The sequence below is a fragment of the Streptomyces sp. NPDC056486 genome (assembly GCF_042795295.1).
Lineage (GTDB): Bacteria > Actinomycetota > Actinomycetes > Streptomycetales > Streptomycetaceae > Streptomyces.
The window spans coordinates 1-44,688 of sequence record NZ_JBHTSF010000072.1 but is presented as its reverse complement, the minus strand read 5'-3'; the positions used below and the strand labels follow the sequence as shown (position 1 = coordinate 44,688).

The window sequence follows — 44,688 nt, the reverse complement described above, 5'->3', positions numbered from 1 at the left end:
CCGTGCAGGTGCGGGGCCCCATCGACGTACAGCCTCAGAAGATCAGTCGTACTCGGAAGGTCAGTGACCGCCCGGTGCCTTCGCCGGGTTCGTGCCCTCGGCGGCCGCCGACTCGCTGTAGATGTCCGGCTCCAGGTAGATCACGCGGGCGATCGGGACCGCCGCGCGGATGCGCTCCTCGGCGGCGTTTATGGCGGCGGCCACCTCGGCGGCCGTGTCGTCGTGCTGCACGGCGACCTTGGCGGCGACGAGGAGCTCCTCGGGGCCGAGGTGCAGCGTGCGCATGTGGATGACGCGGGTGACCGTGTCGCCGTCGACCAGGGCCTTCTGGATCTTCTCAACCTCGTCCGTGCCCGCGGCCTCGCCCAGGAGCAGGGACTTGGTCTCCGCGGCCAGGACGATCGCGATCAGGATGAGCAGGATGCCGATGCAGAGCGTGCCGATGCCGTCCCAGACGCCGTCGCCCGTGCCGAGCGCCAGGCCGACGCCGATCAGGGCGAGGACGAGACCGACAAGGGCGCCCAGGTCCTCCAGGAGCACGACGGGCAGCTCGGGGGCCTTGGCGCGGCGGACGAACTGCGTCCACGAGAGGCTGCCGCGCGTCTGGTTCGACTCCTTTATGGCCGTACGGAAGGAGAAGCTCTCGGCGATGATCGCGAACACCAGGACGCCGACCGGCCAGTACCAGTGCTCGATCTCGTGCGGGTGCTTGATCTTCTCGTAGCCCTCGTAGATCGCGAACATGCCGCCGACCGAGAAGAGCACGATGGAGACCAGGAAGGCGTAGATGTAGCGCTCGCGGCCGTACCCGAAGGGGTGCTGCGGGGTCGCCTCGCGCTGCGCCTTCTTGCCGCCGAGGAGCAGCAGCCCCTGGTTGCCGGAGTCCGCGAGCGAGTGCACGCTCTCGGCGAGCATCGACGACGAGCCACTGAAAATGAACGCGACGAACTTCGCCACCGCGATCGCGAGGTTCGCGGCGAGTGCCGCGACAATCGCCTTTGTTCCGCCTGACGCGCTCATGTGTGCCCGTTGTCCCTTCGCCTACGTACTCGGCTGCGTGATCGCCTGCGTACGTTCGTCGTCCACCGTCGGCAGCGCTGCTTTGCCCGCCCTTTGCGGTGGGTCATTGTTGCAGCACGCGGCGCTGGTGGTGAGTCAGGCCACCACAGTGGCGCGGAAGACCATGCCGACTCCGGACACTTCGGCCTTTTCGTCCGCGGGTACGAACACGGACTGTCCGGGCGTGAGTTCCCCGGCGTCACCCACGCTGACCGAGCCCGCGACGCAGAGCAGGATCTGCGGTGTGGCGGCCGTGAGGTCGTGCGGCGCCGCGCCGTCGGGCAGGACGAAGCGGGAGAGGCGGAACTCGTCGATCGGCGTGGAGTAGATCTCTTCGCCGTCGGGCGTCGCCTCCGGGCGCAGGACGCCGGGGTCGGTCGGCTCGAAGCGGACGATGCGCAGGAGCTCGGGTACGTCGACGTGCTTGGGGGTCAGGCCGCAGCGCAGCACGTTGTCCGAGTTCGCCATGATCTCGACGCCGAGGCCGTCGAGGTAGGCGTGCGGGACTCCGGCGCCGAGGAACAGGGCCTCGCCGGGCTGGAGCCGGACGTGGTTGAGGAGCATCGCCGCGATGACGCCCGGGTCGCCGGGGTAGTGGTGCGCGATGCCCGCGTACGGGGCGTAGGCGCCGCCAAGACGCTCGGCGGCCTCGGTGACCTCGGTGACGGTCGCGGCCATCTCCTCGGGGTCCGCGGTCAGGACTGCCGTCAGGACCTCGCGCAGAGCGCCGTCCTTGGGCTTGGCGTGCAGGAGGTCGACGTACGGCTTCACGGAGTCGACACCGAGACCGGCAAGGAGGTCCGCTGCCTCTACGGGGTCGCGGAAGCCGCAGAGGCCGTCGAACTCCGTGAGCGCGCAGATCAGTTCGGGCTTGTGGTTGGCGTCCTTGTAGTTGCGGTGCGGGGCGTCGATCGGGACGCCGCGGCGCTCCTCGTCCTCGTAACCCTCCCTGGCCTCCTCCAGATTCGGGTGCACCTGGAGGGAGAGCGGGGCGCCCGCAGCGAGGATCTTGAGGAGGAAGGGCAGGCGCGGGCCGAACTTGGTGACCGCCGCCCTGCCGAGCTCGTGTCCCGGGTCCTGGTCGATGACCTGGTCGAGCGGGCCGCGCCCGGTGCGCGAGGGGGCGCCGGGGTGGGCGCCCATCCACATCTCGGCCTGCGGCTCACCGGTCGGCTCTACGCCGATGAGCTCCGCGATGGCGGTGGTGGAACCCCAGGCGTAGGGGCGGATGGTGTTGGTGAGGCGGTCCACGGAGGGGGTCTCCCTTACTTACTTACGTACGCGGTGCGGATCCGGGGTCATGAACGGGCTGTGGTCATGATCCGTCCCTCGGGGCGAGCGCCAGGTAAACGGCGGCGAAATCCGTGACGGCGATCAGTTCCGCGAGGGATTCCAGGTCGTCGCCGTCCTCCGGCTCGAGCTCGCTGATCGCGATGTCGTGGCCGTGCGCGAGCTCGCGGGCCGTGGGCGCGGCGCTGAGGCCTCCCGCGTCCACCGGGCGGTCGCGGAGCAGGACGACGCGGGCGCGCAGCTGCTGCGCGTCCTCGACGCGGTCGCGGAAGAAGTCATCGCCGCCGTCGCCATCGGCGCTCGGGGCGAGGTTGCCTGCGAGCAGGGCGCCGTGCGCGGGCAGTGACTCGGGCAGCTCGCCCGCGACCGCCGGGTGTCCGGCAAGCTCGGCGAGCGTGGCGGCGAAACGCCGGCCGACGGGGCCCGCGAGCCGACCCTCGGTCCAGATCACCGGGAGGGCGTCGGCGAGTTCGGCGGCGAGCGTCTTGGCGGGGTTGCTGTACGTCGCGATGACCGGGCCGCAGCGTTCGGCGACGCTGTCGAGGCGGTCGGCGATCTTCTCCAGGGTCTCGGCCGGTGCGGTGATCAGGCCGGTGCGGTCCAGGAGGATGAGGAGCGGGGTGAGCAGGGCCCAGAGGGTGGCGGGGGCGGACGCGGCGGCCTCGTCGCTCACGCGGCGCGCCTCGTACGTCCCTGACGCGCGCTCTCCGTCGTGCGGGGCTTCGTACTCCCCGTACGGAGAGGTGGCCATCGCGACCGTGAGGCCGTGCGTGCCTTCGACGCCCTCGGCCAGCGGGGAGCGGGCGGGGGCGACGGCGACGACCGTGCAGCCGCGGCGGTAGGCCTGCTCGGCGAGGAGTTCGAGGCCCGGCTCCGTGCCGTCCGGGGTGGCGACGAGCAGCAGGTCCAGGGGGCCCGCCCAGCCGGGGAGCGCCCAGCGCAGGGCGCCTGCCGCGGGAGCCACGCCGGTGGGGGCGAGGCGGATCACGGGGCAGCCCGCGCCCGCGAGGGTGCCGAGCAGGTCGGCCACGCAGGTGGCTGCGGTGCCGGGGCCCGCGATCAGGATGGCGCGGGGGCGGCCGTCCGGCTTGAGCTGCGTGAGCCCGGCCTCCGTGGCGTGCCGGACCGCGGTGCGTACGCGTGCGCCTGCCTCCGCGGCGCCGCGGAGGAGGCCGCGGCGGTCGGCCACGGCAAGGGCTTCGGGGGCGTCAAGCAGCGATTCGTCGAGCATGGGGTCGGGCCTCCGATTCGCCGGGCGGCGGGGTGCGGGGCGCCGCCGGTCGCTCATCTTGTCGTTGCGCCGGGCCTTGCGCGGCCGTACGCGGGCCTCGCGGTCGCCTTGCGCGGCCTTTCTTTGCTCATTGCGCAGGCCTGGCGAGGGCCTTACGCGGGGCGGCGGGCCTCGTCGACGAGGAGTACGGGGATGTCGTCGCGGACGGGGTACGCGAGGCCGCATTCCTTGCCGTCCGCGGTGCAGATCAGCTCCGCGTCCGCCTCCTTGAGGGGGGCGTGGCAGGCCGGGCAGGCGAGGATCTCCAGGAGGCCGGCTTCGAGCGGCATGGGGTGGGTCCCTTCGAGTGGGTGGGGTAAGGAATGTCGCCTGCTCAGCCTACCGCCGGGGCTGGCCCCTGGGCCTTGGGCTCGTGTACGGCCGGGGCTGCGCCCCAGGGCCCCTGGGTGGGGCTCGGCGTCGTACTTTCCCTGCGGGCCGGTGGGCAGGTTTGTGCCCACCCTTCCCCAAGCTCTCGACTCCGCTCGAGCAGGGGAGACCCCACTCGCCTTGCGGAACGCCTGCCCACAAACCTGCCCACAAACGGCGCCGCGGGCCCTTCGGTCAGGCCCTGATGATTGACAGGGCCTCGTCCCTTGCCCTGGTCATGGTGGGTTCGTCCTTGGCCTCTACGTTCAGGCGAAGGAGCGGCTCCGTGTTGGAGGCTCGGACGTTGAACCACCAGTCCGCTGCCGTCACCGTAAGGCCGTCCAGGTCGTCGAGGGTGACGCCCTCCTGGGCTTCGTACTTCGCCTTGATCGCCGCGAGGCGGGCCGTCTGGTCGTCGACCGTGGAGTTGATCTCGCCGGAGGCGGCATAGCGGTCGTACTGCGCGACCAGGGCCGACAGCGTGCCGTCCTGACTGCCGAGCGCCGCCAGGACGTGGAGCGCGGCCAGCATGCCCGTGTCCGCGTTCCAGAAGTCGCGGAAGTAGTAGTGCGCCGAGTGCTCGCCGCCGAAGATGGCGCCCGTCTTGGCCATCTCCTCCTTGATGAACGAGTGGCCCACACGGGTGCGGACCGGCGTGCCGCCGTTCTCCCGCACGACCTCGGGGACCGACCACGAGGTGATGAGGTTGTGGATGACCGTGCCCTTGCCGCCGTTGCGCGCGAGTTCGCGCGAGGCGACCAGGGCGGTGATCGCCGACGGGGCGACCGGGCCGCCGTTCTCGTCGACGACGAAGCAGCGGTCCGCGTCACCGTCGAAAGCGATACCGAGGTCGGCGCCCTCCTCGCGTACCCGCTCCTGGAGGTCCACGATGTTCTTCGGGTCCAGGGGGTTGGCCTCGTGATTCGGGAACGTGCCGTCCAGCTCGAAGTACATCGGTACGAGGGTGAGCGGCAGGCCGTCGAAGACCGTCGGGACGGTGTGCCCGCCCATGCCGTTGCCCGCGTCGACGACGACCTTGAGGGGGCGGATGGAGGTCAGGTCCACCAGGCCGCGCAGGTGCGCCGAGTAGTCCTTGAGGGTGTCCCGCTCCGTGAGCGTGCCGGGCGTGGCCGCGGGCTCCGGGGCGCCGGACTCCGACCACTCCTCCACCAGGGCGCGGATCTCGGCGAGGCCGGTGTCCTGGCCGACCGGGGCTGCGCCCGCGCGGCACATCTTGATGCCGTTGTACTGCGCGGGGTTGTGCGAGGCCGTGAACATCGCGCCCGGCAGGTTCAGCGCCCCCGACGCGTAGTAGAGCTGGTCCGTCGAGCAGAGGCCGATCTCGGTGACGTCGACACCGAGCGCCGCGGCCCCGCGTGCGAAGGCCCGGGAGAGGCCGGGCGACGACGGCCGCATGTCGTGCCCGGTCACGATCGCGTCCGCGCCCGTCACCTTCGCGAAGGCCGCGCCGAACAGCTCGGCAAGCGACTCGTCCCACTGGTCCGGGACCACCCCGCGCACGTCGTACGCCTTCACGATCTGGGACAGATCAGCAGTCACGGCCAACCCTCTCTGCAGGTTCTGCGAGTTCAGCGACACCGGCGAGTGCTCGCCGGTGACCCCAAACTACCCGCAACAACTGACAACCAGCTGTGAGCAGCGTCAAGCGGGTGCCAGGACTGCGCAGGCCGACGTCGGGCTCTCGTCACGGCAGCATCCAGCCGAGTACCACCGTGCTCTGCCCCACCACGATCAGGCACATCACCAGCAACAGGCCGAGGCTCCAGGGCAGCACCTTGCGCAGCAGATCGCCCTCCTTGCCCGCGAGTCCGACCGCCGCGCACGCGATCGTCAGGTTCTGCGGGGAGATCATCTTGCCGAGCACGCCGCCCGAACTGTTGGCGGCGGCGAGCAGTTCGGGCGAGAGCCCGGACTGTTGAGCCGCCGTCACCTGGAGCGCGCCGAAGAGCGCGTTGGCCGAGGTGTCCGAGCCGGAGACCGCGACGCCGAACCAGCCGAGCACCGGCGACAGGAAGGCGAGGCCCGCACCCGCCGCCGCCACGAAGTGGCCGATGGTGGCGGCCTGTCCGGACAGGTTCATCACGTACGCGAGGGCGAGCACGGAGGTCACGGTGAGGATCGCGAACCGCAGTTCGTGCACGGTCGCCAGCCATTCCCGCACCGCCACGCGCGCGTGCACGCCGATGATGGCCGCCGTGGCCACGCCCGCGAGCAGTACGAGCGTCCCGCCCGTCGCCACGAGCGGCAGCGAGAAGAGGTTGCCTGCGACCGGGTCCCCGTCGGGGTTGCCGACGTTCAGGAAGGGCCAGTCGAAGGTCTGTGTCGCCTTGGCCAACAGGTCTTTCACGGGCGGGATCTGAGCGATGGAGAAGATGGCGACGATGAGCGCGTACGGGGCGTAGGCGCGCAGGATCTCGGGGCGCGGGTCGTCCTGGTCCAGGTCTTCGCTGCGTACGCCGGTGAGGACCGCGACGCGTACGGGCTCCGTGGCGGGTTTGCGCGCGCTCGGTACCGCCATCAGCGCGCCCGCGCCCGCCAACGCAGCCCCGATGTCGGCCAGCTGGGCGGAGACGTAGTTGGATGCGGCGAACTGCGCGGCGGCGAAGGCGAACCCGCAGACGAGGGCGGGCACCCAGGTCTCGCGCAGGCCGCGCCGCCCGTCCACCAGGGCGACCAGGAGCAGCGGCACGACGAGGGCGAGCAGCGGTGTCTGGCGGCCGACGACCGTGGCGACGGAGTCCAGCGGAAGCCCGGTGACCTGGGCGAGCGTCACCACGGGGGTGCCCATGGCGCCGAAGGCGACGGGCGCGGTGTTGGCCACGAGGGCGACGACGGCGGCCTTCACCGGGTCGAAGCCGAGCGCCACCAGCATCACCGCGGAGATCGCGACGGGCGCCCCGAAGCCTGCGAGCGCCTCCAGAAGCGCCCCGAAGCAGAAGGCCACGACGAGTGCCTGGATGCGCGGATCGTCCGAGAGCCGCCCGAAGGAGCGGCGCAGGATGTCGAAGTGCCGGGTGCGGACGGTCATCCGGTACACCCACAGGGCGTTGACGACGATCCACAGGATGGGGAAGAGCCCGAAGAGTGCGCCTTGCGCGGCGCCGGACGCGGTCTGGCCGAGTGGCATCCCGTACGCGAAGCAGGCGACCAGGGCGGCGACGCCGAGGCCGATGAGGCCCGCGTGGTGGGCCTTCATACGGACGACGCCGAGCAGGACGAGAACGGTGAGGAGGGGCAGGGTCGCGATGAGGGCGGACAGGCCGAGCGAATCGGCCACGGGCTCCAGCTGCTGCACGTACACGGGCGGCTCCCCGGTTTCCGTGATGCGGAAAGTGATCTCTCACGAGTGGGGGAATGGTCGTGTCGACGGCATGGGCACGTCAATGGGTTGCGCGAGAGAACTTGTTCAGCAGTAAACGACAGAGGCCTACGGAGTGGGGCACCCAGGAATTACCGGGAGAAGGGCGCTCAGGAATCCGGTGAGCGCAGGACCCGCAGATGGCCGCGGCGCGCGACCTCCATCGGGTCCGCCCTGCGGGGACCACCACCGGCCTCCGCCGCGCGCTCCTGCGGGCGGGCCGCCTCACGCACCGCGTTGGCGAGCGCTTCGAGGTCGTCACCGCTGGGGCGGGCAGGACCGGCGGAGTCCGCGAGGCGGACGACCTCCCAGCCGCGGGGCGCGGTGAGGCGCTCGGAGTGCTCGGCACACAGGTCGTAGCAGTGGGGTTCGGCGTAGGTGGCGAGGGGGCCGAGGACCGCGGTCGAGTCGGCGTAGACGTACGTCAGCGTCGCGACGGCGGGACGGCCGCAAGCGGTGCGCGAACAGCGACGTACAGGGCTCACGATGTTGGACGGTACCGCACTCTTGAGCGGGCCGCGACGACTCCCCGCGAGCTCACCCCACCGTGTCGCGCCGTGACCCCCGTCACCACACGTTCGCGTGACGCCTCTCTGACCTGCGGTGACGCAAGAGGCCTGGGTGACCGGTGGTGTTGAATCCGGACAGTACTTGGCTCAAATCCCGTTGTTCATCGCGGGATCGGCGGTTCTGGAGAGATCCGGAATCGGACCCGAGCCTGGCTGGAACAGTCATCGGGCGACATGCCGCGCGCCGTACGGAAGTCGTACGGAAGCAGTACGCACGCCAGACGGAAGCTGTGCGGAAACAGCGATCTCGAGGACTAGTCTTCGTCAGTGATGGACGACCCCGTAGAGCCCCCCACCACTGACCCGAGGCCCCGCCGCCGCGACCGCCACGGCAGGGGGATGCGCGGGCCCGTCGCGCCGCCCCAGGTACCGCTCTCCGCCAGCCGAGCCGAGGTCTTCACCGACCTGGTGCAGGACTCCGTGGAACGCCTTGAGCGGCGGTGGCCGCAGCTGAGCGAGATCGAGTTCCTGGTGCTCGAGGTTCCCGCGCTGGGGTCGGGCGCGGGTGCGGGTCCGGCTTCGGGCGACGACGACTGGAGCGATGACGTCGTGCCGCTGGGGGGCACGATCGAGGCCTCCGACGAGCGGCCGGCCCGGGTGGTCATCTACCGGCGCCCCGTGGAGATCCGGACCAAGGGGCGCGAAGAGCGGGCCGCGCTCGTCCACGAAGTGGTGGTCGAGCAGGTCGCCGAGCTGCTCGGGCTCTCGCCCGAGTCGGTGGACCCGCGGTACGGGGAGGACTGACCCCTCCGCCGCTCCCCCGCCCGGTCGACCGACCGACCGGGCGGCCCCGCTACTTCTGCAGCACCTTCAGGTCCTGTTCCGCCTGCGGCACCGACACCGTTCCCCTGTCGTCAGGCAGGGTCTGGATGGTGAACATGGGGACGCCGTCCGCCGGGTCCTCCAGCATGCGGGAGGCGTGGACAGCGGCCCCCGACACCGGTTCCACCGTGAGTGCGTACGTGCCCTTGAGGCCGCTCGGTACGGGAGCCTTGACCCCCAGGGTCGTGCCGCCCTTGACCGTGTACGTCTTGCTCGTCGACGAGCCGCCCTCACTGCCCTCCGAGGCTGTGACCCTCACCTTTCCGGTCTTGCCGGGGGCGACGAGGGACAGCGTGGAGCCCTTGGCCCGGTTGTCGGCCACCGTCGCGCGCGTGCCGATCGCGTTCGTCGCGGGGATGAACGCCGTCTCCTGGTCGGCACCCTTGCCCCGGGTGACGCGCAGGGCGGCCACCACCGGTGCCGCTTCTTCCGTCGGCGTCAGAATCAGGGAACCCGCCTCGCCCTTGGTGACGTCGCCCAGATCGACGGCGCTCGTCATGCCGGACTTGACGTGCAGGTTCGCGTGTCCGGCCGGGCTGATCGAGCCGTTCGGCGAGGCCAGTTGGACCTTCAGGTCGGCGTCGTCGGCGCCGGGCGCGAAGGCCACCAGGCGTACGGAAGTGGCGTCCTTGGGGATGCCGGGCAGGACCACGCGGCTCGCGGGGTCCGCGGACGCGGGCAGCCAGTCGCCGCCGAGCTTGTCGTCCGACGACTGCACGGCGGCCGCGACCCGGCCGCTGCGGGCGGTCACGTGCATCGTGAGGTTGGTCTGCTCCTTGGGCGAGAGCGTGGAGAGCAGGACCGGGACGCTGGAGTGCGGCTGGACCTGGATCGCCTCCCCCACCTCGGTCTTGAGGGCGCCGTCCTTGCCGTACAGCTCGATGTCGACGACGGCCGCCGAGTCATCCGGGTTGGTCAGGTGGACGTAGTCGCTGCGGTCCTTGGCGCTGCTCGCGCCCGGGAACCAGAAGTCCGTGTCGGGCGCCGTGCAGTTGGCGCCCTGAAGGCCACGGCCGCTGCCCACGGAGTACTTGGTGGTCTGCTGGACGGTCCAGCCCGGGGCGAGTTTGCCGTCGGCGGTGCCCAGGAGCGCGGGTGAACCTCCCCCGGACTCCTCACCGGTGACGGGCTTGCCCGGTGTCTTCGGGGTCAGGAAGGGCTTGGCGGCCTTCTTCGCCTCCTTGTTGTCGCCGCCCTTCGGGGCGTCCGTCAACTCCCTCGTCGCGGGCAGAAGTTCCGCCTTGCCCGCTTTGCCGGATTCCTCACCCTTGGGCGTGAACGCCGTGTACGAGGTCTCGGCGAGGTCGGAGGAACTGGGCACCGGGCAGAGCAGGCTCGTGCGCTCGACGGGCAGCCGCGCGGCAGCCTTCGCGCCATCGTCGCCGCTGTCGTCGGGCGCGTTGGCGACGGCGAATCCGGTGACGGCGGCGAGCGCGGCCACCGCGGCGATCAGGGACTGGGTCGTGCGGTTCACTGCTGGCTCCCGTCGGGGCGCTCACTGTCGGTGCCGTGCGGCGGCTGCGGGGGCTGTGGCGGCATCGGGGGCTGCTGCTGTCCGTACGTGGCGTCGTACGGCTGCCCGTACTGCTCGCCGCCGCCCTGTGCGCCTCCATAGGCGTACGGGTCGTACTGGCCGCCCTGGTAGGGGTCCTGGTACGCCAACTGGTCAGCCTGGTCGTAGCCGCCCGTCTGGTACTGCGCGTCCTGGTACTGCTGCTCGCCCTGGTACGTGCCGTAGTCGGCGCCCGCGTGGGCGGGGGCCTCCCACTCCTCGTACGACTGCTGCTGAGGCACCGCGGCGAAGGCCTCCTCCTCCGGAGGAGGCGGTGGCGTACCGGCGTCTTCCTGCCCGGCGTCTCCTTGTGCGGCGTCCTGCTCGGCCTGTGCGGCGCGCAGCCTGCGGGCCCTGCGCCCCTCGCCCTCGACCGGCTGGGCCGGGATGACGGGCTCGTCGGGGAGGTCGTCGTCCACGTGGCGGCGGCGTCCCGGAAGGGCCATGACCACCAGGACCACGGCGAGAGCGCCCTGCGCCCACAGCCATCCGGTGTGGCCCACAGGGGTGTCGTAGGTGACGTCCAGGCTGCCGCCCGACGCGGGCAGTTCGAAGCCCTGCGCCCAGCCGTCCAGCGTGGTCCTGGTCAGCGGGCGGCCGTCCAGGGTCGCCGTCCAGCCCTCGTCGGCCGCGTCGGCGAGCCGCAGGGTGCGGCCCTCCTCGCCTGCCGGGATGTTCGTGTGCAGCTCCACGGGGCCCGCCGCGACCGGCATGGGGTCGCCGGACCCGGGCACGATCGCGGCACGCGAGACCTGCCGGTCCACGCGCCACAGAGCGCTGCCGTCCTCCTGGCTGAGCCGGGTGAGGCCGGGGGTGGAGTCCAGGGTGCGGCTCATCTGGCGGGGAGCGCCGTCGCGTACGAGGACGTAGCGGACGGCGAAGCCGCCGAGCTGGTCGGCCTGGTCGGCGCCGGAGCCCGCGAGGAGCCGGGCGACGATCTTGTCGAGGCGCTGGTTCGAACCGCCGGACTCGGCGAGCTCGGCGTCACCGAGCCTGGCGCCGGAGCCGCGGACGAGCGTGTACGCGACCTGGGCGGGCGAGTCACTGTCCAGGACGAGCGTGCGGGCCTGGTCCTGCGTGCCGCTCTCCTCGGCGACGAACGCGGGCACCTGCACCGGGTCGCGCCGCTCCAGGGGGCCGTCGGCGCCGCGGATCATCCACCCGGCGGCAACGAGCAGCGGCCCCGCGGCCGCCGCGAAGGCGATGAGGACGGCGACCGGCTGGCGCCAGCCGAAGCTCTGCTCGGCGACACGCGTGCGTGCCCCGTCGGCGCCGAGCGCGGCGGCGGCAAGGAGCGCGATGCCGTAGGCAAGGGTGGCGGGGCCTGCCCACGCCGAACCGTTCGAGAGCACCGCGAAGATCAGCGAGACAAGCGCGACGATCCAGGCGGTGCGGACGGCGAGCTGCCGCTCGGTGCGAAGGAGCGCGGCAAGGGCGGCGAGCACGATGCCGATGAGGAGCAGCCCGTCCACGGTCCCGGGACCGCCGGGGCTGCCCCCGAGCAGGTCGAGCCCGGTCGCGGAGCCGGTGCCGAACTCGAGCCCCGCCTCACCGAAGAAGCCGAAGGGCAGCAGCGAGAGCGACCAGGGCGCGAGGATCAGGAGCGGGGTGCCGAGCACGGCGAGGAAGCGAAGGCCGTACGCCGTGATGTCGCGCCTGCGCACCACGAGGAGCGCGACGCCGAGCACCAGGGCGATCGGCCACACGACCGGCGTGAAGGCGGTGGTGAGCGTCAGGAGCAGGGCGACCGCCCAGCTGGCGCGCCAGCTCCCGCGGTTGCCCTCCGAAGAGGCGAGGCCGCTCGCGGCGATGCCCGCACGCGCCATGAGCGGCAGCAGGATCGCGAGGACGGCGGTGCCGATGCGCCCGCCCGCGAGCGCGCCCGTGGCGGCCGGCAGGAAGGCGTACGCGACCGAGGCCCAGGCGCGCAGCAGGCGCGACTCGACAAGCGGGCGTGAGGCGAAGTAGGCGGCGAACCCGGCAAGGGGCACGGACCCGACGAGGAGCACCGTGACCGCGAGCCCGGTGGATCCGAACAGCAGGGTGCTGAGTCCGGCGACGAGCGCGAGGTAGGGCGGCGCCGACTGTGTGCCGCCGGTCCCCACGGGGTGCCAGGCGTCCAGGTAGCGCGCCCAGAGGGCGGAGGAGTCGCCGGGTGCGGGCAGCAGCGAGCCGCCCGCGAGCGCACCGCTGCCGAGGAGTTCGCGGCAGGCGATGAGCGAGGCGAAGAGCAGCACCACGAAGAGCATCGGACCCGGCTTGCGGGCCAGGCGCTTCAGCCGGGCGAACTGCTCGACCTGAAGGAAGTCGGCGTCGTCTCCGCCGGGGCCGGATTCGACGGTTCCGTGCCGCCCCGCGCCGGTGACGGCCTCGGGGTCGGAGCGGCCGACGACATTGCCCGCGACCTGTTCGACGGTGGCGCGCACGGTGGCGCCGGGCGGCGGGAAGAGCGGCCGCATCTCGGCCGGTTCGAGCGCCGACTTGCCGCGCTTCTTGCGGGCGGCGGTGATCCGTCCGGGCCGCAGCAGCGTCCCCAGGAGACCGGCGACCTCGTCGACCGCCTGGCCCGGGACCTTGCCGACCAGATACGCGACGGTGCGCAGCAGGGTGCCCACCACGAGCCGGAAGAGCACCCAGGGCAGCACGGCCGTGCGGGCGTTGACGAGCAGGGTGTAGACGGCGCCCGCCTTGTCCACGCGGTGCGGCGACGTCGACGTACGGCCGACGCAGTCGACGGTGCGGCGCTCGCGCGATGAGGCCTCGGCGTGCCGCACGACGGCTTCGGGGGCGATGAGGACGCGGTGTCCCGCGTTCTGGGCGCGCCAGCACAGGTCGACGTCGTCCCGCATCAGTGGAAGGCGCCGGTCGAACCCGCCGAGCTCGGCGAAGACGTCGCGCCGGATCAGCATGCCGGCGGTCGACACCGAGAGGACGGGCCGTACGTGGTCGTGCTGGCCCTGGTCCTGTTCGCGCCGGTCGATGCCGGTCCAGCGGCGGCCGCTGTTGGCGATCGAGACGCCGACTTCCAGGAGTTGGCGGCGGTCGTACCAGCCGCGCAGCTTGGGGCCGACGATCGCGACGTCCTTGCCGATCTCGCGTTCGTTCTCCACGACGCGGAGCAGCTCGGACAGGGCTCCGGGATCGGGCGCGCAGTCGTCGTGCAGCAGCCAGAGCCACTGCTCGGGTTCGCCGTGCGGCAACTCCGGCAGGTCGTAGTTGTCGTCGCGCCAGGTCCGGCTGACCGGATCCCAGCCGCTGGGGCGCTTCAGATAGGGCAGCTCTTCCGGGGTCAGCACACCGGCGGTGCGGTTCGCCTCGTCGACGGCGGTGCCGAAGCCGGAGCGCCGGGCCAGGTGCAGGACGCGGTCGGGGCCGAGTGCCTCGGTAACCAGACGCGCGGAGTCGTCCGCGCTGCCGGTGTCCGCGGCCACGGCGTTCTGCACCGGGCGCTCCTGGCCGAGCAGCCCGGCGAGGGCGTCGGGCAGCCAGCGGGCGCCGTCGTGGGAGACGATCACGGCGGTGACGACGTGCCGCGGAAACTCAGGGGCGGCAGCGTCGTGGTGACTGGCTGCCGAATGGCTGTGCACGGACATCGAGGTACGGGCCCCGGTTCGATGGACTGCGGTGGACGCCTGCGCTTCATGAGGGCGCCGGGGCGTCTCGGACGGGGCCCCACACTAACGGCTGGCATCACAACAGCCCGCCGCCTGTGGATGACCCACGGGCGACGGGCTGTTCCTTACGTAGGGGTGTGTGCCGTTTGTTCGGGCGGTACGGGCTCGTGTTCGCGCGCTCCTGTTGGCGCGATACCGGCTCGTGTTCGCGCGGAACTGGCTCGTGTTCAGACGGCGGCCTTCTTCAGGCGGCGGCGTTCGCGCTCCGAAAGCCCACCCCAGATGCCGAACCGCTCGTCGTTCGCCAGCGCGTACTCAAGGCATTCCGAGCGAACCTCGCAGGCGAGGCAGACCTTTTTGGCCTCTCTCGTGGAGCCGCCCTTCTCCGGGAAGAAGGACTCGGGATCGGTCTGGGCGCACAGTGCGCGCTCCTGCCAGCCGAGTTCCTCGTCCGCGTCCTCGACCAGCAGTTCCTGAACCAGCTCGGTCATGTGCGCCCCTCGTCTGTCTGTCGTCCCCGTGGTGCTTGCCGTTTCCGGTTTCGGCTGAACGACACGAGTGAAATTACAAGTGCGCCGATCCGCGCCAGTCAAGCCGAGATCTGCTATTGAGTCCCTTATTCACCCTGCGGAACCAAGCTAATGCGGAAAGTGTTCAAATCGGCATAAACGCCAACACTTGCCAGTGGCCCATTCCGGGGCGCCCCACACGCACCCCGCGACCCCCCTCACCAGGGAAGGACGCCACGGAGATCGATCCCGTTGCGACCACTCCACAGAAGCGAAGCGGATCACATTCGGGTCACGGGATCACGGCGGGGTTTGCGAGCCGATGGAAGCGCGATGTGTCGACGTGTGTCCCCTGGGTGTCCCGTGCATCCGGTGCACAAACCTTTCACCTGGGAGAACAACCGGATGAGGTGAAACATATCCCACATACCGGACATAGAGTTGACAGGGAAGGTGTGAGCCGCTGTGCTAGTGGGCATGCTCGCGAACTTGGCACTCTCGACGACCCGCACCAGCGGGCTCCTCGGTGCTGTCCACGCGCGCTGTCGCTGTTCCTGTTCCAGCTGTTGAGCCATACCGCTTCCAGCTGTTGAGCCCGCTCCGGCGCTTCATCGCCCGAGCCCCTCGAAGAAAAACCTCTCGAAGAAAAGCCTTTTCGGCTTGTTTGAGCTCCTCCCCGCTCCACCCTCCCTCGCGACACCCCAGCACTCACGTTGAGGAACCACCGCAGCATGAACAGCGACAGCGACCTCCAGATCGCCGGCGACATCCTCGAAGTCACGCACCTCCTGCAGCCCGCCCGCGAGCACCCCGCCACCGTGGCCGAGTTCGTCGGCCTGGCGCGCACCATCGCGGCCGACCGCACGCAGTGGGCCCACCTCGTCGAGTACGACGCGACGAGCCGCTGGTACCACCGCCTGCGCACCGGGCCCGGCTACGAGGTCTGGCTGCTCTCCTGGGTGCCAGGACAGGGCAGTGGCCCGCACGACCACGGCCACTCCTCCGGCGTACTCACGGTCCTGGAGGGTGAACTGACGGAGCGAACGGAACGCGGACAGCGCGCGCTCGGCGCCGGTACCCAGCGCGTGTTCGCTCCGGGGTACGTGCACGACGTCGGCAACGACTCCTTCGAACCGGCCGTCAGCCTGCACATCTACTACCCCGGCCTGACCGACATGCCGATGCACGCGGCGCAGTGCGGCGTGCGGGCCGCCGCCCCGGCCGCCGGAGATGTCGTAACCGTCTGACACGTTGTCGTACGTGCCTGACATGCTTGGGCACATGCGCATTGTGGTCCTGGCCGGCGGTATCGGCGGCGCCCGTTTCCTCCGCGGGCTCAAGAAAGCCGCGCCTGACGCGGACATCACCGTCATCGGCAACACCGGTGACGACATTCATCTGTTCGGTCTCAAGGTCTGCCCCGACCTCGACACCGTGATGTACACGCTCGGCGGCGGCATCAACGAGGAGCAGGGCTGGGGGCGTACGGACGAGACGTTCAAGGTCAAGGAAGAACTCGCGGCGTACGGAGTCGGGCCCGAGTGGTTCGGCCTCGGCGACAGGGACTTCGCCACGCACATCGTGCGGACGCAGATGCTGGGCGCCGGATTCCCGCTCAGCGCGGTGACGGAAGCGCTCTGCGAGCGGTGGCAGCCCGGTGTGCGGCTCATCCCGATGTCGGACGACCGCGTCGAGACGCATGTCGCCGTCACGGTCGACGGCGAGCAGAAGGCCGTGCACTTCCAGGAGTACTGGGTGCGCCTTCGGGCGTCCGTGGACGCGCACGCCGTCGTGCCCGTCGGCGCTGACCAGGCCAAGCCCGCGCCCGGTGTCCTGGAGGCGATCGCCGACTCGGACATCGTGATCTTCCCGCCGTCCAACCCCGTGGTGAGCGTCGGGACGATCCTCGCCGTGCCGGGGATCCGCGAGGCCATCGCCGACGCGGGCGTGCCCGTCGTCGGGCTCTCCCCCATCGTCGGGGACGCTCCGGTGCGCGGCATGGCCGACAAGGTGCTCGCCGCGGTGGGCGTGGAGTCGAACGCCGCCGCGGTCGCCGAGCACTACGGGAGCGGGCTGCTCGACGGGTGGCTCGTCGACACGGTGGACGCGGGGGTCGTGGAGCGGGTCGAGTCGGCGGGGATCCAGTGCCGGGCGATTCCGCTGATGATGAGCGACATCGACGCGACCGCCGAGATGGCGCGTGCGGCGCTCGCGCTCGCGGAGGAGGTGCGGGCGTGAGTTCCTCCTCCGATGCCGTTGGCACTACCGATGCCGGGTCTGCGCCGTCGTTCCGCGTGTGGGCCGTTCCCGGGCTGCCCGAGGTGCGGCAGGGGGACGACCTCGCCAAGCTGATCGCCGCCGCCGAGCCGGGGCTCGCCGACGGTGACGTACTCCTCGTCACCTCGAAGATCGTCAGCAAGGCCGAGGGCCGGATCGTCGAGGCGAGCGACCGCGAGGCGGCCATCGACGCGGAGACGGTGCGGGTCGTGGCGCGGCGCGGTGCCCTGCGCATCGTCGAGAACCGGCAGGGCCTTGTGATGGCCGCCGCCGGTGTCGACGCCTCGAACACGCCTTCCGGGACCGTGCTGTTGCTGCCCGAGGACGCCGACGCGTCGGCGCGCGCGGTGCGGGTCGGGCTGCGGGACGCGTTGGGCGTGGACGTGGGGGTCGTGGTCACGGACACCTTTGGGCGGCCCTGGCGCAACGGCCTGACCGATGTCGCCATCGGGGCCGCGGGTGTGCGGGTACTCGACGATCTGCGGGGCGGTGTCGACGCGTACGGCAATCCGCTGAGCGCGACGGTCGTCGCCACCGCGGACGAGTTGGCCGCCGCCGGGGACCTGGTGAAGGGGAAGGCCGAAGGGCTGCCGGTCGCGGTGGTCCGGGGGCTTTCGCACGTCGTCGGTGGGGCCGAGGTCGTCGATGGGGCTGAGGAGGGGGCCCGGGTGATGGTGCGGAGCTCGCGGGACGACATGTTCCGGCTCGGGACGTCCGAGGCCGTGCGGGAGGCGGTGACGCAGCGGCGGACCGTCCGGGAGTTCACGGACGAACCGGTGGACCCCGGGGCCGTGCGGCGGGCCGTGGCGGCGGCGGTGACCGCGCCCGCGCCGCATCACACGACGCCGTGGCGGTTCGTCCTGCTCGAGTCCGAGGACTCGCGGGTGCGGCTGCTCGACGCGATGCGGGACGCTTGGGTCGCTGACCTGGAGCGGGACGGGAAGTCCGCCGACTCCGTCGCCAAGCGGGTACGGCGGGGGGATGTGCTGCGCAAGGCCCCTTACTTGGTGGTGCCCTGCCTTGTCATGGACGGCTCCCATACGTACGGGGACGAGCGGCGGGACGCGGCGGAGCGGGAGATGTTCGTGGTCGCCGCGGGGGCCGGGGTGCAGAACTTCCTTGTCGCGCTCGCCGGGGAGCGGCTGGGGTCCGCGTGGGTTTCGTCGACGATGTTCTGCCGGGATGTCGTACGGGGCGTTCTCGGGCTTCCGGAGTCGTGGGACCCGATGGGGGCGGTGGCTGTGGGGCATGCGGCGGGTTCGCCTGCGGCTCGGGCTGAGCGGGATGTGGGGGACTTCGTTCAGGTTCGGTGAGGTTGCTCGCCGGGGGGCGTTGGGCGGGGGGCCTGGCCTTCGGCCGCGGGCTCGGCTGCGCCTTGGCTGCGGGCTTGTGGGGGCTTGGCGCGCAGTTCCTCGCGCCCCTTGCGGGGGCCTACATGCTCAGAGTTTCGCTATGTCCGTCTTTGGCATTTTTGGGGTTCTGCGGGACGGGGTGCGGCCGCTCAGGAGGATGAGGCGGGCCGCTCGGTGGCGTTGGCCCTCGTAGGGGATGAGGAGGCGCAGCATCTCCTCGTCGTCCGCCTCGCGGTTGCCCGCCAGCGCGTAGCCGACGATTCCCGGCAGGTGGAGGTCGCCCACCGTGACCGCGTCCGGTGCGCCGTTGCTCCGCTGGATCGTCTCCGCCGACGTCCACGGGCCGATGCCCGGGACCAGTTCCAGGCGGGCCTGCGCTTCGGGCGGGGCCATCGTCGCCGCCTCCTCCATGCGCGCCGCCACGCGTGCCGCCCGCAGGATCGTCGACGCGCGTTTGTCGTCCACGCCTGCCTTGTGCCACTCCCAGGACGGGATCAGGGTCCAGGTCCTCGGGTCCGGCATGACGTGCATACGGAGCTGGGCGGGGACCGGACCCGGGGCCGGTTCGCCGTACTTGCGGACCAGCAGGCGCCACGCGCGGTACGCCTCGTCCGTCGTGACCTTCTGTTCCAGGATCGACGGGATCAGGGACTCAAGGACCAGGCCCGTGCGGATCAGGCGGAGGCCGGGGCGGCGGTGCGCGGTCGCTGCGAGCAGGCGGTGGCGGGGGGTGAAGTCCTCCGGGGTGTCCGACTCGCCGAGCAGGTGCGGGAGTTGGTCCAGGAGCCAGGTGGCTCCCGGGCCCCAGGACTCTGCCTCCACCGTGTCGCCGCGCAGGGCCACCCTGAGTGTGCCGGGGCCCTGTGGGGTGCGGCTTGCCCGCCAGGCCGAGCCGTCGGGGGTCACCCGGAACGTGGGGTCCGCGGGGCCCCTTCGCAGGGGGCCCAGGGTCAGGCCCATGTTCAGGGGGTAGGGCGGGGTCCAGGTGCGGGTCTGTCCCGTCGTCGGTTGGCGGGGACCGCCTTGGGGCACGACCGTTTCGCCGCCGCGCACTGTGGTGCGGGTGGGGGTGGAGCGGGGGGCGAAACGGGATGACATCTGTACGAGGGTAGGGGCTTTTTTGTCCCCTACCCCGCCCCTTCCCGAAAACCCGCTCGGCGCGGGGGCCCTGTGCCTTGTCGTTGCCGTCGTCACCGGCTTCGCCGAGTTCGTCCTCAATCGCCGGACGGGCTAAATATCACTGGTCCGACGAGAACCGCACCGCCCCCGCCGGCACCCTCGCCCCGCACCACACCCGTACGCCGTCGCGCAGTTCGTTGTCGGCGCCGACCTCCGCGCCGTCGCCGATCACCGCGCCCGCGAGGACCGTGCGTGCGCCCACCCTCGCGCCCGCGCCGATCAGGGAGTCGGTGATCACCGTGTTCGGTTCGACGACCGCGCCCGCGAGGACCGTGCTGCCGTCCACCCGTGCGCCCTCGCCGATCACCGCGTCCTCGCCGACGACCGTGCCGCCGGTGAGCTTGGCGTCCGGGGCGACCGTGGCGGTCGGCAGGATCAGGCGGTCGCCGCAGCGGCCCGGGATCGCGGGGGACGGGGCTCGGCCGAGGACCAGGTCCGCCGAGCCGCGTACGAAGGCCTGGGGTGTGCCCAGGTCAAGCCAGTATGTGGAGTCGACCATGCCTTGGAGGTGGGCTCCGGAGGCGAGGAGGTCGGGGAACGTCTCGCGTTCGACGGAGACGGGGCGGCCCGCGGGGATCGTGTCGATGACCGAGCGGCGGAACACGTACGCGCCCGCGTTGATCTGGTCGGTGACGATCTCCTCGGGGGTCTGCGGCTTCTCCAGGAAAGCCTGCACCCTGCCCGTCCCGTCGGTCGGCACGAGGCCGTACGCGCGGGGGTCGTCGACCTTCGTGAGGTGCAGGGAGACGTCCGCTCCCGACTCCTCGTGCGTCGTGACCAGGGCCCGGATGTCCAGGCCCGTGAGGATGTCGCCGTTGAAGATCAGGACCGGGTCGTCGGGTCCTGAGCGGAGGCGCGATGCCACGTTGCGGATCGCGCCGCCGGTGCCGAGGGGCTCGGTCTCCGTGACGTACTCGATGTGGAGGCCGAGCGCCGAGCCGTCGCCGAAGTACGGCTCGAAGACCTCGGCGAGGTAGGAGGTCGCCAGGACGATGTGCTCCACGCCTGCCGCGCGGGCCCGTGCCAGCTGGTGGGTGAGGAACGGGACGCCTGCCGCCGGAACCATCGGTTTGGGGGTGTGCACCGTGAGCGGACGGAGCCGGGTGCCCTTGCCGCCGACCAGGAGGATCGCTTCTGTCACCTGTCGTCTCTGCTTCCTGCTGGGGCCGGCCGAACTTGAGTCGCGGCCGGCCAGTGTATGCAGATGGCTTTGCAGATCGTGCAGCGTGCTGTGCAGGTCGTGCGGTGTGCCACAGTCTCAGCGGCCCTGGAGACGGGCCGAGGTGGACCGGGCCTTGCCCAGCTTCTTGTACAGGCGAATACCGGGGCACTCCGTGGCGAATCCGTCACGGTGTCCGGAGATCACATGGAGCCGGACGTTCTTGCCTTTCGTGTACAGATTGCCACCCCCGGACCTCAGATATGTCGATCCTCGCGGGTTCGCGCCGTACAGGCCGAGCTTCCACGCGGTCAGCCGGGCGATCGCGTTCACGGCGGCCGCGGGCGGGTTGGAGTAGCCGAAGCTGCCGAGGACGGCGATGCCCGTGCTGTTGGTGTTGAAACCGAGAGTGTGGGCCCCGAGGACCGGCTTGGCCACACCTCCGGCACGTCCTTCGTAGATGTTTCCGCACTTGTCGACCGCGAAGTTGTAGCCGAAGTCACGCCAGCCGCTGCTCTTGACGTGATAGCGGTAGATACTCCGCAGAACGGACCCGGCCTGCGAGCAGCGGTAGTTGTTGCCGGACGCGCTGTGGTGCACGAAGGCCGCCTTCACCGTCCTCGTGTACGCGAACTTCTTCTCGCGGAGCTTCTCGTTCGCGCCCCAGCCCTTGCGCGTGATGATGCGCGGGCGGGGACCCACGTAGGGCCTGGCCTTCCCCGCGGCCTCCTCCGGGCCGCCGCGGGCCGCGATGAGGTCGGACTCCGTCTTCTTCTTGCTGAGCGGGGGGATGGCGTCGGCGCCGAGCGGGGCGAGGTCGGCGTTGACCGCGGAGGCAGCGGCGGTTTCGGCGGTCAGGGCCTCGGGGGCACCCTTGGGGCGGGAGCCCTGCGGGGGCGGCTCGGCGCCCGGGTCGACGAGTTCGAGGCGCAGGCCCGCGGGAAGGGCCTGCCCCGCAGCCGCGGGAGACCCGGCGCTCGCGCGATGTTCCACCGCGTCACCTGAGTGCTGCGCCGCCTCGCCCCTGTGCAGCGCCGGGTCACTTCGCTGCTCAGCCGCCTCACCTCGTACGCGGATCTCGACCCCGTCCGAGTCGCCGACCCACAGGGGTGCCGTGGAGCCGCGGATCCTGCCCGAAGCCCGCTCCTCGGCGTCCGGGTCGGCGGCGTGCTCGTGGTTGTGCGTCTCCACGGGCTGCCAGGCCGTCCAGGTGCCGGTGCCGCTCGCACGCGTGCGGACCTGGACGCTGCCGTTCAGTTCGTCGTCCGGGTTGTCCCAGATGACACCGACGAGGGAGAAGGGCTTGACCTCTCGCTGGTGCAGGCCCTGTTCGCGGGACGCGCCGCCGCCCTGGGAGCGGTCGGAGCCGAAGGAGATGAGCGGGAGGGACTGAGTGCTGCCCGGGACCGACTCCGCGGATCGCTGGGCCGGCGACTGGGTGGCCGGGGTCACGGCGCGGGCGCCGGACGACGGCAGGGTGAGGGGAAGCGCCAGGGCGGCCGCGCACGTGACGCCGATCGAAGAAGCTAGAAATCCACGCATACGTCTGATACTCCGCGTAGCCGAACATATCTGTCCATTGGGGAATTGACGGGCCGTCGGCTCGTGTCCGCCGAACCGGTGGCCCGCACTCCCCCGCCACGCCCGGGGGCAACAGGGCACGCGCGTACCCTTGCGCCCGTGAACGCCACCGACCGCACCCCTGCCGACCTGCTGCGATCCGCGCTCGCCGCGGACCCGGGCCGCCCACTGATCACCTTCTACGACGACGCCACCGGTGAGCGCGTCGAATTGTCCGTGGCCACCTTCGCCAATTGGGTGGCCAAGACCGCCAATCTGCTCCAGGGAGATCTCGCCGCCGAGCCGGGCGACCGGCTCGCGCTGCTGCTCCCCGCGCACTGGCAGACGGCGGTCTGGCTGCTCGCCTGTTCGTCCGTCGGCGTCGTCGCGGACGTGGGCGGCGACCCGGCCGGTGCCGACCTCGTCGTCAGCGGGCCCGAATCGCTCGACGCGGCGCGGGCCTGCTCCGGAGAGCGGGTCGCGCTCGCGCTCCGGCCGCTCGGCGGGCGCTTCCCACAGCAGCCTCCCGAGGGTTTCGCCGATTACGCGGTCGAGGTGCCGAGCCAGGGCGACCGCTTCGCTCCGTACGCTCCCGTGGACCCGGACGAGCCCGCCATCGCCGTCGGCGGCTCCGAGCTGACGGGGGCACAGCTGGTGGAGCGGGCCCGCGCGGACGCCGAGGCGCTGGGGCTCGCGCCCGGATCCCGGCTGCTCTCGGGCCGGTCGTTCGACACCTGGGAGGGTCTGAGCTCAGGCCTGTACGCCCCGCTGGCGTCCGGCGGCTCCGTGGTGCTCTGCCGCCATCTCGACCAGCTCGCCGATGACGGCCTCGCCAAGCGCGTCGAGGACGAGCGGGTCACCGCCACCGCCCCCGCCACCGCGAAGTAGCCCGCCCCTCCCCTCCCCCGTTCGGCCCACACGAGCCCCCGGCCCGCAGGCCCCCGGCGTCACGTCGGTCCATGGTCGTAAGAGCGCACCATGCACCGACGTCGCTATGAGGGGTGGACGTAGACGTGTCCGACACCGCAGGCACGCCCGCCGGACCGGAGCGCCCGGATCCGGCCGGCGCACCGCCTGAGCCGCCGGCCACGTACGCACCCGGCGCGGGCTCGAGCCCCACGGGTGAGGGCGTGGCCCGGCGCAGGCGGCGCTGGCTGCGCTGGACGGCCATGGGGGCGGCCGGGCTCGTGCTGGTCGCCGGGGGCGCAGGGTGGGCCATCTACAACAAGCTCGACGGCAACATCACCAAGGACACCGACGCCGCGGCGGAGCTGGCGCGCTACGACAAGGAGCGCCCGACGGCTCTGGTGCACGGCGCGCAGAACATCCTGCTCATCGGCTCCGACACCCGGGCCGGACGGGGCAACAAGAAGTACGGGCGCGATCCGGGGACCCAGCGCTCGGACACCACGATCCTGATGCACCTCGCGGCCGACCGGAAGAGCGCGACAGCGGTGTCGATCCCGCGGGACGTGATGGTGGACATCCCCCGCTGCCGCCAGAGCGACGGGTCACGGACGCGGGCGCAGTTCGCCCAGTTCAACTGGGCCTACGAGTTCGGCGGGACGGCCTGCACCATTCGTACGGTCGAAAAAATGACGAAGATCCGCGTCGACCACCACATGGTCGTGGACTTCGCCGGGTTCAAGGACATGGTCGACGCCGTCGACGGCGTACAGGTCTGCCTCAAGCAGCCCATCAACGACACCGACGCCCATCTGAAGATCGCCGCGGGCATGCAGACCCTCAGCGGCGAGCAGGCGCTCGGCTATGTGCGGGCCCGCAAAAGCATCGGCAACGGCAGTGACACCGACCGGATGGACCGCCAGCAGCAGTTCCTCGCGGCACTCGTCAACAAGGTGCAGAGCAATGACGTCCTGCTCAATCCGGCGAAGCTCTATCCGGTTCTCGACGCGGCCACTTCTTCGCTGACGACCGACCCGGCACTGGCGAGTTTGCGTGGTTTGTACGAACTGGTGCGCGGCATGCGCAACATCCCCACAGAACAAGTGCAGTTCCTCACCGTGCCCCGGCGGTCCTATGTCTACGACGCCAATCGGGATGAACTCGTCGAGCCCGCGGCGGACGAACTTTTCACCCGGCTTCGCACTGACGCACCCCTCCAAGTGACGCGCAGGGAACCCGAGACAGCCCCCCGCGACGAACAGGCGGATGGCGCTCATGACGGGGCCGACACCTACCAGGACCCGGAGGACGACGATGGCTCGGACGGCTACGACGAGTCCGCCGATGACTGGAGCGACGAGAAGCCGGACGACCCTTCCCAATCGCCGAGCCCCGCTCCTACTTTCCGGGGCAACACGGCCGCCGGAACGACCTGCGAGTAAAGCCATCCTCAAGCGCAAGACCGCCCGCACAAAGAAATAGGGCGGATTGCCCAGTTGTATGGGAGTGGAATTTGTCACCGACGTCGTTCAGCGCTGAACTGGCCGGATAGTGTGAGCGATCCGGTGCGCCGGGCCCCTGTGGCCGCGCACCGCTGAACGATTGACCGAGCGCCTTACTTGAGGGGGGAAAGGCGCCGCGTGGCCCCGACGGAGGACGCAGACAACCGTGGACGCGCAAGGCCGTGGGCGGGCGGAGAACATCGACCCCGCAGACCAGTGGGTACTCAACCCGAACACCGGCGATTACGAACTGCGACTGAGCCCTTCCGGAGGGCAGTCGGCAGTGCCTGGACCTCGCAAATCACAGCGGTCCTCGCCACGCCAGGGAACGCGCGGCCGTGACGGCCGACGCGACGAGCGCCGTGATGAACGCGATGAACAGCGCGATGTGCCGCCGCAGCGCAGACGCCGGGCTCCGCAGCCCGAGGCCGCGGGCGGACGGCGCAAGCAGAAGCCCAGGAAGTCCAAGGGCAAGAAGATCCTGATGTGGACGGCCGGCTCGCTGGCCCTCGTCCTTGTCGGCGGGGGTGTCGGCGCGTACCTCTACTACGAGCACCTCAACGACAACATCAACTCGATCGCCGACGACGGCGCGAGCACCGGCGGCTTCAGCAAGGACCGCGCCATCAACATCCTGGTGATGGGCACGGACAAGCGCAGCGGCGCGGGCAACGAGAAGTACGGCGACAAGGGAAGCGTCGGTCACGCCGACACGACGATCCTGCTGCACGTCTCCAAGGACCGCACGAACGCCACCGCGTTGAGCATTCCGCGTGACATGATCACGGACATTCCGGACTGCCCGACGACGATGGAGGACGGCAGCAAGAAGACGATCACCGGCACGCAGGGCGCCCGCTTCAACGAGAGCCTCGGCCAGAGCGACCGCACGCCGAGCTGCACCATGCGTACGGTCACCGAGATCACCGGGATAGTCCCCGACCACTTCATGGTGGCCGACTTCAACGCTGTCAAGACGCTCTCCAGCGCGGTCGGCGGTGTGGACGTCTGTCTGGCCAAGGACATCGACGACCCGGACTCGCACCTGGATCTGCCCGCGGGCAAGCACACCATCGAGGGCGAGGAGGCGCTGGCGTTCGTCCGCACGCGTCACTCCGTGGGCACCGGCGGCGACTTGAGCCGCATCGAGCTGCAACAGCAGTTCCTCAGCTCACTGATGCGCAAGCTCAAGTCGAACGACACGCTGACCAGCCCGTCGAAGATGATAAAGCTGGCCGAAGCGGGCACCGAGGCGCTCACCGTCGACTCCAAGATCGCGGACATCATGAAACTCCGTGACCTGGGCATGGAGCTCGGCAAGCTCGACATGAAGAACCTGACCTTCGCGACCGTGCCCGTGGTCGACAACCCGGCGGAGAAGGTCCACACGACCGTCGTCGTGAACGACGCCAAGGCCGACCCGCTGTTCTCCATGATGCGCGCCGACGAGTCGCTGACCGCGGTGAAGAAGAAGGAGAAGAAGGAGAAGGCGGAGGTAGCGGCGCGCCTCAAGGGCAAGAAGGCCGCCGCCGCCGACGTGCGGGTCAACATCTACAACGGCAGCGGCAAGACCGGTGCCGCTCAGGCAACTCTCACGTACTTGCAGAACACTGAGGGCATGTCCAAGGCGAGCCAGCTCGGCAACGCGCCGTCCGACCTCAAGAAGACGACGCTGGAGTACGCCCCCGACCAGGCCGACGAGGCCCGGCGGCTCGCCGACGTCATGGGGCTCTCCGGCTCCGCGATGAAGCCCGGCAAGAGCGAGAAGAACTCGCAGGGGCTCCCCGCCATCAAGCTGACGCTCGGCAGCGACTTCAAGGGGGCCGGGGTTTCGATCAGTGCCCCGTCGAAGGCGCCGGAGGACATCCAGAAGGTTGAAGCTGACAAGACTGTGTGTGCCAAGTGACCTGAAGCGGCCATTCTGCGTCTAACAAGGCGCAGGATGGCCGTAATTCGGGGTGGCGCGGGGAGCGCCGGTAGCGCGGGAGGGGCAGGGGATGGGGAAAAGCAGCGTGCGTGGGGAGGGAGCGCGAGAACGCGCTCCGCACGCAAGTGATCTTGGCTTGGAAGAGAGCCCGGCACCCAAGGGTGTGGGGCACTCGGCGGACGGCGCAGGTCAGAGGCATCGCCGTGGGGGCGGCGGCGGCCGGGCTCCACGTCCTAGACGCCGGATACTGCGCTGGTCGGCGACGATTCTTTCGGTGCTGATACTCGGCACGGCCGGCGCCGGATACCTCTGGTATCAGCACTTGAACAACAACCTGAAGACCGACGAGCTGAACCTCGGTGAGAACCGGGCTCCCGAGCCCACACCGAACGCGGCGGGCCAGACCCCGCTGAACATCCTCCTGATCGGTTCGGACGCGCGGGACTCCAAGGAGAACCAGAAGCTCGGCGGCGCCAAGGAGACCTTCGGGGGCACTCCGCTCGCCGACGTCCAGATGCTGCTCCACCTGTCGGCCGACCGCACGAACATGTCAGTCGTCAGCATGCCGCGCGACACCCTGCTCGACATCCCCAAGTGCACCGACCCGGACGACGGCAAGGTCTACGAGGCTTCGACGCAGCGGACGATGACGAACCAGACGCTCGGCCGCGGCGGCCCCGGCTGCACGGTCGCCACCTGGGAGAAGCTCACCAACATCCACATCAACCACTTCATGGAAGTGGACTTCTCGGGTGTGGTCGACATGGCCGACGCCATCGGCGGCGTACCGGTCTGCGTGGACGCCAACATCCTCTCGCGCGACAGTCAGGGCCACGGCTCCGGTCTGAAGCTCGAAAAGGGCACCACGGCCGTCAAGGGCAAGCAGGCCCTGCAGTGGCTGCGCACCCGCTACGGCTTCGACGGTGGCACCGACATCAGCCGTGCCAAGGCCCAGCACATGTACATGAACTCTCTCGTGCGGGAGCTGCGCGAGAACGCCGGTCTGAGCAGCCCCAACAAGCTGCGCAAGCTCGCCGAGACGGCCACCAGCGCGCTCAAGGTCGACGAGGGCCTGGGCAGCGTCAAGAAGCTCTTCGACCTGAGCAACGAGCTCAAGAAGGTCTCGCCGGAGCGGACCACGATGACGACCATGCCGTTCGAGTACCTGGGCGCGCGCGTGATCCCCAAGCCGGGCGACGCCGAGCAGCTCTTCCGCCTCGTACGCGACGACGTCTCACTGGACGGCAAGGGAAAGAAGAAGAAGGCCACCGAGGAGAAGCTCTCGGACGACCCGGCCGCCGCGGACGGCGAGATCGCCGTACAGGTGCAGAACGCCACCCGCACGGGCGTCGAGGCACCGGTCAGCGGTCGCGCGACCACGATCACGCAGCTCCTCGCCGGGAAGGGCTTCACCAAGGCGCAGGCGGATACGACGACGGCTTCGGCAGAGGAGAAGACCGTCATCAGGTTCCCCACCGCCGACCTGGAGGGCGACGCCCAGCGGGTCGCCAAGTCCCTTGGCATGAAGCTTAGTTCGGTGAAGAAGTCGACGGACGTCTCCGGGGTCACGCTGGTCGTCGGTGCCGACTGGCGGGAGGGGAACACCTACCCCAAGTCGGCGTCGAAGCAGGACGACAAGACGCCGGATTCGGCGGAGGCGCTCAACGGCTCGGACAAGAAGGCGTGCATGCACGTGGATCCGAATTTCACCTGGGAGTGAGCCCGGCCCGCCACACGTCGGTAGCGGGCCGGATCCGTCGTGCGGCTGTGCTCAGGCCTCGCTGAGAACAGCCGGACGCCGGGAGGCGATGACCTTCTTGGCGAGCGAGCGCGGGCTGGTCAGGAAGCCCCAGCCCCACGTCATGTGCATGGTGGCGAGAGCCACCGGGATCTGGAGCCGCGCCTTCAGCGGAAGCCCCTTGCCCGCGGGCAGTGAGCCCGCCACGATCGCCGCGAGGTAGCCGGCGGGGACGACGAAGCCCCAGGGCGTGACCAGGGCGCCCACGACGACGCCCGCCGCGATCGCGCAGACCGCGGTCGGCGGCGCGAGGTAGCGCAGGTTGATGGAGCCCTCGTGGTAGCGGGCGACGACGTGCCGCCAGCGGCCGTAGTCCTTGTACTGCTTGGCGAGGGCCTTCACGCTCGGCCGGGGGCGGTACTGCACGCGCAGCTCGGGCGAGAACCAGATGAGGCCGCCCGCCTCGCGGATGCGGAAGTTCAGCTCCCAGTCCTGGGCGCGGATGAACTCTTCGTTGTAGCCGCCCTGCTGTTCGAGGGCGGTGCGGCGGAAGACACCCAGATACACGGTCTCCGCCTGCTGGGCCTCGCCGCCGGTGTGGAACGCCGCGTTGCCCACGCCGATCTTCGACGTCATGGCGGCGGCGACCGCGTGCTCCCAGTCGTTCTCGCCCTCGGCGTGCATGATGCCGCCGACGTTCTGCGCGCCGGTCTCCTCCAGGAGGCGTACGGCCGTCGCGATGTAGCCGGGCGACAGGATGCCGTGGCCGTCCACGCGCACCACGATCGGGTGACTCGATGCCTTGATCGCGGCGTTCAGGGCCGCGGGCGTGCGCCCGGTGGGGTTCGGGACGGTCTGCACCCTCGCGCGGTGCCCCGCGGTCTCTGCGACCAGTTCGGCGGCGATCTCGTTCGTGCGGTCCGTGGAGGGACCGAGCGCTACGACGACCTCCATCTCACCGTCGTACTCCTGCTCGAGGATCGCGGACACGGCAGCACGCAGATGCCGTTCCTCGTTGAGCACCGGCATGATCACGGATACGGCAGGAAGCTGCACGTCGGGGGTCGCGTTCATCGGCGCCACGTTACCGCGAATGGGGGACACCGGCGCGCGCCGCCCGGCCTGCTGCCCGGGGTCGCAGATCGTATGGGCCTACGGTTCTCGCGTTCCCCGGCCCATCGAGACTCCCCCACCCGTCCCGGCCAGGCCCGTCACCGCGGAGGTGTCCCTTCACGTGCCCACACCGCCCCGCCGCTACCCGACCCCGCCATCGCGTGACCCCCGCCCGCCACGTGCGAGGCAGCCCGCGCAGCAGTCCACGGGCCGACCGGTCAAGCAGCGCAGGCGGCCACGCTGGGTCACGCGGGCGGCGACGGCGTTCTCCGTGACGGTGCTCGCGGCGGCCGGGATCGGGCACGGCGTCGTCTCGAGTCTCGACACCGGGATCGACCGGGTGGACGCCTTCAAGGACATGAAGAACAGGCCGAAGGCGGGCAACGGCATGAACGTCCTGCTCGTCGGCACCGACGGCCGGGACAAGATCACCGATGCGGACAAGCAGAAGTACCGCCTCGGCGGAGCGCCCTGCCACTGCACGGACACGATCATGATCGTGCACATCTCGGAGGACCGTGATCGCGCCAGCGTCGTGAGCCTGCCCCGGGACAGCTACGCCGAGATGCCCGAGCACATCGACCAGAACTCCGGCGAGAAGCACAGGCCGCATCCGGTCAAGATGAACGCGGCGTACGCGGAGGGCGGCCCCAACCTCACCGTGCGGACCGTCGAGAACATGACGAAGGTCAAGATCGACCACTATCTCGAGGTCGACTTCACCAGCTTCATGAAGACCGTGGACGTGCTCGGCGGCGTCGAGATCTGTACGGCCCGCCCGCTGAAGGACTCGTACACCGGGCTCGACCTGGCCATCGGCACGCACACGCTGAACGGCGGATCGGCGCTGCAGTACGTCCGCACACGGCACGTCGACGGCACGTCCGACCTGGGGCGGATGCGCCGCCAGCAGCGGTTCCTGGCGGCGCTGATCTCGAAGGCGACCGGCAGCGGGGTGCTGCTCAACCCGCTCAAGTTCCGTGACGTGACCAGGACGCTGCTCAGCTCGGTCCGGGCCGACAGCGGCTTCGGCACGAACGAGATGCTCTCCCTGGGGCGTGCGATGCGCGGCTTCTCGCCGCGTTCGTCGGAATTCACCACGGTGCCGCTGCTCAGCAAGGGCGTGATGGTGCCGGGCATCGGGTCGACGCTGAAGTGGGACCCGAAGAAGTCCACGAAGCTCTTCGACGCGCTGCGCTCGGACCGGCCCCTCGCCGCGCACCACGCCAAGCGGGCCATCGTCGACGTGTCACCGCAGCAGATCCGGGTGCAGGTCGACAACGCCACGGGCAAGCCGGGCCTGGGCAAGCAGATCGACAGCGCGCTGCGCTCCACCGGCTTCCGGACGACGCGGGCCCCGGGCAATTGGCCGGGCGCACCCCTCAAGCGCACGGTCGTCGCGTACGACCCGCGCTGGGACCGCTCAGCGAAGTCCCTGGCGACCGCGCTTCCCGGCAGCCTGCTGCGGGCGGTGAACGAGCAGGGCTCGACCCTGAAGGTGTTCGCGGGCCAGGACTTCAAGCAGGTCAGGCCGGTACGGGCGGAGGACGCCTATCAAGGCGAGTTCGGGGCCATGACCGGCGACCAGGTGGTGTGCCAGCGGTAGCCGTAGCTGTAGCTGCCCTCAGTCGTCGAGGCCCTCGGCGGCACGCGCCTGCCGCAGCTCCTTGATGGCCCGGCGCCGCGCCAGACGGTGCGTGCGCCGGATCTGCGCCTCCTGATACCGGCGCCGGTCCCGCTCGGTCTCCGGAAGCACCGGCGGCACGCCCCGCGGCTTGCCGTCCGCGTCGACGGCGGCGAAGACGAGGTACGCGGAGCCCACCTGCTGGGCGGGCGTCGACTCGTTCCAGCGCTCGGCGAGGACCCGGACGCCGACCTCCATGGAGCTGCGCCCCGTCCAGTTGACCTGTGCCTTCACATGGACGAGGTCGCCGACCCGCACCGGTTCGAGGAAGGCCATCTCGTCCATGGACGCGGTGACCGCGGGCCCGCCCGAGTGCCGTCCCGCCACGGCCCCCGCCGCATCGTCCACCAGCTTCATGATCACGCCCCCGTGCACCGTTCCGAGGAGGTTGGTGTCGCCGTGGGTCATGATGTGGCTGAGGGTCGTGCGGGACGCCGAAGTCGGCTTGCCCGGAATCTCCGATTCCGTGCCAGGGGCCAGGTCTGTCATGCACTCCACCCTATGTCTGACGTATGTCCGTGCCGCGCCCGGCCGCTTTGCATCAGCTCTGCAACAGCCCTGAACCGAAATCCCGCCTGCCCTGTGAGGCACGTAGGCAGAGACGGCACACTGGTCCACATGAGCGATTGGCCTGACGACCAGGGCAACGGCCGAGGATACGGCCGTGGCAGCGGGAGCACGCAGCCTGAGGGCGCCCGCAGGATGCGGCATGTCCAGCGCGGCGGCCCGTCCGGCCGACCGGGCCAGCAGCCGGGGGGCGGTGTACCGCAGCAACCCGCGTACGACGACGGACAGGGACAGCGGTACGGCGACGCGAGGGACGAGATGTTCGAGCCCCGCAGCGGCTCCCGCCAGGACGGCTACAACAACGGCTACGACAGCGGTTACAACACCGGCCAGGTCTACGGCGCCCCGAACGGCCAGGGCAACGGCGGACAGGGCGGCCAGGGCGGCGACGACGGTTACGGCACGCGCGCTCCCCGCCCCGCCCCGAACTGGCGGCGCCGCATCAAGATCGGCTCGATCACCTTCGTCGTGCTGCTGCTCGCGGTCTCCATCACCACGTACTTCTGGGCCGACTCCAAGCTCAAGCGTGAGGTCGACCTCTCCAAGGTCATCGAGCGCCCCGACGGCGGGGACGGCACGAACTACCTGATCGTCGGCTCCGACAGCCGCGAGGGCATGACCGCCGAGGACAAGAAGAAGCTGCACACGGGCTCGGCCGAGGGCAAGCGCACGGACTCGATGATGATCCTGCACGTCGCGGACGACGGCGGGAACACGATGATCTCGCTGCCGCGTGACTCGAACGTGACGATCCCGAACTTCAAGGGCGCGGAGTCCGGCAAGCTCTACCCGAACCAGGGCCGCCAGACGAAGCTGAACGCGGCGTACGCGGAGGACGGCCCCGAGCTGCTCGTCCGCACCATCGAGTACAACACCGGCCTGAAGATCGACCACTACGCCGAGATCGGCTTCGGCGGCTTCGCCAAGATCGTGGACGCGGTCGGCGGCGTGGAACTGGACATCCCCAAGGGCTTCAAGGACGAGAAGTCCGGCGCCGACTTCGAGTCGGGCAAGCAGACCCTCGACGGCCAGCAGGCCCTGGCCTTCGTCCGTACGCGCTACGCCCTGCCGGGCAGCGACCTGGACCGCACGAAGAACCAGCAGAAGTTCCTCGCGGCCCTGGCCAACCAGGCGGCGACGCCGAGCACGGTCCTCAACCCGTTCAAGCTCTACCCCACGATGGGCGCGGGCCTCGACACCTTGATCGTCGACAAGGACATGGGCCTGTTCGACGTGGCGTCCATGTTCTGGGCGATGAAGGGCGTCACGGGCGGCGACGGCAAGTCCATGAACATGCCGCTCGCGGGCTCGACCGGCGGCAATCTCCTGTGGGACAAGGCCAAGGTCAAGCAGATGGTCTCCGAGCTGAACAACGACGAGAAGGTGACCGTCTCGGGCGGCTGAGGCACTTAGCCCGCTTCATTCGCTTCATTCGCTTCATCCGTACGTCGAGAGGGCCCCGCCGGTTGGACCGGCGGGGCCCTCTCGCGTGCCGCGATCACGGCTTCGTCCCCCGAACGCTTCGCCCGCCGTGAAGCCGCGGCCCCTGCGTGTCACGGTGGACCGGACCCCACCTGACGCCCGGAGCCCGCCAATGGCAGATCTGCAGGTCGAACTCGACACCACCGCCGAAGCCGGAGACCTGGACCGGCCCCCCGAGCCCCCGCCCATATCCGATCCCGGACCGACATCCGAGCACGTACCGGTGTACGAGCCCGCGCCCGAAGCCGTGCTCGAAGCCGCGCCCGGACGAGACCCGGCACGTGCGCCTGACCCTCTGCGCAGCGCCCGCGCGCTGCTCGCCGCGCATCCCGTCGCCGACGGCTACAGCGGACTGCCCTGGGCGCTGCGCGCACTGCCCTGGTACGACCTGGAGCTCGGCGACAGCGCCGTGGACGCCGATGTGCCGCGACTGCGGGCGGGCGGCGTGGGGGCGCAGTTCTGGTCCGTGCACGTCCCGGAGAGCATCACCGGCGACCGCGTGCTCGGCGCGACCCTCGAACAGCTCGACCTCGTCAAGCACGTCGTCGACGGCCACTCCGAAGGACTGCGCCTGGCCCGCACGGCGTCCGAGGTGGCCGACGCCCGCCACTGCGGCCGTATCGCCACCCTGATCGGCCCGGCGCGCGCCGATGCCATGGGCGACTCGCTCGCCGCCCTGCGCGCTCTGCACGCCCTCGGCCTGTGCTCGTTGACGCTCTCCGGCACGTCATGGGCGGGCCCCGACGGGCTGAGCCCGTTCGGCGAGGAGGTGGTGCGCGAGCTGAACAGGCTCGGGGTGCTCGCCGAGCTGTCCGGGGCCTCCGAGGCCACCGCGCGCCGGGTGCTCGCCGTCTCCAGGGCGCCGGTGCTCTTCACCCGCTCGGGGGCCCGCGCACTGCGGGACGCCCCGGAGAACCTCCCGGACGACCTGCTCACCGCGCTCGGCGCCGCCAAGGGCCTGTGCCTGGTGCCGCTGGCGGCCGAGCAGACGGGTTCCTCGATACGTGAGGTGGCGGACCACCTCGATCACGTACGCCGCCTCGCGGGCCCGGAGTGCGTGGGCCTCTCGGGGACGTACGACACCTCGGCCGCGCACCCCGACGGCCTGGCCGACGCATCGCGCTATCCGCACCTCATCGCCGAGCTGATCGAGCGCGACTGGCCGGAGGACGACCTCGCGCGCCTGACGTGGGGCAATGTCCAACGGGTGCTGCGCGGGGCGGACTTCGCGGGGCGGGCGGCGCGGGAGAGACTGCGGCAGCAGCAGGCGAGAACGGGCTGAGGCTTCAGCTCCCGGGCTTCAGCCCTCGGGGATCAGCTCTCGAAGATCAGCTCTCGGGGATCCGGCAGAGGCAGAACGGGTGCCCTGCCGGGTCGGCGTAGACGCGGAAGTCGCGGACGCCGTTGTCGTCGTCGACGTCGAGCGGCGTGGCGCCCAGGGCGAGTACGCGGTCCTGGGCGCGCTCGATGTCCTGGACGGCCGGTCCCACGTCGAGGTCGATGTGGATCTGCTGCGAACCGGCGTCCGCGTGCGGCCAGTTCGGCGGGCGGTGGCCCGCGGCGCGCTGGAAGCAGAGGCGGAGGCCGCCGGTCGAGTGGAGCGTGACCCAGTCGCCCTCCACCTCACCCTCGTCGGTCTCTGTCTCGATCTCACCGCCGAGCAAGTCCCGGTAGAACTCGGCGAGTCGGCGGGGATCCGGGCAGTCGATGACGACGTTGCGCATCCGCGCGACGGGCGCCTCGGAGGGCGTGGGCGGGGGTGCGGGCGGGGGCGTCATGCGTGTTCCCTCTCTGTTCTCAGCAGGCGCAGAGACAGAACGGGTGCCCGGCCGGGTCCGCGTACACCCGGAAGCTGCGGGTGCGGTCGTCCGCCTCGAGCACGGTGGCACCGAGCGCGAGCACCTCCTTCTCGGCGGCGTCCAACTCCGCCCGCGGTACTTCGAGGTCCAGATGGAACTGCTGCGGGTGCGCCTGGTCCGGCCACTGCGGCGCCACGTAGCCGGGGACGGCCTGGAACTGGAGCGGGGTGCCGCCGCTGCCTTCGAGGTCCACCCAGCCTTCGTCGTCGGCCTTGGGGGTGCCGCCGAGGACCGCGGCGTAGAAGGTGGCGAGTGCGAGGGGGTCGGGACAGTCGAGTACGACGGCGCCGAGTTTGGCGAGGGGCATGGTCTTCTCCTCAGCTCAGTGAGATACCAGCGGCAGTTACCAGCACCTGCGTGCTAGGGGTAACGGTTACTGCATACTCCCCCATTGGCGGTAACGTCGCAAGCATGAATGGCCGCAACCATGAATGACAGAGCACCTGCCCCCGGAGGTCTCGCACTGATCCAGGCACTGGTGAACACCTTGGACCTGGAGTCGGGCGCGGACGCACTGGACACGTCGGAAGGGCGCGCCCCGTTCGGTCTCGCGCCGGGCGCGGAGACGGGGGCGGCGCGGGAGCTGCGCGAGTCACTGCGGGTCGCGTGTCTCGCCCATGCGGGGCACGGGCCGCACACCGCCGCGCCCGCGCTCTCCCAACTCCTCGCGGGAGCACCGCTGTTGGTGCGGGTCGACGCGGAGGACGGGTCGGCGTCGCTGGCCCCCGTGGAGCCGGACGCGCTCGTCTCCCGGGTCGCCCTGGCCATCGCGGAGGCGGTCGCGGCGGGCACCTGGTCCCGCCTCAAGGCGTGCGAGGCCCCGGACTGTCACTGGGCGTACTACGACCGCAGCCCTGCCGGGCGGAGCCGGTGGTGCGACATGGGCGTGTGCGGGGCCCGCGCGAAGATGCGGGCCTACCGGGCACGGAAGGGCGCGTAAGGGCGCGTAAGGGAACGCAAGGCAACGTAAGGGCGCACAAAGGCACGTAAGGGCAAGAACGGAGCTTAGGCCGACGGCCTGCCCATCGCCCGGTACGTCCAGCCCGCCGCACGCCAGACCTCCGGGTCGAGCGCGTTGCGGCCGTCCAGGATGAGCCGGTTCGAAGCGACCTCGCCGAGCGCCGCCGGGTCGAGCTCGCGGAACTCACGCCACTCCGTGAGGTGCAGGACCACGTCCGCGCCCCTGACGGCGTCCACGGCGCTCTCCGCGTACGCGAGCGTCGGGAAGAGGCGGCCCGCGTTCGCCATCCCCTTGGGGTCGTACACGGTGACCTGGCCGCCCTGGAGGTGGATCTGCCCGGCGACGTTCAGCGCGGGCGAGTCACGTACGTCGTCGGAGTCCGGCTTGAATGTCGCACCGAGGACCGCGACCCGCTTGCCCAGGAAGGACCCGCCGCCGAGCGCCTCGCGCGCCATCTCCACCATCTGCCCGCGCCGGCGCATGTTGATGGAGTCGATCTCCCGCAGGAAGGTCAGCGCCTGGTCGGCGCCGAGCTCCCCGGCCCGCGCCATGAACGCCCGGATGTCCTTCGGCAGGCAGCCGCCACCGAAGCCGATCCCGGCCCGCAGGAACTTCTTGCCGATGCGGTCGTCGTACCCGAGCGCCTCGGCCAGCTTCACGACGTCGCCGCCCGCGGCCTCGCACACCTCGGCCATCGCGTTGATGAAGGAGATCTTCGTGGCGAGGAAGGAGTTGGCCGCGGTCTTCACGAGCTCGGAGGTCGGGAAGTCCGTCACGACGAAGGGCGAGCCCTCGCCGACCGGACCCGCGTACACCTCGCGAAGCAGCTTCTCGGCGTTCGCGCTGCGTACGCCGACGACGATGCGGTCCGGGTGAAGGGTGTCCTTCACGGCGAAGCCCTCCCGCAGGAACTCCGGGTTCCAGGCCAGCTCGGCCTCGGCGCCCACCGGCGCGTTCGCGGCGAGCTCGCGCGCGAGGCGGTCCGCGGAGCCGACCGGCACGGTCGACTTGCCGACGACGAGCGCGGGGCGCGTCAGATGCGGGGCGAGCTGCGCGAAGGCGCTGTCCACGTAGCTCATGTCGCAGGCGTACTCACCGTGCTTCTGCGGGGTGTTCACGCAGACGAAGTGGACGTCACCGAAGGCCGCGACCTCCGCGAAGTCCATGGTGAAGCGCAGCCGCCCGCTCGAACCCTCGATCCCGGCGACATGCTTGCGCAGCAGCTCTTCCAGACCGGGCTCGTACATCGGGACCTCGCCCCGCTGCAGCATCTCGATCTTCTCGGGCACGACGTCGAGGCCGAGCACCTCGAAACCGAGCTCGGCCATGGCCGCGGCGTGCGTGGCACCGAGGTAGCCGGTGCCGATCACGGTGATCTTGAGGGCCATGCGGTGCTCCAGGGGTCTACGGCCGTCAGTGCGGTGCCCGAGCATAGTCGGGCCCTTGGGCGGGCACGTTTCCGCCATCGCCACCCGCATCGCCACCCGTCGGCGGTCCGCTTGCCGGCCGCTGTCGGCAAGCTCACGTATCCCTCGCGCGAGCCGCCCTCTAAAATTTGGGTTACTTAACGGTAATTAGCACCTTGGAGCGTGAGAAACCTTGGCCGGATCGGCTGATTTCGACCTGTACCGCCCGTCCGAGGAGCACGACATGCTCCGCGACGCGATCCGTTCGCTCTCCGAGGCGAAGATCGCGCCGTTCGCCGCGGCGGTCGACGAGGAAGCCCGTTTCCCGCAGGAGGCGCTCGACGCCCTCGTCGCCTCCGATCTGCACGCCGTGCACGTACCGGAGAGCTTCGGCGGCACCGGCGCCGACGCGCTCGCCACGGTCATCGTGATCGAGGAGGTGGCACGCGTCTGCGCCTCGTCGTCCCTGATCCCCGCCGTGAACAAGCTGGGCTCGCTCCCTGTGATCCTCTCCGGGTCCGAGGAGCTGAAGAAGAAGTACATGACGCCGCTCGCCAAGGGCGAGGGCATGTTCTCGTACGCCCTCTCCGAGCCGGACGCGGGTTCCGACGCGGCGGGCATGAAGACGAAGGCCGTCCGTGACGGGGACTCCTGGGTCCTCAACGGCGTGAAGCGCTGGATCACGAACGCGGGCGTCTCCGAGTACTACACGGTGATGGCCGTGACCGACCCGACCAAGCGCTCGAAGGGCATCTCCGCCTTCGTCGTCGAGAAGTCGGACGAGGGCGTCTCCTTCGGCGCCCCCGAGCGCAAGCTCGGCATCAAGGGTTCACCGACCCGCGAGGTCTACTTCGACAACGTTCGCATCCCCGCCGACCGCATGATCGGCGAGGAGGGAACGGGCTTCGCGACGGCGATGAAGACCCTGGACCACACCCGCATCACGATCGCGGCCCAGGCGCTCGGCATCGCGCAGGGCGCCCTGGACTACGCCAAGGGGTACGTCAAGGAGCGCAAGCAGTTCGGGAAGCCGATCGGCGACTTCCAGGGCGTGCAGTTCATGCTCGCGGACATGGCGATGAAGATCGAGGCCGCGCGTCAGCTGACGTACGCCGCCGCTGCCAAGTCGGAGCGCGGCGACGCGGACCTCACCTTCCAGGGCGCCGCCGCGAAGTGTTTCGCGTCGGACGTCGCGATGGAGGTCACCACGGACGCCGTCCAGCTGCTCGGCGGCTACGGCTACACCCGTGACTACCCCGTCGAGCGCATGATGCGCGACGCGAAGATCACGCAGATCTACGAGGGCACGAACCAGGTCCAGCGGATCGTGATGGCCAGGAACCTTCCCTAGCAAGGTTTTCGCAGGTCAGCGGCCATCTCTGATGACTCGGGGCGGCGCCCCCGACCTGCGTGAACACCACGGCCCCCGGCATCGCGCCGGGGGCCGTCCGCATCTGTTGGCACACCAGCAGGCGGGGTCACTCGTCCTTGGGCGGGATGACGAACCCTCGCATTGGCCCCGACCCCGGTTTCTCCTCGGGAAACTCGGCCGCCACGGACGCCAGTACGTCAGCGGTCACGTCCCGTCGCGTGGCGGGGTCTGCCGTGTCGTACACACGCCACTCCCCTGCTGAGTTCTCCGAACCCTCGGGGGCGACCACACCTGGAATCCCCAACTGCCTGAGTACAGAATCGACTTGCCGTGCCTGCTCCGCGTCCACACTTCCGCCTTCCCTCTGGTTGCCGCCGACCTAGCTACCGCCACCGCCACCGCCCGAGCAGTGCGAAGCGCACTTGCCCGGATTGATCGGGCCGCAGCCGCCAGGCTTGGGAGTGTGGGAGCAACTCGCCGCCACCGAGACAAGGGCCTTGGTCGGGCCCGTCCACAGGTCACTGTCCGCGATGTGTCCAGCCTGCTCGATGACGGCCACCGTACGCGTGAGCGCGTGCTCGTCGTGCCGTTCGGCATCAGGACGCTCGGGCCAGTGATGCACGAACCGTCCCAGACGCTCGCACAGCTTCTCGTACAGGTTCGTGTGCAGGATCAGGGCGTGCCATCCCTCATCCACCACGCGGGAGGGCGTGATCTTGACTGTGGGGAACTGCACGGCGGCGTCCATGAACTTGAGCGCTTCCATGACGATCCGCTCGGCCGTCGCCTCCTCCATACCGGAGTTGTTGTCGATGACGGTGGCGACGACACCCCCGAACGCGGCATCGGTGAGTAACGCGCGTACATCGTGCATGTTCGTTCCTCCCTGTTTTGGCACTTCACAGCCCACCCCTGCGGCTCCGCTCATCGATCTCGGCATTACCCCACCGACGCCAAAGGCTCCGGCGAGCTGAGACAGGAAGCGTCTGCTTTCCCCGCTGCTCATGTGGTCAGCCGGTCGGATGTCATGCGTCTCGTTCCCGCTCGCCATGGCCGCCCTCCCGATCGATTCCGCGTTGATGTGGTGACCGTAGGAATCAGGGAGCTTCGAGCTCCACGAACTTGCATGAGCTTGCACATCAATTCGCATGGCACATTGCGGTGTTGACGCCATAGCTCCAGGCCAAGGAAGCTAGTGCAAGCTCAAGCAAGTACCTGGACCAGGGAGCCTGCCATGGCCGTAGCGTTCGTTGGGATCGACCCGGACACCGACCGGGACCACTGCCCCACCGTGTGGACAGACCTGGAAGCTCAGGAGATCTTGTTGCAGGGGTGGAAGCCCAGCCCCGAGGCTCGGACCGAGTGCGAGGGAACCAGTCCCGCGAACGGTCCGGTGCCCGACAGTGAGGCCATCGTCAGGATTCCGGCCCGGATGATTCCGATGATCAGGGAGGCATGTGATGCCGTCGAGCGTGCCCAGCTTCGCTGAGCTGCTCGGCCGGTGCGAGCGATCCGCCGTTCACCTGGAGCTGCGCGACTCGTACGCCGCCACGGACCGGTTCGAGGCGTGGCAGCGTGGCGAGCGGATCAGTTGGGAGGATCGCGACTCCTGGTGGCATCCCTACGACCAGTTGATCGCGGACACGGTGGCCAGAGGTGTGGTGATCCGCAGGGCCCGGGTGATCTCCGAACCGGTGTCGGACTACATCCGGTGGGAGCACTACGTCACTCACGCCAACGTCACAGCCGGTGAGGAAGTCCGGTGGCTGCCCCGGCGACTGAGCACGGCCATCGCCCTGCCGGGGAACGACTTCTGGCTGTTCGATGACGCGCTGCTCCGGGTGCACCACTTCTCGGGTGACGGAGCGGTGGTGGAGGACGAGATCACGACGGACGCCGAAGCCGTGAAGCTGTGCTCCACCGCCTTCGAAGCGGTATGGGAGCGAGCGATCCCGCACCACCAGTACAAGGTCTGACGAGGGCCGGCGCCATGCCCCCACACCCCTCTTCACGTGTTCAGGAGGCTCGCGAGCATCTTGCGAGGCGTCTGCGCGAGGTCCGGAAGGACGCGGGTATCAGCGGGCGGGAGCTGGCCGTCAGGTGCAACTGGTCAGAGTCGAAGTCGTCCCGGATCGAGAACGCCAGGACGCCTCCGTCCGATGCAGATATCCGAGCGTGGTGCAGTGCTTGCGCATCTGAAGACCAGGCCCCTGATCTGGTCGCGGCCAACCGACAGTCCGCCGAAGCGCATGTGGAGTGGAATCGCCTGCAGAGAACCGGCCTTCGGCGCCTGCAAGAGACCACCGGTGACCTGTACCGACAAACCAAGACCTTCCGTATCTACGTTTCCGACGTGATTCCTGGATTCCTCCAGACCCGGGGTTACGCCACTGCCCTGCTGTCGTCCATCGCGGACTTCCGAGGAACCCCGGATGACGTGAGCGACGCCGTGGCGGCCCGCATGCGGCGTAACGAGGTTCTGAGCCAGGGCGGGCACCGGTTCTCCTTCGTCCTGGAAGAGTCGGTGTTGCGCTACCAGCTGTGCGCCCCCGAAACCATGGCGGCCCAGCTTGGCCACTTGCTCGGAGTCATGGACCGCCAGAACGTCGCCGTGGGCGTCGTCCCGTTCTCGATGCAACGGACCGTGTGGCCCATGCCGACCTTCACGATCTTCGATGAGAGCAGGGTGCACGCGGACACGCTCGATGCTGCTTCCACACTCACGCAGCCCAGTCAGGTCGAGCTGTACGCCCGCGCCTTCGAACGGCTCTCGCAGCAGGCCGCGAGGGGAGCGGCAGCACGCTCCCTCATCGTGGATGCGGTGGCGTCCCTGGCCTGAGGGCCCTCCACCTGGTCAGTGTTCGGTGGTGCTGTTCAGGCGGTGGTCCGGTTCAGGCGGAGGGCGGAGATGAGGAAGAAGACTCCGCCGAGCAGGGCATAGCCGGCCAGCGTGCTCAGCGAGGCGTCGTCCTTGCCGGCCTGCGCGGCGAAGGATGCTCCGGCGAGAGTGGAGATGGCGCCACTGGCGATCATCGGCCACTGGCCTCCCATGCCGCGTCGCAGGACGCCGACGATCAGCTGGACGAGGCCTGCGGTGATGGCCCAGGCACCCCAGACGCGCAGGACGGCCGGAATGCCGGAGGATGCCGCGGCGGCCAGACCCGCGGTGGTGAGGGCGCTGAGCGCGATGTTCGCGTAGAGGCCGCGCACCGGTCCGCCGTTCGCTTTGGCGGCCCTGGCGTCGACGACCGCGCACGCCATGTCGAACAAGGGGTAGATCACCAGCAGTGTCGCGCTGAGAGGGCCCAGGGTGTGGGCGGACGTGAACAGCAGGACGGCCCAGACGGCGGCGAACGCGAAGCGCACGAGATACAGGTGGCGCAGCGCTGTCGAGGCACTCGCGGGAGGGGCGGCGGGAGTGGTCGCGACGGTGGTGTCCATGAGGGACCCTTTCCATGAGGGAGAACGTTCGGTCTCTTGCCTCACATTGAAGGGTGCCGCTACCTCACTGTCAAGACCGAACGTTCTCCCTCATCGGCTGGTACGGTGGGCGCCATGAGCGCGCGTACAGAAGGCGGGAGCACGTCCGAGGCACGGTCTCGCCTGCTCGGCACAGCGACCCGGATCTTCTACGCGGAGGGCATCCACTCCGTCGGCGTGGACCGGATCATCGCGGAAGCGCAGGTCACCCGCGCCACCCTGTACCGGCATTTCAAGGGCAAGGAGGAGTTGATCCTTGCCTACCTCCAGCAGGCCGACCACGGCATCCGGGCGCAGGTCGCGGCCGTAGTGGCGGAGGGCGGACCGGCGGCCGACACGGTCCGGGCCGTCGGCCGGTCCATCGCCGAGAGCATCCAGTACTCCGGGTTCCGCGGGTGCGCCTTCCTGAACGCGGTGGCCGAGTATCCCGACCCGGCACACCCGGTCCACCAGGCCGTGCTTGCGCACCGGCAATGGTTCCTGGAGACCGTCACGCAATTGCTGGCCCAGGCCGGCCGCACGCCCGCCGACGCGGCGGGACGGCACTTCGTCATGCTCCGGGACGGGGCCATGGCGGCCGGCTGCCTTTTCGACCCGACGCTGATCTCCGAGACGCTCCTGCACGGCATCGAAGGCATCCTGTCCGCACCCCTCGCGCCTTCCGGGCGCGGCTGAGGGTTCAGCCCTCGGGCGGGGCGAGGACCGGAGGGCTGCCCCAAGGCAGTTCGAGGGCCGCCCGCAGCGCGAGCACCGCCTGCCCACCGATCCGCTCCGCGAGCTCCTGCTCGACGCGGCTCAGGACCAGTTCGGCCCTGCGGTGCGTGCGCGCGCCCTCCTCCGTGCGGCGGATCAGCCGCTGCCGCCCCGACGAGGGGTCGGGGACCTGCTCCAGGAGGCCCGCGGCGACCAGGCCGTGCACCGCCTGATGAGCGGTCTGCCGGGTGACGCCCATCCGGCGCGCAAGCTCGGAGACGGTGGTGCCTTCCGCGTCCAGGACGGCGAAGAGACCCGCCTGCGTCGGGGACACCGGGGCCTCTCCCGCCTCTTCCAGGGTCGCCAGGAGCGCGTCCTCGAACCAGCGTCGGGCGTCGCCGAGCAGTTGGGGGAGGTTACGGCCGATGGTGCCGGTGGCGTGCATGTCGAGAGCCTATGGGGGGTTCGATGACGGCGTCTTGCCCCCACTCCACTCTTCATGTCAGGCTGCCTGACGTTCCCTGCTTCGCAGACATCCCAGATATCCCAGACATCCCCCGGGAGAGCCCATGACGATCGAGTACGCCACCCGCCACCGGCGCTCCTCACGCATCCCCGCCGACCCGGGCAAGCCCTACGTCATCGAGAAGGGCGAGGGCGACCGTGCCCACCTGTTCGGCGACCTGATCACCATCTACGCGGGCGGCGAGCAGACCGAGAACGCCTTCAACTTCTTCACCGTCGAGGGCCCCAGAGGCAACATCATCCCGGCGCACCTGCACCCCGACACCTACGAGGTCTTCTACGTCACCCAGGGTGCCGTCCGCCTGTTCGTCGAGGACCTCGACGGCGAGCAGCAGGAGAAGCTCCTCACCCCGGGCGACTTCGGCTTCGTACCCAAGAACTGTCCGCACGCCTACCGCATGGAGCGCCACCACAGCCAGGTCGTCGGCGTCGCCGCGGGGCCCGGCGGCACCTTCGAGCGGTTCTTCGAGACCCTCGGCTCCCCCGCCGAGGACCTCGGTCTGCCGCGCGAGCCCGTCGTACCCACGCCCGACAAGTTCGCCACCGTCCCCCAGCAGTACGACGTGCGCTTCCTGCCCGAGCACGAGTGGCGCACCCGGTGAGCACAACGAACACGGCCCTGCGGGCGCTGATCGCCGCTCCTCATCCGGACGTGGCGCCCCTGCCGCCCGCCACGCGTCCGGCGCCGGAGCTGCGGCTCCTTCGCGGCGTTCCGTACGGCGAGGTCGACGGCGGCCGTCCGCTGGAGCTCGACCTCTGGCTGCCTGCCGCCGGAGACGGGCCCGCCCCTCTCGTCCTCTTCGTGCACGGCGGCGCCTGGCGCCGGGGGCGCCGTGACGACATGGGGCTGCGGACCAGGCACTGGGCCCCGGGCCCGTTGGAACGCATCGCCGCGGCGGGCTTCGCGGTCGCCTGCGCCGACTACCGGCTCAGCGGCGAGGCACTCTTCCCCGCCCCGCTCGACGACCTGCGCGCCGCCCTGCGCTGGATCGGCCTGCGTGCGGCGGAGCTCGGCGTCGACACCGAGAGGACTGTGGTGTGGGGCGAGTCGGCGGGCGGGCACCTGGCCTCGCTCCTCGCGCTCGACCCCACCGTCACGGCCACCGGCGCCGTGATCTGGTACGCCCCGAGCGACCTGACCGTCCCCCGCGGCCCGTTCGACCCGCACAGCGCCACGACCCCGGAGGCCCTGCTGCTCGGCGCCGCCCCCGCGGCCGTACCCGAGCGGGCCCGCGAGGCAAGCCCCGTGGCGCGGGTCCACGGCGCAGCCCCGCCCTTCCTCCTGGTCCACGGCGAGCAGGACACGATGGTCCCGGGCTCGCACAGCGAGGAGCTCGCGGCGCGGCTGCGGGACGCGGGAGTGCCGGTGAAGCTGCGTACGGTGCCGGGCGCCGACCACGGCTGGTACGGCGCGCCCGACGACGCGGTGAAGGACGTGTTCGCCCGCTCGCTGCGTTTCGCGCAGGGGTGCGTGGCCTGAGAACCACGGAGGGGGCGGGGGCAGCCGCTCGGC

Annotated in this window: 41 protein-coding genes; 19 read left to right on the top strand and 22 right to left on the bottom strand. The window is 70.3% G+C overall.

Going from position 1 to position 44,688, the window contains the following annotated elements:
• Positions 1–60 precede the first annotated feature (60 nt).
• From ACFQ7F_RS25965 to ACFQ7F_RS25935, 7 genes are all read right to left on the bottom strand, one after another.
• Positions 61–1,020 carry a cation diffusion facilitator family transporter gene (locus ACFQ7F_RS25965; protein ID WP_383274594.1) on the bottom strand — a complete coding sequence of 320 codons (960 nt, stop codon included), beginning with the start codon at positions 1,018–1,020 and terminating at the stop codon, positions 61–63.
• Between the two features lie 135 nt (positions 1,021–1,155).
• Positions 1,156–2,310, bottom strand: a complete 1,155-nt coding sequence (gene manA / locus ACFQ7F_RS25960; protein ID WP_383274591.1) for a mannose-6-phosphate isomerase, class I — start codon at positions 2,308–2,310, stop codon at positions 1,156–1,158.
• A 64-nt stretch (positions 2,311–2,374) separates the two neighbouring features.
• Positions 2,375–3,580, bottom strand: coding sequence for an SIS domain-containing protein (locus ACFQ7F_RS25955; protein WP_383274588.1), 1,206 nt, complete (start codon positions 3,578–3,580; stop codon positions 2,375–2,377).
• Between the two features lie 152 nt (positions 3,581–3,732).
• Positions 3,733–3,909: a Trm112 family protein gene (locus ACFQ7F_RS25950; protein ID WP_383274585.1), complete on the bottom strand. Its 177-nt coding sequence runs from the start codon at positions 3,907–3,909 to the stop codon at positions 3,733–3,735.
• Between the two features lie 274 nt (positions 3,910–4,183).
• The gene (locus ACFQ7F_RS25945; RefSeq protein WP_383274582.1) at positions 4,184–5,548 is read right to left on the bottom strand and encodes a phosphomannomutase/phosphoglucomutase; all 1,365 of its coding nucleotides are present in this window, start codon (positions 5,546–5,548) and stop codon (positions 4,184–4,186) included.
• Between the two features lie 145 nt (positions 5,549–5,693).
• Positions 5,694–7,310, bottom strand: a complete 1,617-nt coding sequence (locus ACFQ7F_RS25940; protein ID WP_383274579.1) for an L-lactate permease — start codon at positions 7,308–7,310, stop codon at positions 5,694–5,696.
• A 167-nt stretch (positions 7,311–7,477) separates the two neighbouring features.
• Complete coding sequence (locus ACFQ7F_RS25935) at positions 7,478–7,852, bottom strand: DUF3499 domain-containing protein (protein WP_383274576.1); 375 nt, start codon at positions 7,850–7,852, stop codon at positions 7,478–7,480.
• Positions 7,853–8,206: 354 nt separating this feature from the next.
• On the opposite strand from ACFQ7F_RS25935, the gene ACFQ7F_RS25930 reads away from it, so the two are divergent.
• Positions 8,207–8,680, top strand: a complete 474-nt coding sequence (locus tag ACFQ7F_RS25930) for a metallopeptidase family protein (protein WP_383274573.1) — start codon at positions 8,207–8,209, stop codon at positions 8,678–8,680.
• A gap of 49 nt (positions 8,681–8,729) precedes the next feature.
• Here ACFQ7F_RS25930 and ACFQ7F_RS25925 read toward each other — a convergent pair whose 3' ends face one another.
• The 3 genes from ACFQ7F_RS25925 to ACFQ7F_RS25915 form a co-directional block, all read right to left on the bottom strand.
• Positions 8,730–10,232 carry a DUF5719 family protein gene (locus ACFQ7F_RS25925; protein ID WP_383274570.1) on the bottom strand — a complete coding sequence of 501 codons (1,503 nt, stop codon included), beginning with the start codon at positions 10,230–10,232 and terminating at the stop codon, positions 8,730–8,732.
• Positions 10,229–13,903 carry a glycosyltransferase family 2 protein gene (locus tag ACFQ7F_RS25920; protein WP_383274567.1) on the bottom strand — a complete coding sequence of 1,225 codons (3,675 nt, stop codon included), beginning with the start codon at positions 13,901–13,903 and terminating at the stop codon, positions 10,229–10,231. Before ACFQ7F_RS25920 ends, ACFQ7F_RS25925 begins: the two co-directional genes overlap by 4 nt.
• A 248-nt stretch (positions 13,904–14,151) precedes the next feature.
• Positions 14,152–14,415, bottom strand: coding sequence for a WhiB family transcriptional regulator (locus ACFQ7F_RS25915; RefSeq protein WP_016642094.1), 264 nt, complete (start codon positions 14,413–14,415; stop codon positions 14,152–14,154).
• Positions 14,416–15,164: 749 nt separating this feature from the next.
• On the opposite strand from ACFQ7F_RS25915, the gene ACFQ7F_RS25910 reads away from it, so the two are divergent.
• From ACFQ7F_RS25910 to ACFQ7F_RS25900, 3 genes are read left to right on the top strand one after another with little or no spacing between them, the layout of a single operon-like run.
• Positions 15,165–15,680 (top strand): cysteine dioxygenase, encoded by a 516-nt coding sequence (locus tag ACFQ7F_RS25910; RefSeq protein ID WP_383274564.1) that lies wholly within the window; start codon positions 15,165–15,167, stop codon positions 15,678–15,680.
• A 34-nt stretch (positions 15,681–15,714) separates the two neighbouring features.
• Entirely contained in the window at positions 15,715–16,671 is a 957-nt protein-coding gene (gene cofD, locus ACFQ7F_RS25905; protein ID WP_383274561.1) for a 2-phospho-L-lactate transferase, read from the top strand.
• Positions 16,668–18,023, top strand: a complete 1,356-nt coding sequence (locus ACFQ7F_RS25900) for a coenzyme F420-0:L-glutamate ligase (RefSeq protein WP_383274559.1) — start codon at positions 16,668–16,670, stop codon at positions 18,021–18,023. Before cofD ends, ACFQ7F_RS25900 begins: the two co-directional genes overlap by 4 nt.
• Before the next feature lie 126 nt (positions 18,024–18,149).
• Here the strand turns inward: ACFQ7F_RS25900 and ACFQ7F_RS25895 are convergent, their stop codons facing one another.
• From ACFQ7F_RS25895 to ACFQ7F_RS25885, 3 genes are all read right to left on the bottom strand, one after another.
• Positions 18,150–19,160 carry a DNA-3-methyladenine glycosylase family protein gene (locus tag ACFQ7F_RS25895; protein WP_383274556.1) on the bottom strand — a complete coding sequence of 337 codons (1,011 nt, stop codon included), beginning with the start codon at positions 19,158–19,160 and terminating at the stop codon, positions 18,150–18,152.
• A 139-nt stretch (positions 19,161–19,299) separates the two neighbouring features.
• Entirely contained in the window at positions 19,300–20,382 is a 1,083-nt protein-coding gene (locus ACFQ7F_RS25890) for a sugar phosphate nucleotidyltransferase (protein ID WP_383274553.1), read from the bottom strand.
• A gap of 117 nt (positions 20,383–20,499) precedes the next feature.
• A complete protein-coding gene (locus ACFQ7F_RS25885; RefSeq protein WP_383274550.1) occupies positions 20,500–21,942 on the bottom strand; it encodes a peptidoglycan recognition protein in 1,443 nt (480 codons plus the stop codon).
• Between the two features lie 138 nt (positions 21,943–22,080).
• On the opposite strand from ACFQ7F_RS25885, the gene ACFQ7F_RS25880 reads away from it, so the two are divergent.
• The 4 genes from ACFQ7F_RS25880 to ACFQ7F_RS25865 all read left to right on the top strand — a co-directional run bounded on the left by ACFQ7F_RS25880 (position 22,081) and on the right by ACFQ7F_RS25865 (position 28,015).
• Positions 22,081–22,848: a TIGR03089 family protein gene (locus ACFQ7F_RS25880; RefSeq protein WP_383274547.1), complete on the top strand. Its 768-nt coding sequence runs from the start codon at positions 22,081–22,083 to the stop codon at positions 22,846–22,848.
• Positions 22,849–22,973: 125 nt separating this feature from the next.
• Positions 22,974–24,308, top strand: a complete 1,335-nt coding sequence (locus tag ACFQ7F_RS25875; protein ID WP_383274545.1) for an LCP family protein — start codon at positions 22,974–22,976, stop codon at positions 24,306–24,308.
• A 226-nt stretch (positions 24,309–24,534) separates the two neighbouring features.
• Positions 24,535–26,274, top strand: coding sequence for an LCP family protein (locus ACFQ7F_RS25870; RefSeq protein ID WP_383274542.1), 1,740 nt, complete (start codon positions 24,535–24,537; stop codon positions 26,272–26,274).
• 91 nt (positions 26,275–26,365) lie between these two features.
• The gene (locus ACFQ7F_RS25865) at positions 26,366–28,015 is read left to right on the top strand and encodes an LCP family protein (protein WP_383274539.1); all 1,650 of its coding nucleotides are present in this window, start codon (positions 26,366–26,368) and stop codon (positions 28,013–28,015) included.
• Positions 28,016–28,066: 51 nt separating this feature from the next.
• On the opposite strand, the gene ACFQ7F_RS25860 is transcribed toward ACFQ7F_RS25865, so the two are convergent.
• A complete protein-coding gene (locus ACFQ7F_RS25860) occupies positions 28,067–29,107 on the bottom strand; it encodes a glycosyltransferase family 2 protein (protein WP_383274536.1) in 1,041 nt (346 codons plus the stop codon).
• Positions 29,108–29,267: 160 nt separating this feature from the next.
• Between ACFQ7F_RS25860 and ACFQ7F_RS25855 the strand changes: the two genes are divergently transcribed.
• Entirely contained in the window at positions 29,268–30,752 is a 1,485-nt protein-coding gene (locus ACFQ7F_RS25855; protein ID WP_383274533.1) for an LCP family protein, read from the top strand.
• 18 nt (positions 30,753–30,770) lie between these two features.
• On the opposite strand, the gene ACFQ7F_RS25850 is transcribed toward ACFQ7F_RS25855, so the two are convergent.
• Positions 30,771–31,319, bottom strand: a complete 549-nt coding sequence (locus tag ACFQ7F_RS25850; protein ID WP_351163175.1) for an acyl-CoA thioesterase — start codon at positions 31,317–31,319, stop codon at positions 30,771–30,773.
• Positions 31,320–31,448: 129 nt separating this feature from the next.
• Between ACFQ7F_RS25850 and ACFQ7F_RS25845 the strand changes: the two genes are divergently transcribed.
• Positions 31,449–32,801: an LCP family protein gene (locus tag ACFQ7F_RS25845; RefSeq protein WP_383274530.1), complete on the top strand. Its 1,353-nt coding sequence runs from the start codon at positions 31,449–31,451 to the stop codon at positions 32,799–32,801.
• A 190-nt stretch (positions 32,802–32,991) separates the two neighbouring features.
• Positions 32,992–34,161 (top strand): dipeptidase, encoded by a 1,170-nt coding sequence (locus ACFQ7F_RS25840; protein ID WP_383274527.1) that lies wholly within the window; start codon positions 32,992–32,994, stop codon positions 34,159–34,161.
• A 46-nt stretch (positions 34,162–34,207) separates the two neighbouring features.
• Here the strand turns inward: ACFQ7F_RS25840 and ACFQ7F_RS25835 are convergent, their stop codons facing one another.
• Positions 34,208–34,657: a VOC family protein gene (locus ACFQ7F_RS25835; protein ID WP_383274524.1), complete on the bottom strand. Its 450-nt coding sequence runs from the start codon at positions 34,655–34,657 to the stop codon at positions 34,208–34,210.
• Positions 34,658–34,676: 19 nt separating this feature from the next.
• Entirely contained in the window at positions 34,677–35,045 is a 369-nt protein-coding gene (locus ACFQ7F_RS25830; RefSeq protein ID WP_383274521.1) for a VOC family protein, read from the bottom strand.
• 120 nt (positions 35,046–35,165) lie between these two features.
• On the opposite strand from ACFQ7F_RS25830, the gene ACFQ7F_RS25825 reads away from it, so the two are divergent.
• Positions 35,166–35,678: a CGNR zinc finger domain-containing protein gene (locus ACFQ7F_RS25825; protein WP_383274518.1), complete on the top strand. Its 513-nt coding sequence runs from the start codon at positions 35,166–35,168 to the stop codon at positions 35,676–35,678.
• 65 nt (positions 35,679–35,743) lie between these two features.
• Here the strand turns inward: ACFQ7F_RS25825 and ACFQ7F_RS25820 are convergent, their stop codons facing one another.
• Entirely contained in the window at positions 35,744–37,087 is a 1,344-nt protein-coding gene (locus tag ACFQ7F_RS25820) for a UDP-glucose dehydrogenase family protein (protein WP_383274515.1), read from the bottom strand.
• 211 nt (positions 37,088–37,298) lie between these two features.
• Between ACFQ7F_RS25820 and ACFQ7F_RS25815 the strand changes: the two genes are divergently transcribed.
• Positions 37,299–38,456 (top strand): acyl-CoA dehydrogenase, encoded by a 1,158-nt coding sequence (locus ACFQ7F_RS25815; RefSeq protein ID WP_383274512.1) that lies wholly within the window; start codon positions 37,299–37,301, stop codon positions 38,454–38,456.
• Positions 38,457–38,583: 127 nt separating this feature from the next.
• On the opposite strand, the gene ACFQ7F_RS25810 is transcribed toward ACFQ7F_RS25815, so the two are convergent.
• Both ACFQ7F_RS25810 and ACFQ7F_RS25805 read right to left on the bottom strand, forming a co-directional pair.
• A complete protein-coding gene (locus ACFQ7F_RS25810) occupies positions 38,584–38,721 on the bottom strand; it encodes a hypothetical protein (protein ID WP_383274509.1) in 138 nt (45 codons plus the stop codon).
• Between the two features lie 135 nt (positions 38,722–38,856).
• Positions 38,857–39,351: a glycine-rich domain-containing protein gene (locus tag ACFQ7F_RS25805; RefSeq protein ID WP_383274506.1), complete on the bottom strand. Its 495-nt coding sequence runs from the start codon at positions 39,349–39,351 to the stop codon at positions 38,857–38,859.
• Between the two features lie 360 nt (positions 39,352–39,711).
• Here ACFQ7F_RS25805 and ACFQ7F_RS25800 point away from each other — a divergent pair, with 360 nt between their 5' ends.
• From ACFQ7F_RS25800 to ACFQ7F_RS25790, 3 genes are read left to right on the top strand one after another with little or no spacing between them, the layout of a single operon-like run.
• Positions 39,712–39,966 (top strand): hypothetical protein, encoded by a 255-nt coding sequence (locus tag ACFQ7F_RS25800; protein WP_383274503.1) that lies wholly within the window; start codon positions 39,712–39,714, stop codon positions 39,964–39,966.
• Positions 39,938–40,453, top strand: coding sequence for a DUF6879 family protein (locus tag ACFQ7F_RS25795; protein ID WP_383274500.1), 516 nt, complete (start codon positions 39,938–39,940; stop codon positions 40,451–40,453). Before ACFQ7F_RS25800 ends, ACFQ7F_RS25795 begins: the two co-directional genes overlap by 29 nt.
• Positions 40,454–40,467: 14 nt before the next feature.
• A complete protein-coding gene (locus ACFQ7F_RS25790) occupies positions 40,468–41,316 on the top strand; it encodes a helix-turn-helix domain-containing protein (protein WP_383274597.1) in 849 nt (282 codons plus the stop codon).
• A gap of 35 nt (positions 41,317–41,351) precedes the next feature.
• On the opposite strand, the gene ACFQ7F_RS25785 is transcribed toward ACFQ7F_RS25790, so the two are convergent.
• On the bottom strand, positions 41,352–41,918 hold the full coding sequence (locus tag ACFQ7F_RS25785; protein ID WP_383274497.1) for a hypothetical protein: 567 nt from the start codon (positions 41,916–41,918) through the stop codon (positions 41,352–41,354).
• Positions 41,919–42,032: 114 nt separating this feature from the next.
• Here ACFQ7F_RS25785 and ACFQ7F_RS25780 point away from each other — a divergent pair, with 114 nt between their 5' ends.
• Entirely contained in the window at positions 42,033–42,632 is a 600-nt protein-coding gene (locus tag ACFQ7F_RS25780) for a TetR/AcrR family transcriptional regulator (protein WP_383274494.1), read from the top strand.
• Between the two features lie 4 nt (positions 42,633–42,636).
• Here ACFQ7F_RS25780 and ACFQ7F_RS25775 read toward each other — a convergent pair whose 3' ends face one another.
• Complete coding sequence (locus ACFQ7F_RS25775) at positions 42,637–43,095, bottom strand: MarR family winged helix-turn-helix transcriptional regulator (protein WP_383274491.1); 459 nt, start codon at positions 43,093–43,095, stop codon at positions 42,637–42,639.
• Positions 43,096–43,219: 124 nt separating this feature from the next.
• Between ACFQ7F_RS25775 and ACFQ7F_RS25770 the strand changes: the two genes are divergently transcribed.
• Both ACFQ7F_RS25770 and ACFQ7F_RS25765 read left to right on the top strand, forming a co-directional pair.
• Positions 43,220–43,777, top strand: a complete 558-nt coding sequence (locus ACFQ7F_RS25770; RefSeq protein WP_383274488.1) for a quercetin 2,3-dioxygenase — start codon at positions 43,220–43,222, stop codon at positions 43,775–43,777.
• Complete coding sequence (locus ACFQ7F_RS25765; RefSeq protein WP_383274485.1) at positions 43,774–44,655, top strand: alpha/beta hydrolase fold domain-containing protein; 882 nt, start codon at positions 43,774–43,776, stop codon at positions 44,653–44,655. The genes ACFQ7F_RS25770 and ACFQ7F_RS25765 overlap by 4 nt, the downstream gene beginning before the upstream one ends.
• The last annotated feature ends 33 nt before the right edge of the window (positions 44,656–44,688 follow it).

Excerpts from the sequence above, each read along its gene's own strand:
- ACFQ7F_RS25965 (WP_383274594.1), bottom strand. The coding sequence starts at position 1,020 with ATGAGCGCGTCAGGCGGAACAAAGGCGATTGTCGCGGCACTCGCCGCG.
- ACFQ7F_RS25955 (WP_383274588.1), bottom strand. The coding sequence starts at position 3,580 with ATGCTCGACGAATCGCTGCTTGACGCCCCCGAAGCCCTTGCCGTGGCC.
- ACFQ7F_RS25950 (WP_383274585.1), bottom strand. The coding sequence starts at position 3,909 with ATGCCGCTCGAAGCCGGCCTCCTGGAGATCCTCGCCTGCCCGGCCTGC.
- ACFQ7F_RS25930 (WP_383274573.1), top strand. The coding sequence starts at position 8,207 with ATGGACGACCCCGTAGAGCCCCCCACCACTGACCCGAGGCCCCGCCGC.
- ACFQ7F_RS25920 (WP_383274567.1), bottom strand. The coding sequence starts at position 13,903 with ATGTCCGTGCACAGCCATTCGGCAGCCAGTCACCACGACGCTGCCGCC.
- ACFQ7F_RS25915 (WP_016642094.1), bottom strand. The coding sequence starts at position 14,415 with ATGACCGAGCTGGTTCAGGAACTGCTGGTCGAGGACGCGGACGAGGAA.
- ACFQ7F_RS25910 (WP_383274564.1), top strand. The coding sequence starts at position 15,165 with ATGAACAGCGACAGCGACCTCCAGATCGCCGGCGACATCCTCGAAGTC.
- cofD (WP_383274561.1), top strand. The coding sequence starts at position 15,715 with ATGCGCATTGTGGTCCTGGCCGGCGGTATCGGCGGCGCCCGTTTCCTC.
- ACFQ7F_RS25895 (WP_383274556.1), bottom strand. The coding sequence starts at position 19,160 with ATGTCATCCCGTTTCGCCCCCCGCTCCACCCCCACCCGCACCACAGTG.
- ACFQ7F_RS25885 (WP_383274550.1), bottom strand. The coding sequence starts at position 21,942 with ATGCGTGGATTTCTAGCTTCTTCGATCGGCGTCACGTGCGCGGCCGCC.
- ACFQ7F_RS25865 (WP_383274539.1), top strand. The coding sequence starts at position 26,366 with ATGGGGAAAAGCAGCGTGCGTGGGGAGGGAGCGCGAGAACGCGCTCCG.
- ACFQ7F_RS25860 (WP_383274536.1), bottom strand. The coding sequence starts at position 29,107 with ATGAACGCGACCCCCGACGTGCAGCTTCCTGCCGTATCCGTGATCATG.
- ACFQ7F_RS25850 (WP_351163175.1), bottom strand. The coding sequence starts at position 31,319 with ATGACAGACCTGGCCCCTGGCACGGAATCGGAGATTCCGGGCAAGCCG.
- ACFQ7F_RS25845 (WP_383274530.1), top strand. The coding sequence starts at position 31,449 with ATGAGCGATTGGCCTGACGACCAGGGCAACGGCCGAGGATACGGCCGT.
- ACFQ7F_RS25840 (WP_383274527.1), top strand. The coding sequence starts at position 32,992 with ATGGCAGATCTGCAGGTCGAACTCGACACCACCGCCGAAGCCGGAGAC.
- ACFQ7F_RS25835 (WP_383274524.1), bottom strand. The coding sequence starts at position 34,657 with ATGACGCCCCCGCCCGCACCCCCGCCCACGCCCTCCGAGGCGCCCGTC.
- ACFQ7F_RS25830 (WP_383274521.1), bottom strand. The coding sequence starts at position 35,045 with ATGCCCCTCGCCAAACTCGGCGCCGTCGTACTCGACTGTCCCGACCCC.
- ACFQ7F_RS25825 (WP_383274518.1), top strand. The coding sequence starts at position 35,166 with ATGAATGACAGAGCACCTGCCCCCGGAGGTCTCGCACTGATCCAGGCA.
- ACFQ7F_RS25820 (WP_383274515.1), bottom strand. The coding sequence starts at position 37,087 with ATGGCCCTCAAGATCACCGTGATCGGCACCGGCTACCTCGGTGCCACG.
- ACFQ7F_RS25805 (WP_383274506.1), bottom strand. The coding sequence starts at position 39,351 with ATGCACGATGTACGCGCGTTACTCACCGATGCCGCGTTCGGGGGTGTC.
- ACFQ7F_RS25800 (WP_383274503.1), top strand. The coding sequence starts at position 39,712 with ATGGCCGTAGCGTTCGTTGGGATCGACCCGGACACCGACCGGGACCAC.
- ACFQ7F_RS25795 (WP_383274500.1), top strand. The coding sequence starts at position 39,938 with ATGCCGTCGAGCGTGCCCAGCTTCGCTGAGCTGCTCGGCCGGTGCGAG.
- ACFQ7F_RS25790 (WP_383274597.1), top strand. The coding sequence starts at position 40,468 with ATGCCCCCACACCCCTCTTCACGTGTTCAGGAGGCTCGCGAGCATCTT.
- ACFQ7F_RS25785 (WP_383274497.1), bottom strand. The coding sequence starts at position 41,918 with ATGGACACCACCGTCGCGACCACTCCCGCCGCCCCTCCCGCGAGTGCC.
- ACFQ7F_RS25780 (WP_383274494.1), top strand. The coding sequence starts at position 42,033 with ATGAGCGCGCGTACAGAAGGCGGGAGCACGTCCGAGGCACGGTCTCGC.
- ACFQ7F_RS25775 (WP_383274491.1), bottom strand. The coding sequence starts at position 43,095 with ATGCACGCCACCGGCACCATCGGCCGTAACCTCCCCCAACTGCTCGGC.
- ACFQ7F_RS25770 (WP_383274488.1), top strand. The coding sequence starts at position 43,220 with ATGACGATCGAGTACGCCACCCGCCACCGGCGCTCCTCACGCATCCCC.